This window comes from Pseudomonas sp. NY15374 (genome assembly GCF_048068255.1).
GTDB classification, from domain to species: domain Bacteria; phylum Pseudomonadota; class Gammaproteobacteria; order Pseudomonadales; family Pseudomonadaceae; genus Aquipseudomonas; species Aquipseudomonas machongensis.
Genome location: NZ_JBLUPZ010000014.1, coordinates 53,881 through 111,004, shown reverse-complemented (window position 1 = coordinate 111,004; position 57,124 = coordinate 53,881). Strand labels below are relative to the sequence as shown.

Annotated in this window: 49 protein-coding genes and 3 pseudogenes (2 of these 52 running past the window's edge); 39 read left to right on the top strand and 13 right to left on the bottom strand. The window is 62.5% G+C overall.

Annotated features, from left to right (window positions below; genetic code table 11):
* The 12 genes from tssF to tagF all read left to right on the top strand — a co-directional run.
* Positions 1-1,116: the 3' portion of a type VI secretion system baseplate subunit TssF gene (tssF, locus tag ACNFHO_RS24340; RefSeq protein WP_416767637.1), read on the top strand. Its footprint begins 759 nt before the window's first position; 1,116 of the gene's 1,875 nt are visible here — the last part of the coding sequence; the start codon falls outside the window, past its left edge; its stop codon occupies positions 1,114-1,116.
* Positions 1,101-2,144 carry a type VI secretion system baseplate subunit TssG gene (tssG, locus tag ACNFHO_RS24335; protein WP_416767635.1) on the top strand — a complete coding sequence of 348 codons (1,044 nt, stop codon included), beginning with the start codon at positions 1,101-1,103 and terminating at the stop codon, positions 2,142-2,144. Before tssF ends, tssG begins: the two co-directional genes overlap by 16 nt.
* Positions 2,137-4,782 (top strand): type VI secretion system ATPase TssH, encoded by a 2,646-nt coding sequence (gene tssH / locus ACNFHO_RS24330; RefSeq protein ID WP_416767633.1) that lies wholly within the window; start codon positions 2,137-2,139, stop codon positions 4,780-4,782. Before tssG ends, tssH begins: the two co-directional genes overlap by 8 nt.
* Positions 4,779-5,384 carry a ribosome-inactivating family protein gene (locus ACNFHO_RS24325; RefSeq protein ID WP_112898705.1) on the top strand — a complete coding sequence of 202 codons (606 nt, stop codon included), beginning with the start codon at positions 4,779-4,781 and terminating at the stop codon, positions 5,382-5,384. Before tssH ends, ACNFHO_RS24325 begins: the two co-directional genes overlap by 4 nt.
* A 17-nt stretch (positions 5,385-5,401) precedes the next feature.
* The gene (locus ACNFHO_RS24320) at positions 5,402-6,007 is read left to right on the top strand and encodes a hypothetical protein (protein ID WP_063545514.1); all 606 of its coding nucleotides are present in this window, start codon (positions 5,402-5,404) and stop codon (positions 6,005-6,007) included.
* 31 nt (positions 6,008-6,038) lie between these two features.
* On the top strand, positions 6,039-6,635 hold the full coding sequence (locus tag ACNFHO_RS24315) for a hypothetical protein (RefSeq protein WP_197893318.1): 597 nt from the start codon (positions 6,039-6,041) through the stop codon (positions 6,633-6,635).
* Between the two features lie 239 nt (positions 6,636-6,874).
* Positions 6,875-8,836, top strand: a complete 1,962-nt coding sequence (locus ACNFHO_RS24310) for a type VI secretion system Vgr family protein (protein ID WP_416767630.1) — start codon at positions 6,875-6,877, stop codon at positions 8,834-8,836.
* A 33-nt stretch (positions 8,837-8,869) separates the two neighbouring features.
* Entirely contained in the window at positions 8,870-10,267 is a 1,398-nt protein-coding gene (gene tagH, locus ACNFHO_RS24305) for a type VI secretion system-associated FHA domain protein TagH (protein WP_416767628.1), read from the top strand.
* A gap of 24 nt (positions 10,268-10,291) precedes the next feature.
* Positions 10,292-11,623 (top strand): type VI secretion system baseplate subunit TssK, encoded by a 1,332-nt coding sequence (gene tssK / locus ACNFHO_RS24300; RefSeq protein WP_416767626.1) that lies wholly within the window; start codon positions 10,292-10,294, stop codon positions 11,621-11,623.
* 28 nt (positions 11,624-11,651) lie between these two features.
* On the top strand, positions 11,652-12,932 hold the full coding sequence (gene icmH, locus ACNFHO_RS24295) for a type IVB secretion system protein IcmH/DotU (protein ID WP_416767624.1): 1,281 nt from the start codon (positions 11,652-11,654) through the stop codon (positions 12,930-12,932).
* Positions 12,933-12,942: 10 nt separating this feature from the next.
* A complete protein-coding gene (tssM, locus tag ACNFHO_RS24290; RefSeq protein WP_416767622.1) occupies positions 12,943-16,503 on the top strand; it encodes a type VI secretion system membrane subunit TssM in 3,561 nt (1,186 codons plus the stop codon).
* 10 nt (positions 16,504-16,513) lie between these two features.
* Positions 16,514-17,227: a type VI secretion system-associated protein TagF gene (gene tagF, locus ACNFHO_RS24285; protein ID WP_416767621.1), complete on the top strand. Its 714-nt coding sequence runs from the start codon at positions 16,514-16,516 to the stop codon at positions 17,225-17,227.
* Between the two features lie 193 nt (positions 17,228-17,420).
* Here the strand turns inward: tagF and ACNFHO_RS24280 are convergent, their stop codons facing one another.
* Positions 17,421-17,837, bottom strand: coding sequence for a RidA family protein (locus ACNFHO_RS24280; protein ID WP_125929444.1), 417 nt, complete (start codon positions 17,835-17,837; stop codon positions 17,421-17,423).
* Between the two features lie 1,135 nt (positions 17,838-18,972).
* Between ACNFHO_RS24280 and ACNFHO_RS24275 the strand changes: the two are divergent.
* A pseudogene (locus ACNFHO_RS24275) lies at positions 18,973-23,113 on the top strand (CheR family methyltransferase).
* A gap of 995 nt (positions 23,114-24,108) precedes the next feature.
* Here the strand turns inward: ACNFHO_RS24275 and imm45 are convergent.
* Positions 24,109-24,435, bottom strand: coding sequence for an Imm45 family immunity protein (imm45, locus tag ACNFHO_RS24270; RefSeq protein ID WP_416767662.1), 327 nt, complete (start codon positions 24,433-24,435; stop codon positions 24,109-24,111).
* 160 nt (positions 24,436-24,595) lie between these two features.
* A complete protein-coding gene (locus ACNFHO_RS24265) occupies positions 24,596-25,501 on the bottom strand; it encodes a LysR family transcriptional regulator (protein ID WP_416767619.1) in 906 nt (301 codons plus the stop codon).
* A gap of 114 nt (positions 25,502-25,615) precedes the next feature.
* On the opposite strand from ACNFHO_RS24265, the gene ACNFHO_RS24260 reads away from it, so the two are divergent.
* The 15 genes from ACNFHO_RS24260 to ACNFHO_RS24190 all read left to right on the top strand — a co-directional run bounded on the left by ACNFHO_RS24260 (position 25,616) and on the right by ACNFHO_RS24190 (position 40,922).
* Positions 25,616-27,229 carry an ATP-dependent acyl-CoA ligase gene (locus tag ACNFHO_RS24260; RefSeq protein WP_416767618.1) on the top strand — a complete coding sequence of 538 codons (1,614 nt, stop codon included), beginning with the start codon at positions 25,616-25,618 and terminating at the stop codon, positions 27,227-27,229.
* A 90-nt stretch (positions 27,230-27,319) separates the two neighbouring features.
* On the top strand, positions 27,320-28,684 hold the full coding sequence (locus tag ACNFHO_RS24255; RefSeq protein ID WP_416767617.1) for an MFS transporter: 1,365 nt from the start codon (positions 27,320-27,322) through the stop codon (positions 28,682-28,684).
* A complete protein-coding gene (locus tag ACNFHO_RS24250; RefSeq protein ID WP_416767616.1) occupies positions 28,681-29,862 on the top strand; it encodes a thiolase family protein in 1,182 nt (393 codons plus the stop codon). The genes ACNFHO_RS24255 and ACNFHO_RS24250 overlap by 4 nt, the downstream gene beginning before the upstream one ends.
* Positions 29,850-30,152 (top strand): Zn-ribbon domain-containing OB-fold protein, encoded by a 303-nt coding sequence (locus ACNFHO_RS24245; RefSeq protein ID WP_416767615.1) that lies wholly within the window; start codon positions 29,850-29,852, stop codon positions 30,150-30,152. Before ACNFHO_RS24250 ends, ACNFHO_RS24245 begins: the two co-directional genes overlap by 13 nt.
* A gap of 141 nt (positions 30,153-30,293) precedes the next feature.
* Positions 30,294-31,637 (top strand): OprD family outer membrane porin, encoded by a 1,344-nt coding sequence (locus ACNFHO_RS24240; RefSeq protein WP_416767614.1) that lies wholly within the window; start codon positions 30,294-30,296, stop codon positions 31,635-31,637.
* Positions 31,638-31,731: 94 nt separating this feature from the next.
* Positions 31,732-32,967, top strand: coding sequence for a dienelactone hydrolase family protein (locus ACNFHO_RS24235; protein ID WP_416767613.1), 1,236 nt, complete (start codon positions 31,732-31,734; stop codon positions 32,965-32,967).
* Positions 32,964-33,683: an SDR family NAD(P)-dependent oxidoreductase gene (locus ACNFHO_RS24230; RefSeq protein ID WP_416767612.1), complete on the top strand. Its 720-nt coding sequence runs from the start codon at positions 32,964-32,966 to the stop codon at positions 33,681-33,683. The genes ACNFHO_RS24235 and ACNFHO_RS24230 overlap by 4 nt, the downstream gene beginning before the upstream one ends.
* 202 nt (positions 33,684-33,885) lie before the next feature.
* Positions 33,886-35,346: a 2-hydroxymuconic semialdehyde dehydrogenase gene (locus tag ACNFHO_RS24225; RefSeq protein ID WP_416767611.1), complete on the top strand. Its 1,461-nt coding sequence runs from the start codon at positions 33,886-33,888 to the stop codon at positions 35,344-35,346.
* A gap of 15 nt (positions 35,347-35,361) precedes the next feature.
* Positions 35,362-36,180 carry a 2-keto-4-pentenoate hydratase gene (locus ACNFHO_RS24220; protein WP_416767610.1) on the top strand — a complete coding sequence of 273 codons (819 nt, stop codon included), beginning with the start codon at positions 35,362-35,364 and terminating at the stop codon, positions 36,178-36,180.
* On the top strand, positions 36,181-37,113 hold the full coding sequence (locus tag ACNFHO_RS24215; protein WP_416767608.1) for an acetaldehyde dehydrogenase (acetylating): 933 nt from the start codon (positions 36,181-36,183) through the stop codon (positions 37,111-37,113). It abuts the gene before it with no gap.
* On the top strand, positions 37,110-38,138 hold the full coding sequence (mhpE, locus tag ACNFHO_RS24210) for a 4-hydroxy-2-oxovalerate aldolase (RefSeq protein ID WP_416767607.1): 1,029 nt from the start codon (positions 37,110-37,112) through the stop codon (positions 38,136-38,138). The genes ACNFHO_RS24215 and mhpE overlap by 4 nt, the downstream gene beginning before the upstream one ends.
* The gene (locus ACNFHO_RS24205) at positions 38,135-38,929 is read left to right on the top strand and encodes a 2-keto-4-pentenoate hydratase (protein WP_416767605.1); all 795 of its coding nucleotides are present in this window, start codon (positions 38,135-38,137) and stop codon (positions 38,927-38,929) included. The genes mhpE and ACNFHO_RS24205 overlap by 4 nt, the downstream gene beginning before the upstream one ends.
* Positions 38,922-39,347, top strand: coding sequence for a RidA family protein (locus ACNFHO_RS24200; RefSeq protein WP_416767603.1), 426 nt, complete (start codon positions 38,922-38,924; stop codon positions 39,345-39,347). The genes ACNFHO_RS24205 and ACNFHO_RS24200 overlap by 8 nt, the downstream gene beginning before the upstream one ends.
* Before the next feature lie 19 nt (positions 39,348-39,366).
* Positions 39,367-39,939 carry a 3-hydroxyanthranilate 3,4-dioxygenase gene (locus ACNFHO_RS24195; RefSeq protein WP_416767601.1) on the top strand — a complete coding sequence of 191 codons (573 nt, stop codon included), beginning with the start codon at positions 39,367-39,369 and terminating at the stop codon, positions 39,937-39,939.
* Positions 39,936-40,922: an amidohydrolase family protein gene (locus ACNFHO_RS24190; RefSeq protein ID WP_416767599.1), complete on the top strand. Its 987-nt coding sequence runs from the start codon at positions 39,936-39,938 to the stop codon at positions 40,920-40,922. Before ACNFHO_RS24195 ends, ACNFHO_RS24190 begins: the two co-directional genes overlap by 4 nt.
* 51 nt (positions 40,923-40,973) lie before the next feature.
* Here ACNFHO_RS24190 and ACNFHO_RS24185 read toward each other — a convergent pair whose 3' ends face one another.
* Positions 40,974-41,576, bottom strand: a complete 603-nt coding sequence (locus ACNFHO_RS24185) for a cytochrome b (RefSeq protein ID WP_416767597.1) — start codon at positions 41,574-41,576, stop codon at positions 40,974-40,976.
* A complete protein-coding gene (locus ACNFHO_RS24180; RefSeq protein WP_416767595.1) occupies positions 41,573-42,649 on the bottom strand; it encodes a catalase family peroxidase in 1,077 nt (358 codons plus the stop codon). The genes ACNFHO_RS24185 and ACNFHO_RS24180 overlap by 4 nt, the downstream gene beginning before the upstream one ends.
* Before the next feature lie 79 nt (positions 42,650-42,728).
* On the opposite strand from ACNFHO_RS24180, the gene ACNFHO_RS24175 reads away from it, so the two are divergent.
* The 4 genes and pseudogenes from ACNFHO_RS24175 (at position 42,729) to ACNFHO_RS24160 (ending at position 44,503) form a co-directional block, all read left to right on the top strand.
* Positions 42,729-43,133, top strand: a complete 405-nt coding sequence (locus tag ACNFHO_RS24175; RefSeq protein WP_416767594.1) for a winged helix-turn-helix transcriptional regulator — start codon at positions 42,729-42,731, stop codon at positions 43,131-43,133.
* A gap of 165 nt (positions 43,134-43,298) precedes the next feature.
* A pseudogene (locus tag ACNFHO_RS24170) lies at positions 43,299-43,395 on the top strand (AraC family ligand binding domain-containing protein); the annotation flags it as partial.
* Positions 43,396-43,567: 172 nt separating this feature from the next.
* A pseudogene (locus tag ACNFHO_RS24165) lies at positions 43,568-43,795 on the top strand (AraC family ligand binding domain-containing protein); the annotation flags it as partial.
* A 387-nt stretch (positions 43,796-44,182) separates the two neighbouring features.
* Complete coding sequence (locus ACNFHO_RS24160; RefSeq protein ID WP_054895303.1) at positions 44,183-44,503, top strand: hypothetical protein; 321 nt, start codon at positions 44,183-44,185, stop codon at positions 44,501-44,503.
* A gap of 189 nt (positions 44,504-44,692) precedes the next feature.
* Here ACNFHO_RS24160 and ACNFHO_RS24155 read toward each other — a convergent pair whose 3' ends face one another.
* From ACNFHO_RS24155 to ACNFHO_RS24145, 3 genes are all read right to left on the bottom strand, one after another.
* Positions 44,693-44,950, bottom strand: a complete 258-nt coding sequence (locus ACNFHO_RS24155; protein WP_416767592.1) for a DUF2790 domain-containing protein — start codon at positions 44,948-44,950, stop codon at positions 44,693-44,695.
* A gap of 109 nt (positions 44,951-45,059) precedes the next feature.
* Positions 45,060-45,530 carry a cyanase gene (cynS, locus tag ACNFHO_RS24150; RefSeq protein WP_054895305.1) on the bottom strand — a complete coding sequence of 157 codons (471 nt, stop codon included), beginning with the start codon at positions 45,528-45,530 and terminating at the stop codon, positions 45,060-45,062.
* Between the two features lie 39 nt (positions 45,531-45,569).
* A complete protein-coding gene (locus ACNFHO_RS24145) occupies positions 45,570-46,229 on the bottom strand; it encodes a carbonic anhydrase (RefSeq protein ID WP_063545505.1) in 660 nt (219 codons plus the stop codon).
* Between the two features lie 110 nt (positions 46,230-46,339).
* Between ACNFHO_RS24145 and cynR the strand changes: the two genes are divergently transcribed.
* From cynR to ACNFHO_RS24130, 3 genes are all read left to right on the top strand, one after another.
* Positions 46,340-47,227: a transcriptional regulator CynR gene (gene cynR / locus ACNFHO_RS24140; protein WP_416767590.1), complete on the top strand. Its 888-nt coding sequence runs from the start codon at positions 46,340-46,342 to the stop codon at positions 47,225-47,227.
* Between the two features lie 304 nt (positions 47,228-47,531).
* Entirely contained in the window at positions 47,532-47,687 is a 156-nt protein-coding gene (locus ACNFHO_RS24135) for a hypothetical protein (protein WP_416767588.1), read from the top strand.
* A 273-nt stretch (positions 47,688-47,960) separates the two neighbouring features.
* Entirely contained in the window at positions 47,961-48,248 is a 288-nt protein-coding gene (locus ACNFHO_RS24130) for a DUF3077 domain-containing protein (protein ID WP_416767586.1), read from the top strand.
* A 271-nt stretch (positions 48,249-48,519) separates the two neighbouring features.
* Here ACNFHO_RS24130 and ACNFHO_RS24125 read toward each other — a convergent pair whose 3' ends face one another.
* From ACNFHO_RS24125 to ACNFHO_RS24115, 3 genes are all read right to left on the bottom strand, one after another.
* Positions 48,520-49,080 (bottom strand): cytochrome b, encoded by a 561-nt coding sequence (locus ACNFHO_RS24125; protein WP_416767585.1) that lies wholly within the window; start codon positions 49,078-49,080, stop codon positions 48,520-48,522.
* A complete protein-coding gene (locus ACNFHO_RS24120) occupies positions 49,080-50,147 on the bottom strand; it encodes a catalase family peroxidase (RefSeq protein WP_416767584.1) in 1,068 nt (355 codons plus the stop codon). The genes ACNFHO_RS24125 and ACNFHO_RS24120 overlap by 1 nt, the downstream gene beginning before the upstream one ends.
* Before the next feature lie 64 nt (positions 50,148-50,211).
* Positions 50,212-51,606: an MFS transporter gene (locus tag ACNFHO_RS24115; RefSeq protein WP_416767583.1), complete on the bottom strand. Its 1,395-nt coding sequence runs from the start codon at positions 51,604-51,606 to the stop codon at positions 50,212-50,214.
* Positions 51,607-51,770: 164 nt separating this feature from the next.
* Between ACNFHO_RS24115 and ACNFHO_RS24110 the strand changes: the two genes are divergently transcribed.
* Positions 51,771-52,817: a LysR family transcriptional regulator gene (locus ACNFHO_RS24110; RefSeq protein ID WP_416767582.1), complete on the top strand. Its 1,047-nt coding sequence runs from the start codon at positions 51,771-51,773 to the stop codon at positions 52,815-52,817.
* A gap of 46 nt (positions 52,818-52,863) precedes the next feature.
* Here the strand turns inward: ACNFHO_RS24110 and ACNFHO_RS24105 are convergent, their stop codons facing one another.
* Positions 52,864-53,547: a hypothetical protein gene (locus ACNFHO_RS24105; RefSeq protein ID WP_416767581.1), complete on the bottom strand. Its 684-nt coding sequence runs from the start codon at positions 53,545-53,547 to the stop codon at positions 52,864-52,866.
* Between the two features lie 12 nt (positions 53,548-53,559).
* On the bottom strand, positions 53,560-54,087 hold the full coding sequence (locus ACNFHO_RS24100) for a flavin reductase (protein ID WP_416767660.1): 528 nt from the start codon (positions 54,085-54,087) through the stop codon (positions 53,560-53,562).
* 227 nt (positions 54,088-54,314) lie between these two features.
* Here ACNFHO_RS24100 and ACNFHO_RS24095 point away from each other — a divergent pair, with 227 nt between their 5' ends.
* From ACNFHO_RS24095 to ACNFHO_RS24085, 3 genes are all read left to right on the top strand, one after another.
* A complete protein-coding gene (locus ACNFHO_RS24095) occupies positions 54,315-55,505 on the top strand; it encodes an acyl-CoA dehydrogenase family protein (protein WP_416767580.1) in 1,191 nt (396 codons plus the stop codon).
* Positions 55,506-55,640: 135 nt separating this feature from the next.
* A complete protein-coding gene (locus ACNFHO_RS24090) occupies positions 55,641-56,567 on the top strand; it encodes a LysR family transcriptional regulator (RefSeq protein ID WP_416767578.1) in 927 nt (308 codons plus the stop codon).
* A gap of 363 nt (positions 56,568-56,930) precedes the next feature.
* Positions 56,931-57,124 carry the start of an aromatic ring-hydroxylating oxygenase subunit alpha gene (locus ACNFHO_RS24085; protein ID WP_416767576.1) on the top strand. 1,090 nt of this gene lie beyond the right edge of the window, so 194 of the gene's 1,284 nt are visible here — the first part of the coding sequence; it begins with the start codon at positions 56,931-56,933; its stop codon lies beyond the right edge, outside the window.

The window sequence follows — 57,124 nt, the reverse complement described above, 5'->3', positions numbered from 1 at the left end:
TTCCAGGGCTACCGGCTGCTGCAGGAATACTTCGCCTTGCCGCAGCGCTTCCAGTTCGTCGAACTGGACGGACTGGGCCCGGCGGTGCAGCGTTGCGACGTCAGCGAGATGGATGTGACGGTGCTGTTCAAGACCTTCGTGCCAGCGCTCGAAAGCAGCGTGTCCGCCACGCAGTTCGCGCTGCACTGCACCCCGGCGATCAACCTGTTCCCCAAACGCGCCGACCGCGTGCACCTGTCCGACCAGCAGGTCGATTACCACGTGGTGCCCGACCGCACCCGGCCGATGGATTTCGAGATCCATCAGGTCACCGGCGTCACCGGCCACGGCAGCGGTGCCGAGGCCGAGCAGCGCTTCGAGTCGTTCTACCGCGCCAACGACCTGCACGACCCTCGCCAGGGCGCCTGGTTCCAGGTGCGCCGCGACACCCGCGTGCTCAGCGCCCAGCAGCGTCGCCAGGGGCCGCGCTCCAGCTACATCGGCAGCGAGATTTTCCTGACCCTGGTCGACGCCCACGAGGCGCCGTACCGCAGCGACCTGCGCCAGCTGGGCGTCGACACCCTGTGCAGCAACCGCGACCTGGTGCTGAGCATGCCGGTGGGCGTGGGCAAGACCGACTTCACCGTCGAGTCCGGCGCGCCGGTGCAGGCGGTGCGTTGCGTGGCCGGGCCGACCGCGCCGCGAGCCTCGTTCGCCGAGGGCGAAACCGCCTGGCGGCTGGTCAGCCACCTGTCGCTGAACTACCTGTCGCTGCTCGACCAGGACCCGGAGCAGGGCGCCAGCGCCTTGCGCGACCTGCTGCGGCTGTACTGCGGCGTCAGCGATACGCCGGTGCACAAGCAGGTCGACGGTCTGCGCTCGGTGAGCGCGCGGTCGATCGTGCGACGCTTGCCGATCCCAGGCCCGATCACCCATGGCCGTGGTTTGCAGGTGTGCGTCACGGTCGACGAGAGCGCCTTCGAAGGCGCCAGCCTGTTCGTCTTCGGCGCGGTGCTGGAGCAGTTCTTCGCCAAGTACGTGGCGCTCAACAGCTTCACCGAAACCCAGCTGCACAGCACCACGCGCGGCTTGATCATGCAATGGCCGGCGAGGGTAGGGCGATGCGAGATCCTCTAGCGTTGTTGCAGCGGCTCGCGCAGAAACCGGCGTCGTTCGACTTCTACGCCGCCCTGCGCCAGCTCGAATGCGCCTTCGCCGACCGCCCACGGATCGGCCAGGCCAGCCGCCCGACCGACGAGCCGCTGCGCTTCGGCCAGCAGCCGTCGCTGGCCTTCGAACCGGCGATGCTGGCGGGCCTGCAGGCGGGCGACGGGCACCAGGCGCCGCGCCTTCTGCTCAATGGCTTCGGCGCACTGGGCGCCAACGGCCCACTGCCGCTGCACCTGACCGAATACGTACGCGACCGCCAGCGCAATGTCGACGACCCGACCCTGGCGCGCTTCCTCGATATCTTCCACCACCGCCTGATCAGCCTGTTCTACCGCGCCTGGGCCAGTGCCCAGCCAGCGGTGAGCCTCGACCGCCCCGGCGCCGACCGCTTCTCCGACTACGTGGCCTCGCTGATCGGCCTGGGCATGCCCTCGCTGCAAGGCCGCGATGCCGTGCCGCAACTGGCCAAGCAGCACCATGCCGGGCGTCTGGCGCCGCACATGCGCAATGCCGAAGGCCTGGCCGCGCTGCTCAGCGACGACCTCGGCGTGCCGGTGCAGGTGGAGCAGTTCGTCGGCCACTGGATGACCCTGCCGGCCGATGGCCTGTGCGCCCTGCGCAGCGGGCCGAGCGCCGAGCGCCTGGGCGTGGGCACGGTGCTCGGGCGCAAGGTGTGGAACGCCCAGGGCAAGTTCCGCCTGCGGGTCGGCCCGCTGAGCATGGCCCAAGTGCGCCGCCTGCTGCCGGGCCAGCCCGGCCTGCGCCGGCTGACCGACTGGGTGCGCCAGTACGCGGGCCTGGCGCTGGACTGGGACGTCAACCTCATCGTCACCCGCCAGCACCTGCCCGGCACCCGCCTGGGCCGGGATGCCCGGCTTGGCTGGAGCAGTTGGCTGAGCAGCGCACCGCCGAGCGAAGACGACCGCCAGTTGCTCATCAACCCGCGCCTTACCCCTTCCGTTTCCCCCTCATCGCAAGGATCAGATCATGGCTGAGATCAGTCGAGTGGCCCTGTTCGGCAAACTCAACGGCCTGTGCTACCGGGCCATCGAAAGCAGCACGGTGTTCTGCAAGCTGCGTGGCAACCCCTACGTGGAGCTGGCGCACTGGCTGCACCAGTTGCTGCAGGCGCAGGACAGCGACCTGGTGCGCATCGTGCGCCACTACAGCCTCGACCCGGCGTGCCTGGCCGCCGACCTGACCACGGCGCTGGACCGCCTGCCGCGTGGCTCCACCTCGATCACCGACCTGTCGTTGCAACTCGAAGACACGGTCGAGCGCGCCTGGGTGCATGCCACGCTGATGTTCGGCGAGGCCAAGGTGCGTTCCGGGCACCTGCTGGTCGGCCTGCTCAAGGACCGCGCCCTGCGCAATGCGGTGCTGGCGTTGTCCGCCGAGTTCGCCAAGGTGCCCATCGACGACCTTACCGAGTGCTTCGCCACGGTGCTGGCCGACTCGCCCGAAGCCCATCAGGCAGCCAGCGACGGCTTTCAGCTGGCACCGGGGGAAAGCTCCGACGCGCTGCCCAGCACCGGCCCGAATGGCCAGGAGGCGCTGGCGCGCTTCACCGTCGACCTCACCGGGCAGGCGCGCAGCGGCACGCTGGACCCGATCGTCGGGCGTGACGACGAGATCCGCCAGGTCATCGACATCCTCATGCGCCGCCGGCAGAACAACCCGTTGCTGGTCGGCGAGGCCGGGGTCGGCAAGACCGCCGTGGTCGAAGGCCTGGCCCAGCGCATCGTGCGCGGTGACGTGCCGCCAGCGCTGCGCACGGTGCGCCTGCTGGTGCTCGACGTCGGCCTGCTGCAGGCCGGGGCGAGCATGAAGGGCGAGTTCGAGCAGCGCCTGCGCGCGGTGATCGACGAAGTGCAGGCCAGCGTCACGCCGGTGATCCTGTTCATCGACGAAACCCACACCCTGGTCGGCGCGGGCGGTGCGGCGGGCACCGGCGATGCGGCCAACCTGCTCAAGCCGGCGCTGGCCCGTGGCACGCTGCGCACGATCGGCGCGACCACTTTCGCCGAGTACAAGAAGTACATCGAGAAAGACCCCGCGTTGACCCGGCGCTTCCAGACCGTGCAGGTCGACGAACCCGACGAGGCCCGCGCGCTGCTGATGCTGCGCGGCATCGCCGAGAGCATGGCACGCCACCACCAGGTGCAGATTCTCGACACTGCGCTGGCTGCGGCGGTGCGCCTCTCGCACCGCTACATCCCCGCGCGCCAGCTGCCGGACAAGGCCATCAGCCTGCTCGACACCGCCTGCGCGCGGGTTGCCATCAGCCTGCACGCCACCCCGGCGGCGGTGGACGACAGCCGTCGGCGGCTCGAAGCGCTGGACACCGAGCAGGCGATCATCGCCCGCGAGCGCGCGCTGGGGGTGGACACCGACGCGCGCCAGGCGGCCCTCGACGCGCAGCGCACCCGCGAGCGCGAGCGGCTCGATGGCCTGGAGGCGTCCTGGGCCAGCGAGCAGGAACAGGTGGCGGCGATCGTCGAACTGCGCGGGCAACTGGGCGGCGAGGGCGCGAGCGACGACGCCCTGGTTGAGCTGCGCAGCCGCCAGCAGGCGCTGGCCGAGGCCCAGGGCGAGACGCCGTTGATCCTGCTCACCGTCGACGAGCAAGCGGTGGCCGCCGTGGTGCAGGACTGGACCGGCATTCCGGTCGGACGCATGGTGCGCAACGAGATCGACAACGTGCTCAACCTGGCCAGCAGCCTGTCGCGCCGCATCATCGGCCAGCCGCATGCCCTGGAAGCCATCGCCCGGCGTATCCAGACCGCGCGCGCCGGGCTCGACAACCCAGGCAAGCCGATGGGCGTGTTCCTGCTCGCCGGCACCTCCGGGGTGGGCAAGACCGAGACCGCCCTGGCCCTGGCCGAGGCGCTGTATGGCGGTGAGCACAACCTGGTGACCATCAACATGAGCGAGTACCAGGAAGCGCACACGGTCTCCAGCCTCAAGGGCGCGCCCCCCGGCTACGTCGGCTACGGCGAGGGCGGCGTGCTGACCGAGGCGGTGCGGCGCAAGCCCTACAGCGTGGTGCTGCTGGACGAGATCGAGAAGGCCCACCCGGATGTGCACGAGCTGTTCTTCCAGGTGTTCGACAAAGGCTGGATGGAGGACGGCGAGGGCAGGGTGATCGACTTCAGGAACACCCTGATCCTGCTCACCACCAACGTCGGCACCGAGACCATCAGCCACCTGTGCCAGCGACCGGAGCGGGTGCCGGACCCGGAAACCATCGCCCGCGCCCTGCGCGAGCCGCTGCTGCACGTCTTCCCGCCCGCGCTGCTCGGGCGGGTGGTGACCATCCCCTATTACCCGCTGAGCGACGCCATGCTCGCCAGCATCATCCGCCTGCAACTGGGCCGCATCGAGCGGCGCCTGGCCGAGCGCCACGGCGTGCCGTTCAGCTGCGACGAGGCAGTGGTAGCGCTGATCGCCAGCCGCTGCACGGAGCTCGAGAGCGGCGGGCGGATGATCGACGCGATCCTCACCCATTCGGTACTGCCCGCCATCAGCCGCGAATTCCTCGAACGGATGCTGCGCGGCGAAGCAGTCACCCGCGTGCACCTGGGCGTGCGCGACGGCGCCTTCGACTACACCTACGACGAGGAAGCGGCATGATCATCACCATGCACCTGTACACCGGCCTGTTCGTCTACGGCGACGCCATCGCCCAGATGCGCACCTTGCTGGCCATGCCCAAGGGGCGCGAAGGGTTCTTTCGCATCGACCTGATCCTGAAGCCAGGCGAGGGCGTGGCGGCGAGCCTGCTGATGTCGCGCAAGTCCCTGTACATCGATGCCTTCCTCGGTGCCGATGGCACCTGGTACCACTTCGCCGATTCCGAGCCGCCGTTCGCCCCGAAGCTGGGCGTGGGCGGCAACAACAATCGCGTGCGCAAGATTGACCTGAAGGGCACTCATTCGGCCTTGCGCACCAACACCACGGCCACCACCTACTCGGCCTTCACCCGCATGGACCTGGTAGCGCTGCGCCAATACAGCGGCGGCGGCTTCGACCACCTCAGGCTGCCGCTGTCGTTCGCCGTGGTGGCCTGCGCCGAAGCGGTGCGCTTCAAGGAAACCGAGCTGCGTATCGAACGCCTGCTGGCCAGCGAGCACGACGCCTACAAGCCGCTGAGCGACTGGCAGACATTGTTCAAGGACTGGGAAAAGCTCACCGAGGTGCAAAGCGCCAAGGTGTGGGTGCGCCACGCAGGCTGACAGGGGAGACAACGAGCATGTCCGAGCGCGACGGCAAGAAAAGCAGCTACGAGTTCATCAAGGCCTTGGAAGAGGCGGCCGACCCTGATTGCGTCAAGGCCTGCAAGCAAGGGCCGATCCTCGACCTGTACCGCATCGATTTTCGCTACCTGCCGGTGGACGCGCGCATCAAGCAGTTGATGCGCACCTTGATGCAATCGACGGCGCCCTACGATTGCAGCGCCATCGCCACCTCGATCGGCGACGACACCCTGGGGGCGATGCGCCAGATCCATTCCAACACCCCCTGCTACCTGCCGCAGTTGACGGCGCAGCAGCCGGCCTCGGCACGCGGGCAGCTGTACCACACCTACGCGCAGGCCAACAAACACCACTCGGCCGACCGCGGCGGCGGCAACTGTGCCACTGGCTACGTCGAGTACACCGCGGGCGACCTGGACGCCTACGGCTGGGGCGGCAACCGCTTTCGCATTGTCTTCGACTACCTCAACGCGCGGCTGTACTTCGCGCCGCTGCACTACGCCTCGTGGCGTTTCAGCGGCAGTCAGCTGGAGACCGTCGACAAGCCGGCGGCGTTCTCTGGCCATCCGAACCCGTTCTTCTGGATTACCGACATCAAGTGAACCCAGGCCTGCCGGCCTTCGAGAGCCTTCCATGAACAAGAAACAAGATTTCGCATTTTCCTGTGGCGCGGCATCGCTGTTGTGCGCGGCGGCGGAGCTGGGCGTGACCACCCTGCCGAACACCGGCGCGCGCAGCACCGGCCAGGCCTTGCAGGCCAACTATTTCTGCGAGGCGGCGCTGTACCAGATCACCTCGGGGTCCGTGACGGGCGGGCGGCTGGACAAGGAGCAGGCCGACCTGAGCAAGCTGGGCTATTCCTTCCCGCACAACGTGGCCATCGCTGCCCGCGAGTTGGGGTTGGACGTGAAGATCTACATGAGCGGGATGATCGCCAGCGCGTTGTCGACCTTCTACCCCGATGCCGAGACCAAGTGCGTGCGGGCGGGCTTCCCGATCATCCATTCCGAGCCACCGGCCCTGGCGGCCAACCGGCGGGCGCTGAAAATCGTGATGACCTTCGGCATCGGCCTGCACTATGTGATGCAGCGCCCGGACGGCACCTACATGGACCCGGGTGACGGCAAGGACTTCGCCGACTTCAAGCAGATGAACCTGTGGAGCAAGTGCTACAACGCCACCGGCATCACCCTGGTGCTGGAGCGGCTGGTGTCTACCGCCGCGGCCTGATCGCGTCGCCTGGCACGGGCTACGCCCGTGATCGCGCGGCAAGTCGGAACGCCGCACCGCCGCTCCCACAGGTACAGCGCCGTCCTTGTGGGAGCGGGCTCGTCCCGCGATGGGCCATCCGCAGCACCCTCGCTATCACCCCACACACTTTTTCATCCCCCCACGGAATAAACCCCGCTCCCCACCTGTTGTGTCCCCAAGGCCGACCCTTGCGGCCACCCCGCGTGAAGGAGCCCTGGATGCCCGTTACCCAAGCCAACCGCGAAATTGCCGTCACCTGCGTGCTGGCCCCCGACACCCTGCTGTTCCGGCGCATGACCGCCCGTGAAGGCCTGTCGACCTTGAGCGAATACCACATCGACCTCTACAGCGAACGCACCGACCTGGACCTCGACGACCTGCTCGCCACCCCCCTGACCGTTGCCGTGGAACTGCCCAAGGGCGGCCAGCGCCACTTCAGTGGCCTGGTCACGCGCTTCGCTTACACCGGCCGCCAGGGCCGCTTCGCCACCTACCACGCAGTGGTGCGCCCGTGGCTGTGGCTGCTGACCCGCAGCAGCGACTGCCGGATTTTCCAGCAGCGCAACGTGCCGGACATCATCCAGGCAGTGTTCGCCCCCTACACCCTGGCCGACGTCGACACCTCGGGCCTGAGCGCCAGCTACCCGGCCCTTGAGTACTGCGTACAGTACCGCGAAAGCGACTTCGACTTCGTCAGCCGCCTGCTGGAGCAGGCCGGCATCTACTACTTCTTCCGCAGCGCGGCCGGCCGCCACACCCTGGTGCTGGCCGACGGCTACGGCGCCCACGCGCCCGCCCCAGGCTACGCACAGGTGCGCTACCTGCCAGCCGAGGACCAGGCCATGCGCGACAGCGAGGTGATCTACGACTGGCGCATGAGCGGCGAAGTCGAGCCCGGCGCCTGGGCCCTGCAGGACTACGACTTCGAAAAACCCTCGGCCAACCTGCTGGTCAAGTCGACCCAGGCGCGCCCCTACGCCCAGTCACGCTTCGAGCGCTACGACTACCCCGGCAAGTACCGCGAGCGCCCGCAGGGCGAGACCCTGGCCCGCCAGCAGCTCGAGGCCCGGCACACCAGCTACCGGCGCATCGAGGGCGCCACCCGCGCGCGCGGGCTGTTCCCCGGCGCGCTGTTCACCCTCAGCGAACACCCGCGCGGCGATCAGAACCAACAGGTGCTGGTGCTCGCCGCCGAATACGAGCTGTCGTCCGACACCTACGAACCGACCCGCCCCGAAGACCCGGCGCCCGTGCTCACCTGCCGCTTCACCGCGCTGCCGCGCCAGCAGGACTACCGCCCGCCATGCCTCACCCCGCGGCCGCTGGTGCACGGCCCGCAGACCGCCAAGGTAGTGGGCAAGGCCGGCGAGGAGATCTGGACCGACCCGTATGGCCGGATCAAGGTGCAGTTCCACTGGGACCGCGAAGGCCAGGAAAACGAGAACAGCTCGTGCTGGATCCGCGTCGCCCAGGGATGGGCCGGCAAGCGCTGGGGCAGCCTGTTCCTGCCGCGCATCGGCCAGGAAGTGGTGGTGAGTTTTCTCGAAGGCGACCCCGACCGCCCGCTGGTCACCGGCAGCGTCTACAACGCCGAGGTGATGCCGCCCTACAACCTGCCCGAACAAGCCACCCGCTCGACCCTCAAGAGCCACTCCAGCAAAGGCGGCAACGGCTACAACGAACTGCGCTTCGAAGACCGCAAGGGTGCCGAGCAGGTGTTCATCCACGCCGAGCGCAACTTCGACCAGCGCATCGAGCGCGATGCCCTCGATTGGGTGGGCGGCGAGCGCCATTCGCGAGTGGCCAAGGACCTGCGCGAACGCATCGGCGGCGACCGCCATCAGCATGTGCTGGGCGATCGCACCGAAAAGGCCGTGGGCAGCGTGTCCCAGGCCGCCGGCCGTGACCTGCAACTGGACGGCGCGCTCAAGGCCAGCCTCAGCGGCGGCACCGACGTGCACATCAAGGGCGGCATGAACGTGGTGATCGAGGCGGGGGCGAGCATCACCCTCAAGGCCGGCGGCTCGTTCCTGACCCTCGGCCCGACCATCATCGCCTCGATGCTGCCGCTACCGTTGCCCCAGGCCTCGGCCGCCGCCAACGCCCTGGTGCTGGCCTCGCGGCCCGGCCCGGTGGGCCAGCCGCTGGAGCCCAAGGAGGCCGACGATGGCCGCCAGTGAACCCCGCCACCTTCCTGCCGAAAGGAACCTGACATGCCTGTGAAACTGTGGGTCGAACGTTATCGCGGGCAGCCGCCCGCAGCTGAGCTGGCGTGCCTGATCGACGTCGCCGGCACCTTGGGCCGCGCGCCCGGCAACGACCTGGTGCTGGACGATCCGGGCAAGTACATCTCCCGCAGCCACGCCCGCGTCGAGCGGCGTGAGGGCGGCTACTACCTCACCGACACCGGCAGCAACCCCAGCGTGATCAACGAGCGCCTGCTCGGCCATGGCCGCGAGACGCTGCTGCAGGCCGGCGACCAGTTGGTGATCGGCGACTACCAGATCGGTGTGGCGCTGCTCGCGGTGGAGCAGGCCGACCCCGACCAGACGGGGGTTGGCGCCACCCAGACCCTGGCGGTGTTCGTGCCACCGGCGCCGGTCCAGCCGCCGCCGCCACCGCCGCTGGAAGCCCCCGTGGCACCGCGCAGCGAGCCGGGCTTCAGCCAGCCACGGGTGGACACCGACGCCCTGGCGGCGGCGAGTATCCTGCAAGGCGAGTCAGTGTTCGAGCCGGCCCCGATGCTGGACGACCCGCTGGGCCTGAACCTGTTCGGCGGCCAGCGCCCCACGGCGGCCTTCCTCGGCACCCCGGCCGATCACCTGTCGCCGGAGTTGCAGGCCCTGCCGGCCTTGCCTGTCAGCCCAGCCCCCCAGGCGCCGGAAGCGGCGTTGATCCCCGATGGCTACGACGCCCTGGCCGACCTGCTGGCGACGCCTGTCGCCCCAGCCAGCCTGGCGCCTGCACCCACCCCAATCGCAACACCGGCCCCCGTTGCCGCAGAACCCACGGCGGCCGGCGAAGACCCTGTGCTCCAGGCCCTGCTCGAAGGCCTCGGCCTGCCGCACCTGCGCGCCTCGCGCAGCCCCGAAGAGCTGGCCCGGCTGGTGGGGGAAATGCTCCGAGCCGCCACCGGCGGCACCATGGGCGTGCTGATGGCGCGGGCGCTGACCAAGCGCGAAAGCCATATCGAGATGACCATGATCGGCGCGCATTCGAACAACCCGTTGAAGTTCTTCCCCGACCCCACCAGCGCCCTCAGCCAGATGCTCAGCACCGACGCCCCGGCCTATCTGCCCGGCGTGCAGGCGCTGCACGCCGCCTTCGACGACCTGCGCGCCCACGAGATGGCGGTGATCGCCGGCATGCGCGAGGCCCTGGGCGAGGTGATGCAGCGCTTCGACCCGGTGCGTATCGAACGTCGCCTGGCCGCTCCCGGCGCCCTGGAACGCGTGCTGCCCTCTGCGCGCAAGGCCCGCCTGTGGGCGCGTTTCGCCGAGCTGCACGCCGAGCTTGCACGTGATGGCGACGAAGACCTGCAACGCCTCTACGGCGAGAAATTCTCCGTGGCCTACCAGCAGCAGGTCAGCCGCCTGCGCGACATGTCCTGAACCCCTTTACCCGAGATCGCATTCATGTCCTGGAACAGCAAAGTCGTCTGGTCGGAAGGCATGCTCCTGCAGCCCCAGCACCTGCAGCAGCACGACCGTTTCCTCAATGCCCACCTGGAGGCTCGCGTCGCGGCGCTGCGCCCCTACGCCTGGGGCTTTTCGCGCCTGCAGCTCGACGAGCAGCACCTGGCCTTCGGCAAGCTGGCGCTCAAGGCCTACAGCGGCGTGCTGCCTGATGGCACGCCGATCGGCCTGCCATTCGACGAGATGCCGTTGCCGCTGGAGATCCCTGCCGACGCCCGTGACCTCGACGTGGTGCTGGCGCTGCCCACCGCCCGCCATGGCGTGGCGGAAGTGGACGACCGCGTGAGCGCGGAAAACTTCGCCCGCCATCGCAGCGTCGAGTACGAGGCCTGGGACAGCAACGGCCTGGACAACAGCGCGCTGATGAACGTCGGCAAGCTGCGCCTGCGCCTGGCCCTGGCCAGCGACGTCGCTGACGCCCACGCGGTGTTGGGCGTGACACGGGTGCTGGAGCGCCGCGCCGACCAGCAGGTGTTGCTCGACCCCGCCTACTGCCCGCCGAGCCTCACTTTGCAGGCCGCACCGCGCCTGGCGGCGTTCGTCGACGAACTGCTGGGCCTGCTGCACCAGCGCGCCGAGGCCATGGCCACGCGCCTGGCCCAGCCGGGTGCCAGCGGCGCGGCAGAGATCGCCGACTTTTTGCTGCTGCAACTGCTCAACCGCAGCGAGCCGCTGGTGCGTCACCTGGCCGGCATGGCCGGGCTGCACCCCGAGGCGTTGTACCGCCAACTGACTGAGTTGGCCGGCGAGCTGGCGACCTTTACCCACGCCGACAAGCGCGCCAGCCGCTACCCGGTGTACCGCCACGACGCCCTGGCCGAGACCTTCGCCCCGCTGATGCTCGACCTGCGCCGCGCCCTGGCCACGGTGATCGACGCGCGCGCCCTGCAGATCCCGCTGGAGGAGCGTCAGTTCGGTATCCGCGTGGCGGTGCTGCCCGACCGCGCGCTGCTCGGCAGCGCCACCTTCGTCCTCGCCGTGCATGCGCAGATGCCGGCCGAAGCGGTGCGCAGCGGGTTCCCGCCGCAGGTCAAGCTGGGCTCGGTGGAGAAGATCCGCGACATGGTCAACCTGCAACTGCCCGGCATCGGCCTGCGGCCCTTGCCGGTGGCGCCGCGGCAGTTGCCGTTCCACGCAGGCTTCACCTACTTCGAACTCGACCGCAACAGCGCGTACTGGCAACAGCTGACCCAGTCGGCAGGCTTCGCCCTGCACGTGGCCGGCAGCTTCCCCGGGCTGGACATGCAGTTCTGGGCCATCCGCAACGCCTGATCGACAGCGCAGGTACTTCACCGTGAACATGAACGACTCCCTTGAGCCCGGGCAAGACCCGGACCACACCCTGTTGCTGCCGACCCCCGGCGGCCGCCGCCCGGCCTCCAGCGCCGCGCCTGCGCCGGTCGAAGCCGACCTGGCCCTGCGCGGCGCCGGCCTCAACCCGCTGGTGCGCGCCGCCAACCCCTTGCTCGACCTGGTGGTGCCGCTGCGTGGGCTGACCCGCGCACCGGACATGGAAACCCTGCGCGAGCGGCTGGTGCAGGCCGTGCAGCAGTTCGAGGCGCAGGCGCGCAACGCCCGGGTGGAAGCCCAGGCCTTCGCCGCGGCGCGCTATGCCCTGTGCACGCTGGTCGACGAAACCATCTCCAGCACGCCTTGGGGCGCCGGGGTGTGGAGTGGCAGCAGCCTGCTGGTGACCTTCCACAACGAGGCCTGGGGCGGCGAGAAGTTCTTCCTGATCCTGCAGCGCCTGAGCCTGGATGCGCGCGCCAACCTCGACGTGCTGGAGCTGATGTACCTGTGCCTGGCCTTGGGCCTGGAAGGGCGCTACCGCGTACTGGACCGTGGCTTCGACCAACTGGCGGCCCTGCGCGAGCGCCTGTTGCAGTTGATTCGCCAGCAGCGCGGCGCGGTCGAGCAGGACCTTTCGCCACGCTGGCGCGGTGCGCCCACTGCGCCGGTGTCGATGCTGCGCCTGGTGCCGCTGTGGGTGCTGGCGGCCTTGGCGGCGCTGCTGCTGGTGCTGTTGCAGGTGACCGGTAACTGGCTGCTCAACCGCGCCTCGGACCCGGTGTTCGCGCAGATGGGCGAGCTGCGTCTGGCCTCGCCGTTGAAGGTCGCCCAGCCCACGGGGCCGGCGCCGGTGCGGGTGTCCGGGTTCCTCGCCGAGGAGATCGCCCAAGGCCTGGTGAGCGTGCGCGAAACCAGTGACCGCTCGGTGATCACCCTGCGCGGCGACGGTGTGTTCGCCTCTGGCAGCGCCGAGGTGTCGAGCGCCTTCGACGGTCTGTTGACGCGCATAGGCGAGGCGCTCAAGGGCGTGCCTGGCGACGTGCTGGTGGTCGGTCACACCGATAACGTGCGGCCTGCGCTGGGTTCGCGGTTGTCGTCGAACTTCGACCTGTCCAACACCCGCGCGCGCAACGTCGCGCGCCTGCTGGCCGAACGCGCCGGGCCCGCCACGCGCTACCGCAGCGAAGGCCGTGGCGAGACCGAGCCGCTGGTGGCCAACGACTCGGCCGCCAACCGCGCGCGCAATCGCCGCGTAGAGATCACCGTATTTGTTCCTGCGCAGCCGCAGTGAGGTCCAGGCGATGTCTTATCTGATCTATCTGTTCGATACCTTCATGCGCGGTCTGCGCTGGCTGGCCAGTTCCTGGCTGCTGTCGCTGCTGGGCGTGGCGTTGATGGCGCTGCTGATCTGGTACGAAGGTCCGCTGCTGTCATTCGACGGGCGCGAGCCACTGGCCTCGACCTGGGCGCGCGGCTGGCTGGTGGCGGCGTTGCTGGCCGCGTGGTTGGCCTATTTCGGCTGGCGCGCTTTTGCTGCCTGGCGCGCCAACCGCCTGCTGATGGCCGGGGTCACCGATGAGCAGGCCGGGGAACCCGCCTCGGCGCGCGCCTCGCAGGCCGAGGTGGCGCACCTGGCCGAGCGCATGCGCGAGGCGATGGCCGTGCTGCGCAAGGCCAGCCCCGGCTGGAAACCGGGCGGGCAGTACCTGTACCAGCTGCCGTGGTACCTGTTCGTCGGCGCCCCAGGCAGCGGCAAGACCACTGCGTTGACCCACTCCGGCCTGCAATTCCCGCTCAGTGACACCCACGGCGCCACGGCCATCGGCGGCATCGGCGGCACGCGCCACTGCGACTGGTGGTTCACCGACGAAGCCGTGCTGCTGGACACCGCCGGGCGCTACACCACTCAAGACAGCGACGCCGAGGTCGACAAGGCGGCCTGGCGCGGCTTTCTCGACCTGCTGAAGAAGCACCGCCGACGCAGCCCGGTCAATGGCGTGATCGTCACCCTGAGCGTCAGCGACCTGCTGCAACAAGGCGAGGCCGAGCGCCAGCGCCAGGCCACGGCGATCCGCGCGCGCCTCGACGAGCTGCACGAACGCCTGGGCGTGCGCTTCCCGGTGTACGTGGTGGTGACCAAGTGCGACCTGCTGGCCGGTTTTGCCGAGTACTTCGAGCACTTTGGGCGCGATGAGCGCAGCCAGGTGTGGGGCGTGACCTTCCCGCTGGCCCAGAGCGAGCAGCCTGGAGCGGCGCTGGCGGGCTTCCCGGCCGAGTTCGAGGCGCTGGAGCGGCAGTTGCAGGTGCGCGTGCTCGAGCGCATGCAACAGGAGCGTGACCTGTCGCGACGCGCCTTGCTGTACAGCTTCCCGCAGCAGTTCGCCGGCATGGGCGACGTGCTGGCGGGCTTCCTGCGCACGGTGTTCGAACCCAACCGTTTCCAGACCCCGACCCGCCTGCGCGGGGTGTACTTCACCAGCGGCACCCAGGAGGGCAGCCCGATCGACCGGGTGCTGGCCTCGCTGGCCGCCGCCTTCGGCCTGGGGCGCAAAGTGCTGCCTGCCGGGTACGCCAGTGGGCGCAGCTACTTCATCACCCGGCTGCTGCGCGAGGTGATCTTCAAGGAAGCGGGCCTGGCCGGGCTCGACCCGCGCCAGGAGCAGCGCCGCCGCCAATGGTTGCGCGCGGGCATTGTGCTGGTCGCGGTGCTGACGCTGCTGCTGGCGCTGGGCATGGCGCTCAGTTACCAGCGCAACCGCGTGCTGGTCGATACCGCCGCGCAACGTACCGCTGAGGTGGCGCAACTGGCCAAGGCGCTGCCGGCTGAGGGCAACGTGCTGCAGGCGTTGCCGCTGCTCGACGCTGCCCGCGCCTTGCCCGCGGGTTACGACCAGCGCGGGGAGGGCGTGCCGCTGCTTGAACGCTTTGGTTTGTACCAGGGCGACAAGCTCGGTGCCGGGGCCGTGGCGCTGTACCATCGCCTGCTGCGCAGCACCCTGCTGCCGTCGATCGTCGGCAACCTGGAGAGCGCCTTGCGCCGGGGCGATGCCAGCAACCAGGACTTCCTCTACGAAACCCTGCGCGTGTACCTGATGCTTGGCCAGCGCCAGTTCTTCGATGCCGCCTCGGTGCAGGCCTGGGTCGATGTCGACTGGCGCCGCGAGTTGCCCCAGGCCAGCGAGGCGCAGCGCCAACAACTATGGGCGCATGTCGCCGCGCTGCTCGAAGACGCCGACGCCGAGCCGGTACAGCTCGATGCCGACCTGATCGCCAAGACCCGCCTGACCCTGGCGGGCATGCCGCTGTCGCAGCGCATCTACAATCGCCTCAAGCGCCAGGTGGCCCAGGCCGGGCTGGCCGAGCAGAGCGTCAACGCTGCCGCCGGGCGCGATGCCTCGTCGTTGCTGGTGCGGCGCAGCGGCTTGCCGCTGTCGCGCGGTGTCAGCGGCGTGTACAGCGTGCCTGGCTACCGCGCCTTGCTGGCCAGGCGCGAGCGCGCCGTGGCCGACATGGCCCGCGACAGCTGGGTGCTCGACCGCCAGGAAGCGGCTCTCGGCGCGGGCGATGGTGCGCGCCTGGGCGCTGCGGTGCTCGAGCTGTACTACGCCGACTACATCCGCCAGTGGGACGCCTACCTGGCCGACGTGCAACTGGTGCCCCTGGCCAGCCTCGGCCAGGCGGCGCAGGTGAGTAATGCTCTGGCCGCCGCCGACTCGCCGTTGCGCGCTTTCCTCCAGACCGCAGCACGCGAGACCACCCTCGAAGGCGTGCTGGCCGACACCCCCGGCGACAGCGCCGGCAACCCGGTCGACCGCGCCCTGCGCGAACGCCTCGACAGTGCCCGCAAGCGCCTGGAAAGTGCGTTGTCCGACAGCGCCACGTCCCCCGCGCCGGCTGCCACCGGCAACCCAGTGGACCAGCACTTCGCCGCCCTGCATGCCCTGGCGGGCAGCGCCACCCCGGCGTCGCTGGACGAAAGCCTGGCCCTGCTCAAGGACGCCGCGCAGTTCTTCGACAGCGCCGAAAATGCCCGCCGCAGTGGCACGCCAGCGCCCAGCGGGGAGGTGCTTGGGCGCATCAAGCGCGCCGCAACCGAGCAGCCAGCCCCCTTGTCCGAGGTGCTGCGCGCAGTCGACAGTGGCGGCGGCGCGCTGACCCTCGGCAACGAGCGCGAACGCCTCAACGCCCTGTGGGTGGCCAATGGCGCGCCGTTCTGCCGCGATGCCATCGCCGGGCGCTACCCGCTGGTGCGCGGCGCCAGCCGCGATGTCACCGCCGACGACTTCGGCCGCTTCTTCGGCCCTGGCGGCATCATGGACGACTTCTTCAGCCGCAACCTCGCGCCCTACGTCGACATGAGCAGTAGCCAATGGCACTGGCGCGCCAACGGTAGCGCACCGCTGAGCATCCCCCAGGAGGTGCTCGACCAGTTCCAGCGCGGCGCCCGCCTGCGCGACATGTTCTTCGTCGCCGGTGCCCGTCAGCCCTCGCTGCGCTTCGACGTGCAACCCCTGACCGTCGATCCCGCATTGGGCCAGGTGACGCTGGATATCGCTGGCCAGCCGGTGACGTTCGTGCCGGGCGGCGATACCGGATTCACGCCGATCGTATTGCCCAGCGGCAAAGGCAGCGACCGCGTGCAATTGCAGTCTCCCACCGGCGGCGGCCTGCGCAGCGACGGCCCTTGGGCCTGGTTGCGTTTGCTTGACCAGGGCCAGGTCAGTGGTGAGTCGGGCGAGCGCTTCCTGCTGACCTTCAACGTGGGCGGGCACAAGGTGAGCTATACGCTACGCGCCAGCAGCGTGATCAACCCGTTCCGCCGCGACGCGCTGGAGCAGTTCCGTTGCCCGGCGCGGTTGTGAGGTGGAGCCCATGGAACAGCGCGTTTCACGCACCGGCTTCTACGGCAAGCTGGTGACCCACGGCGACTTCCTCAGCCGGCGCCTGTCGCCCGCGTTCGTGCGAGGTTGGGATGACTGGTTGCAGGCCGGCCTGCGCGCCAGCCGCGAGCGCCTGGGAGCTGGGTGGGAGCAGGCCTACCGCTGTAGCCCGACCTGGCATTTCGCCCTGGCCGCCGGGGTCTGCGGCGAGCCCGCCTGGGCTGGCGTGATGATGCCCAGTGTCGACCGGGTGGGGCGTTATTTTCCCCTGACCCTGGCCTATGGCGGGCCGGACATTCCAGTGCTGGAGCGCCTGCGGCGCGACGGCGCGTGGTACGCCGAAGTGGAGCGCCTGGCATTGTCGACCCTGGAGACGGGGTTCGTGCTGGAGCGCTTCGACCGCGACCTCAGCCAGTTGCCCGCTCCATTACGGCCAGAGCCCGCAAGCATCGCGCCTGCGTGGGGGCAGCCGGCGATGGGCGCGATGTGGCTGACGTTGCCGGAGCAGGACGGGATGGCGCAGGCGGTCGAACAGTGGTTGCTGCAACTGGACGGGCTGGCGGGGCAGCGGTCGTTGGCCGGGCATGCCTTGTTCTGGACCGAGGGCGGGCCGCAGGTGGCGCCGACGCTGCTGGTGAGCCGGGGCTTGCCGGGGGCGGGGTGGTTCGTTGGCATGCTGGGCGGGGAGGGGGCTGGCGCGGCTTGAACTTGATACCTGCATCGGCCTCATCGCGGGACAAGCCCGCTCCCACAGGGATTGGGCTGGCCTTTAGATTTTGAACAAGACAGTTGCTCCTACTAGGTATTCAAAATCAGAGGTTAGCTTGTAGGAGCGGGCTCGCCCCGCGATCACGGGCTACGCCCGTGCCATGCGCCGCATCGAGGCGCAGCGGGTTGCATCAGCAGCAAGCGGCCACCGCATCGATCTCCACCAGCATGCCATCCAGCGCCAGCCGTGGAACGGGGATCAGGGTGCAGACCGGATGCCCGCTTTCCCAGACCCGATTTGCTTCGCTGACCCATTCACGCAAGCGATGCTCATCATGATCGACGATCAACAAGGTCAGCTTGAACACCTGTTGCAAGCTCGCGCCCTGCGACCGCAGCGCCGTGTCCAAATTGGCCAGTGCCTGCCTGGCCTGCGCGGCAAACTCGGCGGGCAGTCGCCCGTCGACATCCTCGCCACCTTGTCCGGCAATGAACAACAGCCTGGCTCCAGGTGCTACCGCGGCGACGTGGGAGTACCCGTTGCTGCTCGGGTCATACAGCCCGGGTGGATTGGACAGCGCGAATGCGGGGCGGGAATCTGCGGACATGGGATTGCTCCAGAGTAAAGAGCGGGCAGTCTGCAACCTCGAGTCAACTTGAGGTCAAGCGTGTTTGTGGCAGAGAAAAAATCTCCTGGACACAACCCAGTCACTCAATCAGGCGGAAATCCTACTCAGTGAAATCAAGATTCCACTATTTCGGTGCACCGCGTATGCATGAGGATCTGCTCGACGAGGGCGAAACCGTCGGTCTGATGACAGATGAAGGTCTGAAAGCTTACAGCGACGGTTGAGATTTGACCGTCGCTGTACGATCCATTGCGGACAGTCAGGTGCCTTCCTCTTCCACGGTGTCAGCTTGACGCTTATGCCGTTACGGCCGCCAGGTAGGTCAACACATCGTCATGGCAATCACGCCCGCGTTCCTCCCGTTTCCCGCTGACGGTCTCGATAGACAGTGTCAGCGCGTTGTTGGAACGTCCGCAGAGGCTTGAGCATATCCCGCGCCATGTACCTCGAGACTGTGGGGCTAATGATCTTGAATTGGCTTCGGTTCGCTCCGTTTCCAGAAGTCCGGCCAATCTGCCTCAGGTCGGCTCTCACCACAAGTTACACAGACATAATCTTCACCTGGTAAACCCAGGTAATAAGCTTTTCTGATGTATGCGTGAGGGCAGTCTTTAGATTCTATTGGCACACTAAGTTGTTGTCTCATTATAATTATGCCCGTAAAAGACAACTCATGTTGCCGATAAGTGGTGGTGGCCAAGGGCCGTGAATCGCTTGTACAAACTTTGTTTTTCTGTACAGGTTTGATCGGATCTAGTTCACAGATTAGCGGTATTTCGCGTGAGTTCATCCGAGTATTACGTTGATTTTACTAGATTTTATCTTTGGGTTCTGTATAGATGGGCTCTGGTTGGACTCCATTACTTGAGAGGCAGAGCCGCTTATTTCGCTTGGCTTGGAACAGCAACTTAAGTCGCTCTGAAGTAGGGCTATAATTGTGCTGAGCTCTCCACATGGAGGTGATGGCACTCCAGAATCGTCGTTAGATTTTTTTCTCGCTTACGTAAGTCTAAATCAACATAATTTGCCGCTTCGCTTCCACCGATGAAGCCAAGCGCATGACTGGACATCGACAGGCTGAAGCTCTCAGCCAGGATAAGACACGAGACTCACGATGAAACCGACTACAAAGCGTCCCACCTCACTGCCGGAGCGAGAGGGCATTCTGCCTAGCCACCTGCGGTTCCCAGTGGTTGGCATAGGTGCATCGGCGGGCGGCCTCGCGGCTTTGAAAAGCCTTTTTCGCACACATGCCTAGCGAAAGCGGAATGGCATTTGTCATCGTCCTGCACCTTTCGCCCGATCACGAAAGCGTGGCTGACAAGATTCTTCAGGGCTGCACGTCGATGCCAGTGACGCAGGTGACGGAGACGTCAGCCATTGAGCCCAACAGCGTCTATGTAATTTCCCCGGCGAGTCAGCTCGCGATGAACGATGGCTATCTACGGGTGACGCCGGCCAGCCGCCCAGCGGGTAGCCATGTGGCCATCGATTTGTTCTTCCGAGACCTGGCAGACGTACACAAAGAATTTGCTTACTGTCTGGTGCTGACCGGCACAGGCAGCGACGGCGCCGTGGGTCTCACCCGTATCAAGGAGCAGGGCGGCATCACCATCGTACAAAGCCCTGAGGATGCAGAGTTCGATGGAATGCCTCTGGCAGCCATTGCAACCGGTATGGTCGATGCTGTGCTACCGGTAGCGGAGATCCCCTACAAGTTGACTGAGCTCTGGCGGAACACCAGAGCGATTAAAATCCCAGCGCCCCATGACATGAAGATCTCATCGTCTGCTCCGCAGCTCGAGCGAGAGGTCGCAGAACGAGTTCTGCTCGATATCCTGCTACTGTTGCGAACCCGCACCGGACATGACTTCAAGCACTACAAGCGAGCCACGGTGCTACGGCGTATCGAAAGACGTCTACAGGTAACAGCCCAACCTGACCTACCCGCTTACTACCAGTATTTCGAAAACACACCCGATGAAGCCAAGCAGTTGCTTGGGGACATGTTGATAGGCGTTACTAACTTCTTCCGTGACCGTGAGGCATTTGAAGCGCTCGAGCGACACGTGCTCGGCCCCTTGATGGGCAGGGGTGATGAGAAAAACCGTCGCGATGAGGTGCGCATCTGGTCTGCTGGATGCTCAACCGGAGAAGAGGCCTATAGCCTGACAATCCTCTGCACCGAGCATCAAAAGCTCGAAGCGAACCCTGTAAAAGTGCAGGTATTCGCTACCGATATAGACGAGCGCGCCATTGCGGTGGGTCGAGCAGGTGTCTATTCGGAAGCGATCATCACTGACGTACCACCGACTCGGCTTCGGCAGTATTTCCTGAAGGAGGGCGAGCACTACCGTGTCCGTAAGGAAATACGCGAGAAGGTCTTGTTTGCCAAGCACAGCCTGCTATCCGATCCGCCCTTTTCCCAAATCGATCTCATCGTTTGTCGTAATCTGCTGATCTATCTGGATCGCGACATTCAGCGAGAAATGCTGCAGATGTTCCACTTCGCTCTAAAGCCGGGCGGTTATCTGTTTATGGGGTCCTCCGAATCGGCCGATGCCTGTCCTGACCTATTCACACCGGTCGACAAGCGCAACCGGATTTTCCGCGCGCGTGCAGGCGCGAACATCAACCGCCGTGCGCCGTCCATGCCTCGTGGCGGATTTGCGCTTTCCAGTCTTGCTGTGCCGCCTCCCATGTTGCCTCCCACACGCAAATTCTCCTATGCCGACATCCATCAGCGAGCCATGGCGGAACAGATGCCGCCAAGCATGATCGTCGACCCCAACGGAGACATCCTGCACATGAACGAGGGTGCGGGGAGGTTCTTGCGTTACGTGACCGGTGAAGTCGGGCGTAACGTGCTGGTACTGATCATGCCGCAGTTGCGTCTTGAGCTTCGCACTACCCTGTATCAGGCCCAGCAAAGCGGAAAAGCCACCCTGTCACGCAAGATACGGGTAAGCGACCCGGAAGGCGATTACCTCGTCGACATCACCGCACGTCCATTCAAAGATGAAGTCACTGACCAGGACGTGCGCACCATTGTCTTCAACGTCACGTCTATCGAGCCTGGTTCCGAGCTGGTTGGTCTGGATTTGCAGAACGAGAACAAGGTGTTGGCCAGTCTCGAGAGTGAACTGCAGCGAACCAAGCTTCACCTTCAGGAAACCATCGAACAATCGGAGGTTTCGAGCGAAGAGCTCAAGGCGTCCAACGAGGAAATGCAAGCGATCAACGAAGAGCTGCGCTCTGCGACGGAAGAGCTGGAGACCAGCAAGGAAGAGCTTCAGTCGATCAACGAGGAACTGCTCACGGTCAACTACGAGTTGAAGACGAAGGTCGAAGAAACCGACAAGATCAACGACTATTTGGCAAACCTAATTGCTTCCACGGACATCGCTACAGTCTTTGTTGACCGCAACATGCATATCCGATGGTTCACGCCGCGCTCCAAGGATATTTTCAGCATGTTGCCGGTGGATACCGGGCGCTCGCTGTTGGATATCACTCACCGGCTGAATTACCCGGAGCTCGGCGAAGACGCATCGTCGGTATATGAATCGTTGACCATGATGGAGCGAGAAGTCAGCAGCACCGATGGCCGCTGGTACATTGCGCGACTATTGCCGTACCGATCGAGCGAGGACCATATCGATGGCACAGTGCTGACATTCATCGACATCACCAAGCGGCGGGAAGCCGAGGAAGATTTGCGTCTTGGGCAGGAGCGCATGCGCCTGGTCGCCGAAAGCACCCACGACTTTGCCATCATCATTCTGGATGAACATGGCAAGATAACTGACTGGAACACAGGGGCGCAGTTGACCTTCGGTTACACCGCTGAAGAAGTCATCGGTTCCTCATACGAACTGATCTTCTCCCCTGAAGACCGCAATGCAGGTGTCCCGCAGAGCGAATTGCGTAATGCCCGAGAAAAAGGGCGAGGAGAAGATGAACGTTGGCATGTGCGCAAGGATGGCAGTCGATTCTTCTGCAGCGGGGAAATCACGCTGCTGCGCGCGGAAAGGCAAGGTTATGTGAAGATCGCGCGCGACCTGACCGGCCATAAACGGCTGCACGACGAGCAAAGCAAAAAGCTCGCGGAAACCCAAAGCACTATTCTCATGAAGGATGAGTTCTTTGCGGTGATGTCCCATGAACTCAAGCATCCACTTAATCTGATCCAGCTCAATTCGGAAATCTTGCGCAGATTGCCCAGTGTGCGTAACACCGAAAGTGCCAGAAAAGCCGTGGGGGCCATTGGCGATGCGGTTAACAGTCAGGCTCGCATTATCGATGACCTTCTCGATGTGGCACGTATCCGCACGGGCAAGCTGAAACTGAAAAAGCGTTTGCTCGACCTTGGCGCCATGCTGAATGAAATTCACGCAGTGATCATCGAAGAGTACCCTGAAGCGGAGATATCACTCGAATTAGCGGATGCTAACGCACCGGCGATGATTGTCGACGGCGACCCCACTCGCCTCGAGCAAGTGATCTGGAACCTTCTGCAGAATGCTTTGAAATTCAGTGGTAACTCCGCCAAGGTCCGCATTCTACTAAGCAAGGCAGGCAAGCATGCGCACATCGATATCATCGACAACGGGGTCGGGTTGACCGGCGCGGATCTCGAGAATGTCTTTGACCTGTTTAAACAAGCTAAACCCAAGCACGCCAGCCACCAGCGCGACGGCTTGGGCATCGGACTTTCGTTGGTTCGCCAGTTAGTCCAGGCACATGGCGGTACCGTCGTTGCCAAGTCTGCTGGCATTGGTCATGGCTGTACATTTAGCGTCTCGCTGCCGCTCTCGGACGAGTCGGTTGGTGAGCCGAATGATGCAGAGATGGCAGAACAACCGAAGGGCCGCTTGCAGGGTCTTAAAATTCTGCTGGTTGATGATTCACCAGAGGTTCTCGATGTAATGCGGGAGTTGCTTGAGATGGAGGATGCACAGGTCAAAAGTTATTGCGACCCTACCCAGGCGCTTGAGCACTCGCTTCATGAGCGTTTCGACGTCATCCTTACCGACATTGGGATGCCTGAAATGGATGGTCATGAGCTCGTCAGCGCCCTGAGGGCCGGCAAGGTTCACCAATACACCCCTGCAATTGCGTTGAGTGGTTATGGCGCAGCGACTGATCCTCATAAGTATCAGGGAATGCAGTTTGATCGGCATCTGACCAAGCCTGTTCAGTATGACGATCTGGTCGGTGCGATAGAAACGGTGTGTAAAACCGGCTCTTCATGAAAGCCATGCAGCAGTTGACAGTGCTAATCGACCCTCAGCTCTGGTCTCTCGGAGCTGAGGGTAGCTTTTGATTGGCTCTAAGCCGCAGGCCTCTCGCCTACGCTTCACGACTGGTGGGAACGGATCGTAATTGGCTTCAAGACTTATCCTCCATCCGAGAGAGAACAAGAGGAAGCAGCTGGACCCTTGGTGCTAAAGGACCGAGGGCAGAGGTGTATCTCAGGCCGTTCGCGGCCTCAATCACAGACGTCCGCTTTGGGTAGACAGCGGTCTCTCATCAATTTCAAAAACCAGTGTCCAAGCGGATGCATCCAACACAGGTTTTACGCGTTTAACGATGTCAGGCGTGCTCACGTCGGAAGATGCTTACCTCGTTGGCGGTTGCTATGACCAAGGTCAGTCCTGAGTACGAGAAACCGAAGGCTCTCAACTCGCTCTCTATGGCTAATTTATGAAAGTTCGATGGGCGGTTGTAACGTGCGCCGTACAACCAGGAACCTGGTTCAACCAATAGCAGATGATGATCGGGCCAATCCAGGCTGACGGTTTCGGTGACCCACCCATCTACAGTAGCTGATGGGAGGCCACCACCACTCATACCGGACATGCGAATTGACTTGCCCGAAAGCGGCCCTATGCCTTGGCACTCTAGATAGCAGTCAGTTCTCGGCTCTTCCGAATAATCCCTAGCAATCTTCTCCCCGTGCACGCAATCAATGACACCTCGGCCAGAGCTGGAAACTACGAGGAGATACTCCGACTCACGACTGAAGCCGACTTCCATCAAGCCCGCAACGGTAAATGTTGCCGTACGTATCCACGGAGAGGGAACCACTACAGACCGCTCCCGGATAGCCGTGCGTACTGAGTCGAGGTGAGTTGTCTGCATCAATCGAATTCCCAAAACGGAGGGTTGCCACTGACACCTCGGTACGTACTTCGGTTGCAGTCAAGCTATGGCGGGGACGACACCAACCACTCAATGGCTCGGAGAGTCAATCACACAAGCCTGCGTGCGAGCCGGGTTCATAGCCATCAATCACAAGGACCTTCGAGATATCACAGTCCGGGTAGATCCATCTGCCCCAGTTTGCCACAACCCACTCCCTGCTGAGACCCAGGCATCCTGCATTGCTCTCCCCAGGCAGTATTATCAACGGTAGACCGGCTTTGTACCCAGTGGTAACCATCAGCCCAAAGCGACGATCCTCCTCCAGTGTTTCAAAAACCATGAAATCCACAACCTCTTCATACGGGTATGAACCCTTGGCTCTGAATACGGGTCCGCGACTGAAAACCTCATTTGAGCATTCCCGCGAAATTGGTAGCGCACCGATCTGTTCTAGCGTTATCCGATTGCCTTAACCCAGGCGCGGTAGGCGCAGCGCCACCAGACAACGTTCGTTCACCATACCGCTCCAAGCGCGGGCACTGGCACGGATTCCCGCTTCTCATCTTCCGGGCCTGTTCTTGCACATAGCCTTACCTGCGCAAGGTTTCGAACAGAAATGTCCTGAACCATCGATTGCCAGCATCGGCGTCGTATGCTCCATGCCAATGAACAGTGGATTCGACCCCAGGCATTTCCACTGGCAGCGGGTAGATAACGAAGTCTTGGGAATGGTTCAAGGCCCGGGCGACGCCTTCGGGTAGGGTGACCATCCACCCGGTACGCCTGAGGATCTGTGGCACCACTGTGAAGTGGGGAACTCTCAAGGCGATGTGGCGGTTCAGGCCGCGTGATGCCAAGGTGTCCTCGATGGCCACGTGGCTGCTGTCGGTGGAGGTGATACTGACGTGGGAGAAGGCAAGAAAATGTTCCACGCTGATCCTGTCTGCCGGCAGCCCGTCACGCTTGCGAGTCATGCAGGCGTATTGCTCGTGGAACAGGGAAGTATACCGGGTGGTAGTTTTCAGCGTGGGCAGGTTGCCGATAGCAAAGTCCAGCTGCCCCATGCGCATCCGCTCGACCACCATGGCGACGGGTACCAGCTCAGATGCCAGCTTGATGCGCGGCGCGAGGGTCTGAAGCCGTTCGCACAGCGCCGGCAGGAACACCTGTTCGCCAATGTCTGACATACACAAACGAAACTCTCGGTCGCTGGTGGCAGGATCGAAAGGTTCGGTTTCATTCAGAGCGTCGCGTACGGCCGTCAGTGCCCGCCCGATCGGCAGGGCGATGCGCTCGGCGGTCTGGGTCGGCATCATGCCCTCCGGCGTGCGCACGAACAGCGCGTCATCAAACAGCTTGCGAAGACGCCCCAAGGCATAACTGACAGCCGGTTGTGTAATCCCCAGGCGACCCGCCGCGAGGGTCAGACTACGGTCCTCCATGATGGCTTGGAAAACCCTGAGCAAGTTCAGATCGACGTCATTCAAATGGCGCATTCGAATAAATCCTGTTTATTGGCTATATAATAGTCATGAATTTGACTTATAGGTTACAGGTTCATAGACTTCGGAACAACAACGAGGTGATACAACAATTCGAGGCGTTGGGTAATGGACGAAAGTTTTTGCAAGCAACTAGCAAGTGGCGGCGCACTTACACTTCCGGTGTTGTTGTCCAAGCGTATTGAACGCAGCCCTGATACTGCACTTTTTTCCGACCGCAGTTGCACCTGGACCGCGGCGCAACTTGTCGATGCGATAGCCAGGCGTGCAGCAACCCTGGTGGAACATGGCATTCAACGCGGCGACCGGGTGGCGTTGATGTGCGCCAACCGCGCTGAGTTCCTTGAGGTGCTGTTGGCGTGCGGCTGGCTGGGTGCGATTGCGGTGCCTATCAACACGGCCTGTCGCGGCATGCAACTGACTCATGTGCTGGCCAATAGCGGTGCGCGCTTGCTGGTCAGTGAAGAAGCCCACCTGGAGGTGCTCGCGGCACAGGATTACACAACGCTTGCTGTCGAAACCCTGTGGATCGTTGCGCCCCAGTGCGCTGTTGACGCGGTATGGCAGGGGCGTCTGCGCGTGCAGTCGATGCCGCCTGTCAGTGCGTCCAAGGCTGCACCCGCGGTGCTGGAGGATGGCGACCCGCTGGTTATCCTCTACACCTCCGGCACCTCCGGGCTGTCCAAGGGGGTAATCTGTCCACACGCGCAGTTCTACTGGTGGGGCATCAATACTGGTGGCGACCTGCAGGTCGTGCCCGGCGATGTGCTGCACACCTGTCTGCCGTTGTTCCATACCAATGCGTTGAACGCTTTTTTCCAGGCATTGCTGCACGACGCCCAGTTAGTGGTGGACAAACGCTTTTCCGCAAGCGGCTTTTACCAGGCGCTGGCGCAGACTGGGGCGACGGTGACCTACCTGTTGGGCGCCATGGTGCCTATCCTGCTCAGCCGCCCGCACCATGAGCAAGAGCACGCCCACAATGTGCGTGTCGCGCTGGCGCCAGGGGTACCGGAGCAGTTCCACGCGCCGTTTATCCAACGCACCGGTATTGGCCTGATCGATGGGTATGGCGCCACCGAAACCAATGCCGTTATTGGCGGGCCCCTGGCGCTGCAGCGGCCTGGTTTCATGGGCCGATTGGCCAAGGGCTTCAGTGCCCGCGTGGTGGACAGCCAGGATCGGCCGGTAGCCGATGGCGAGCCGGGGGAGCTGGTGCTGCGCGCTGAGCAGCCCTTCGCTTTCGCCTGCGGTTACTTCGGTATGCCGGAAAAGACCGTCGAAGCCTGGCGCAACCTGTGGTATCACACTGGCGACCGGGTGGTGCGCGATGGCGACGGCTATTTCCGCTTTGTCGACCGCTTGAAGGACACGATCCGGCGCCGCGGCGAGAACATCTCGTCTTTCGAGGTGGAGCAGGTGCTGTTGAGCCACCCGGCAGTGGAACTGGCAGCGGTCTATGCGGTGAAGTCGGAGCTGGCCGAAGATGAAGTCATGGCCGCGATCGTCATCAAGGCAGGCACGCGGCTCGACCCGCTGGAACTGACGCAATATTGCGAATCCCGGCTGGCGTACTTCGCCGTGCCGCGTTATTTGGACTTTGTTGTCGAATTGCCGAAAACCGAAAACGGGAAAGTGCAGAAATATAAATTGAGGGCACTCGGCGTTACCGCCACTGCGTGGGACCTAGAGTGCTCCGGTTATAGGCTTAAACGCGCCTGATTACTTGGCTTTGACTGCCGTGCAATAACAAACGATGCAACAACAATAACAACAGCGTTCATAATTATTCAGTCATTGACGGAGACCGCCATGACGGGCACGCATTCGCTTGAACTTTCTGACACCCAGTCAGCGCAGAGTCATGTTGGCGCAGGGCTTGAAAACCGCACACCGATTGATAAGAAAACCTTTCGCAAGATTGTCTTGGCTTCTGTCACGGGCAATGCGTTGGAGTGGTACGACTTCTTTCTTTACAGCACAGCGGCGGCGCTTATCTTTGGGGATCTATTTTTTCCCAAAGGCACCGATCCACTGGTCGGTACGATCGCAGCGCTGGCTGGGTTCGCACTGGGTTTTCTCGCCCGGCCTTTCGGCGGCGTGATCTTTGGTCATATCGGCGACAAGTACGGGCGCAAGAAAGCCTTGGTATGGACGCTCTCGATCATGGGCGGCGCAACGTTCCTGATCGGGCTGCTGCCGACCTACGCTCAGGCGGGGGTGTGGGCACCGGTGCTGTTACTGCTGTTACGGATCCTGCAGGGCATCGCGGCCGGCGGCGAGTGGGGCGGTGGCGTACTGATGATTAGCGAGTCGGCGCCGCCCGAGCGCCGCGGCTTCTACGCTTCGATCAGTCAGGTCGGAGTGGGCGGTGGGTTTGTCTTGTCCGCAGGCGCATTCTATGTGGTCCAGCTGTTGCCGGAGCAGGACTTCCACAGCTGGGGCTGGCGCATCCCGTTCCTTATCTCCATCGTCATTTTCGGCCTGGGCGTATACATCCGCCGTGCACTGCCCGAAAGCGAGGATTTCCAGCGCGCCGAGGCAACCGGCAAGACTGCGCACATGCCCGTGCTGGATGTGTTGCGCAAACATCCCCGTGAAGTGCTGATGGCCATGGGGCTGCGGGTGGCTGAAAACGGCGGCTCCTACCTCATGCTGGCGTTTGCGCTGGTCTACGGCAAGTTTCTCGGCGTGCCCAATAGCGTGTTGCTGGCAGGGGTCACGGTATCCACGTGCGTGGAGCTGGTGGCCCTGTTGTTCTGGGGGCGCTTGTCTGACCGCATAGGTCGCAAGCCGGTGTACATGGTCGGGGCGGTAGGGATGGTGCTGATGGCATTTCCGTTCTTCTGGTTGCTCGAGACCCGAGAGCCTGCCTGGATCTGGCTGGCCTTTCTGATCGGCAATGCCATCTGCCATGGCGCCATGATCGGTACCCAGCCCAGCCTTATGGGGGAACTGTTCAGCACGGAGGTGCGCTATTCCGGCATGGCGTTGGGGCACGAAGTCGCCTCGGTGTTCTCTGGCGGACTGTCGCCGATGATCGCCACCGCCTTGCTGGCGCATTACCAGGCCAGTTGGCCAGTGTCCCTTTTGATGATGGGCTTGGGTCTAGTCACGGTTATCTCTCTATGTTTTACCAAGGAAACCCGCGTGCGGGCTAAGGGGGGGCGGCCATGAGCCGGTCAGCATGCAACGACACCGTGGCGCTGATTGCTGGGGCACTGGAAGTACCCTACAGCCGGCGAGGCACGGGCGAGTCGACCTCGCAATTGCTCGGCAGGGCGGTGCAGCAACTGCTGCGCCAGGCCGGCGTGGCACTGCACGAAGTGGACGGCCTGGGCGTAGCGTCATTCACCCATAGGCCGGACAACGCCATTGATCTGGCCTGGCGCCTTGGGCTGACCCTGACCTGGTGCATGGATGACCGCAATGGTGGGGCGAGCGCGATCAATATGCTGCAGCACGCCGTGCGAGCCATCCAGCACGGTGATGCCAACGTGATCGTGCTGGTGGCGGGCGATACGTTCACTCCAGAGGATTTCAGAACCCTGGTCGACCATTACAACCGGACCACCGAGGAGTACCTCAAACCGCTGGAGCACGGCGGGCCCAATGGGGTGTTCGCGATGCTCACCCAGCGTCATGCGCAACGCACCGGCCTTGGCCGAGAGGACTACGCACAACTGTGTATTGCCCAGCGCGCCTGGGCGCAGCGCAACCCGCTGGCGGTTTACCGCGATCCGCTGACCATCGAGCAGTACCTTGACGCGCCCATGGTGGCCGACCCGCTGTGCCGGTTTGACTGCGTGCCGGTGGTCAATGGCGCCAACGCCATCCTGCTGACCCGCGCCGACCTCGCCCGCAACAAGGTCAACGTGGCGGTGCGCGCAGTAAAGGCGCTGCACAACGATGACCACCAGGCCGGCGATGGCCTGCAGACACCTCTGGCGAAGATCGCCGACACGCTGTGGGACCGCGCCAATTCCGGCCCTGATGCCATGGACCTGGCTTGCGTGTATGACGATTATCCGGTCATGGCGCTAATCCAGCTCGCAGACCTGGGCTTCGTCCCCGACGACGATTACCGGCGCGCGCTCCAGCGTATAGGCCGTTTCGAACTGCCGGTAAATACCTCTGGCGGGCAACTCTCGGCCGGCCAGGCGGGAGCGGCCGGGGGCATGCATGGGTTGGTCGAAGCCATCACCCAACTGCTTGGCAACGCCGGTCAACGCCAAGTCAGCGATGCGCGCCTGGCAGTGGTGACCGGCTATGGCATGGTCCAGTACCGCTACGGCATGTGTGCCAACGCGGTGGTGCTCGAACGGTGGCAAGGGGGTGCAGTATGGCGTTCATGATCCAGCAGTGTGTCGGTTGCGGCCAGGCCAGTTTCCCGCCGCGATACAGCTGCCCGCGATGTGGTGAGGCGCAATGGCAGGAAGTCTCCGCCGAACTCGGTCGGGTTGCCCAGGCCACCGTGGTGCGCGCGCGGGTCGGCATAGCTGGCGCAGAGAACCTGCACCTGGCCAGCGTCGAGCTGCGCGAAGGGCCAGTGGTCATTGCCCAGACCGCAGGGCCTTTGCCGCCCGGCACCTCTGTCGAACTCGCCATCGATGAACACCGGCGAATCGTAGCCCAACCGGCCTGACGCACCTTGTAATCAACACTGTCGAGCCGACTTCGTCCGCCGAAGCGGGCGCCGTCGGCCTGCGCTCAGCCATTCAGCCACTGACCATGCACGGCCCCAAGGCCTTGCGCGTGGTGTACACGTGTACCCAGGAGTGTGGTTATGCCTTCAGCAATCGATTACCGGCTTGTGTCCGGCCTAGGGCTGGCGCTGGCTTGCCAGCAGGGCTGGGCCGATGAACCATGGACCGATGTTTCAACGTTTTTGCAGCAGGGTGCCCTGACCGGTGTTACCCGCAACTTCTACCTCAACCGCGACTTTCGCAACGGAGGGGCCAACCGCCGACCCGGCACGGTCAACGGTTATCGCGCCGAGTGGGCCCAAGGCTTGACCGTGGACTACACCTCCGCGTTCACGCCTGGCCTCGTCGGCCTGGGGGTCGACGCGCATGTGTATGCGGGACTGAAGCTGGACAGTGGCCGTGGCAAGACCGGCACCAACCTGCTGCACGTCAAGAACGACGGTGAGGTGGCGGATGAGTACAGCGTGGGCGGCGGTGCGTTCAAGCTCAAGGTCGGTGAAACGGTGCTCAAGTACGGGTCCATGGAATTGCGCACGTCCCCGGTATTCCTCACCGATGGTGGTTCCGGGCGCCTGTTGCCGCAAACGGTGACAGCCTGGCAGCTCACCAGCCGCGATCTGCAGCCGCTGACCTTCGATGCCGCCCACATCACCGCCGGCAAGGCGCCCTCGGAAAGCCGCAACGACAGCACGTTGCGCTCGCTATATGGCGCAACGCAGACGGATACCGTCGATTATGTGAGCCTGAATTACGAGCAGGGGGCAGTAAAAGGCTACCTCAGCACGCAACGTGCCGAAGATCTTTGGCGCCAGGATTACCTGGGGTTTCGCTACTTGCCTGCCTTGGTCCAGGGGCTGACCCCTACCTTGAATGTCAGCCTGTACCGCACGGTCGACATCGGCGCCGCCCATGGCGGGCCCATCGATAACCTGACCTGGTCGTTGGCCCCGGGCGTCAAGTTCGGCTCTCATTCCATCATGCTTGCCTACCAGAAGGTGCAGGGCGACACGCCCTTCGACTACATGGCGTTCCGTGACGGGCAAACCACCGTCGCACAGCTGGCTAACAACGTGCAGCTCAGCGACTTCAACGCGCCCAACGATCGGTCTTGGCAGGTTCGCTACGACTATGACTTCACCGCCCGTGGCGTTCCTGGCCTCAGGTGCATGATTCGCTACATCCAGGGGCAGGGTGGCAAAGGCTCCAATATCGTGCCGGAGAGTTCCTACTATGCCCTCGGCTTTCAGGATGGCGGGCGCCACTGGGAACGCAATATCGAGGTGCAATATGTGGTGCAAAGCGGTCCGGCAAAAGACCTCAGCCTGAGGGCGCGCTACGGCGTGCACCGCGGCAACTCGGCCGAGCCACGCGGAGACATGGACGAGATTCGTCTGATCACCGAATTGCCTTTCAAGTTGCTGTAAAGCGCGCCGTTGGCAGCGCTTCATCAGCGGCTGCTTCGGCAAAAGATTCCTGCAGAGCAATACCTGATCCGCTTACCGTAAAAGGAGCAATGAGATGAGCCAATACATCGATATTCTGGCGCGAGACCAGGCTGGAAGTTTCAAGGGTTATCTGGTGCTGCCGCCGGAAGGCAAAGGCCCCGGCCTGGTGTTGGGCCAGGAAATCTTCGGCGTCAACGCCAACATGCGCGAAGTGGCGCAGATGTATGCCGAGGAAGGCTATGTGGTGCTGGTGCCGGACTTGTTCTGGCGGCTGCAGCCGGGTATCGACCTGGGCTACACCCCCGCTGATTTCGACAAGGCCTTGAGCCTCTACAGCGCCCTGGACCTGGACAAGGCCGTAGACGACATCGCTGCCGCCTTCGATACGCTGCGGGCGCTGGACGAGGTCAGCGGCCCCGCCTTGGGCTTCGTGGGTTACTGCCTGGGGGGTAAGCTGGCCTACCTTACCGCCGCCCGTACCGATGTCGCTGTGGCGGTGGGCTACTACGGCATGGGAATCGAGCAATACCTGGATGAAGCCGATGGCCTGAGCGGCGGGCTGGTCCTGCACCACGGCGAACTCGACGGCATGTGCGACGCCGCGACCCGGGCGCAGATCGCCGAGGTGCTGCGTGGCCGCCCAGGCGTAGAGCTTTATACCTACGAAGGTGCCGACCATGCGTTCGCCCGGTTGGGCAGCGATCATTTCCACAAACCCTCGGCCCTCATCGCCCATGGGCGCACCATCGCAGCGTTGAAGAAGTACATCGGGCCGGCCTACAACCTCTCAGACCTGTGGGACGAGCACATCCACCACGAGTTCGTTACCCGAGACGTACCGGCTACCCTGGCGACCATGGTCGCCGAGCCTTACGTGAACCACATTCCGACCCTGACCGGTGGGGTGGGCAGCAAGCAACTCGGGCGCTTCTATCAGCATCACTTTGTCCACGCCAATCCCGAGGACACCAAGATGATTCCAATTTCCCGTACGGTCGGCGCGTACCAGGTCGTCGATGAATTCATCATGTCCTTCACCCACACCTGCGAAATGGACTACATGCTGCCCGGGATAGCACCCACCGGCAAATACGTAGAAATCCCCATGGTGGCGGTGGTCAACTTCCGTGGCGACAAGCTCTACCACGAGCATATCTACTGGGACCAGGCGTCGGTATTGGTCCAGATCGGCCTGCTCGATCCCGAAGGGTTGCCGGTGGCGGGTATCGAAACGGCCAAGAAATTGCTGGATGAATCGCTGCCTTCAAACACGCTGATGGCCCGCTGGGCCACGAGCGAGCACCTGTGAACGCTACCACTGTCACAGACAAAGAGGTGCTGATCACCGGTGCCAACGGGGGGCTGGGCCTTGCCTTGATCGAGACCTTTCTGGCCGCCGGGGCACGGCGTGTGTACGCTGCCTGCCGCAACCCCGAGCGTCTAATGTTCGATCACCCGCAGGTAGAAGTCGTGCCTCTGGACGTGACGCAGCCGCAGCAGGTAGCACAGGTCGCCTGGCGGGTAGGGATCGATATCCTGGTGAATAACGCTGGCGTCAATCGGCAGCAGCGGCTGCTGGGCACCGACGAACCCGAAGCCGCCGCCCAGGAGATGGCCGTCAACTATTTCGCCACCCTGGCGATGATGCGTGCCTTTACACCGACGCTTGTCGAGCGAGCGGGCGCCATGGTCAACGTCCTGTCGATCCTGGCGAGGGTGGCCTTGCCAGCAATGGGGTCGCTGAGTGCGTCCAAGGCGGCCGCATTGCGCTTGACCGAGGCAGCTCGGGCCGAGCTGGCCGGCAAGGTGCAAGTGATGGCCGTGCTCCCCGGTGTGATCGATACGGCGATGAGCCATGGCGTCGCGGGTGCCAAGGCCAGCCCCCGGGAAGTGGCCGAAGCGATCGTGACGGGGTTGGCCAGCGGTGCTCCTGAAGTCTATCCAGACCCCATGGCACTGCAGGTTGCGCAAAGGCTCGCGGCTGATCGGGCAACGGTACAGGCCGACTTCGCCCGCTACTTGTGACCGGCTGCGGATGATCACGCATTCGGATTAACACGTTGTTTGCGCCAAGTTCATGTTGGCGCGTTATGACTGAAAACATGCCTGACAAGTTTGAAACTTGCGAAGCGTTGCGCCTGCTTTTTATACACGATGAAGGTTTTTCTATTTCATGTATTAGCGGCCTTTATCGAATTACGGAAAACATCCTGCTCAGGGGATTGCTGTGTCCAATCTATTATTTCGTCACTATATTGCGGGAACTTTCGTTGACAGTAACCGTAAGTTCGACAATATCTCGCCGGTCAACGGGTGCGTCTTGGGCCAGGTGTGTGAGGCTGGCGAACATGAAGTGAATGCTGCCGTCGAAGCGGCGAAACTCGCTCAGTCGGGACCCTGGGGTGGCTTCAGCGCTGCCCAGCGAGCCGAGTTGCTCGAGCGTATCGCCGATGGTATCGAGCGTCGATTCGAAGACTTCGTGGCTGGCGAAGTCGCTGATACCGGTCGACCCGTGCATCAGGCGCGCAGCCTGGATGTTGCACGGGGCGTGCAGAACTTCCGTACCTTCGCGGATCTGGTGCGACAAGGCGGTGGCGAACTCTTTGAGATGCGCACCGGCGATGGCACGGATGTCTTCAGTTATACCGTGCGTAAGCCGCACGGCGTGGTTGCCATCATCTCGCCGTGGAACCTGCCGCTGTTGTTACTCACCTGGAAAGTCGCGCCGGCATTGGCCTGTGGTAATTCGGTGGTGGTCAAGCCGTCGGAAGATACCCCCTCCAGTGCCACGCTGCTGGCCGAGGTCATGCACGAGGCCGGTGTGCCCGCAGGTGTATTCAACCTTGTGCATGGCTTCGGTCCTGCCTCTGCCGGTGAATTGCTTACCCGCCACCCTGACGTCGATGCCATTACCTTCACGGGTGAGTCGCGCACCGGCTCAACCATCATGCGCGCTGCTGCCGAGGGTGTACGTGAGGTGTCGTTTGAACTGGGCGGCAAGAATGCCGCAGTCGTTTTCGCCGACTGCGACTTTGACGCCGCAGTTGCCGGTGTGCTGCGTTCCAGTTTCACCAACTCTGGCCAGGTTTGCCTGTGCACCGAGCGGGTCTACGTCGAGCGGCCGATCTACGAGCGCTTTGTCGCGGCGCTCAAAGCAGGGGCCGAGAAGCTGAAGATCGGCTATCCCGACGAAGACGGCGTGGATATGGGCTCGCTGATTTCCCATAAGCACCGCGACAAGGTGTTGGGCTACTTCCAGTTGGCTGTGACGGAAGGCGCAACAGTGGTCAGTGGCGGCGGTGTGCCGAACTTCGGCGACGAGCGCGACCAGGGCGCTTTTGTCCAGCCGACCATCTGGACCGGGCTTGCCGATGACGCTCGCTGCATGCGCGAAGAAGTGTTCGGTCCGGTGTGTCACATCGCGCCCTTCGACAGCGACGAGCAAGTACTGCAGCGCGTCAATGATTCGGCTTACGGGCTGGCCGCCTCGCTGTGGACCCGCGATTTGAAGCGGGCCCACCGTTTCTCTCGACGTATCCATGTTGGCATGGTGTGGGTCAATACCTGGTTCCTGCGCGATCTGCGTACACCCTTTGGTGGCGCACGCTTGTCTGGGCTTGGCCGCGAAGGAGGGCGCCACTCGCTGGATTTCTATTCCGAGCTCACCACCATTTGTGTCAATCCGTAAGGACAGGAGAACTCCATGCATCCAGCAATCGCTGAAGCAGCAGCGTGTCTGCGCCAGGCGCGTGAACAGGGCAGGCCCTGTGCGCCAGTACGCGACCTCATCGAGCGTGCGGCCGCCGAGCAGGATGGACCCGCACTCCTGCAGGCTTACGCCGTGCAGCAGTACAACAACGCCGCCGACATTGCCGCTGGCTGGAACCCGGTAGGTCACAAGATTGGTTTGACCTCCAGGGTTGTCCAGCGCCAGTTGGGCGTGGATCAGCCAGACTTTGGCCGACTGTTCGCGCAGATGGCGCGAGGAGATGGCCAGCCCATCAGCTGGAGTGACTGCCAGCAGCCCAAGGTCGAGGCCGAGATCGCCCTGGTTCTGCAGCGCGACCTTTGCCATGAGCGCCATACCCTGGCTGACATTATCCGCGCCACTGCCTTCGCCGTGCCGGCCATCGAAATTGTAGGTAGTCGTATTGCCCATTGGGACATCGGTTTGCTCGACACGGTCGCCGACAATGCATCGTCCGGGCTGTTCGTCCTCGGTAGCCGGCCGGTGTGTTTGGGGCAACTGGACCTGGTGAATTGCGGCATGCGCTTGTGCTTGCGTGGCGAACCCGTATCGGTCGGAGCCGGCGCAGCCTGCCTCGAAAACCCCCTGAATGCGGCGTTGTGGCTGGCCGACACCATGGTCCGTCTCGACGAGCCACTGCGTGCTGGTGACGTGGTGTTGACCGGTGCCCTGGGGCCGATGGTGCCGGCGAGCCCGGGCGATGTGTTTACCGCTGAGATTCAGGGCTTGGGCCGCGTCACCGCATCTTTCGCTCAAGCCGGCACGGAGGTCTGAATGAGCCAGAAACGCAAAGCCGCCATCATCGGCTCCGGCAACATCGGCACCGACCTGATGATCAAGATCCTCCGCAACGCCAAGCACCTGGAGATGGCCGCGATGGTCGGCATCGACCCGGCTTCCGACGGCCTGGCCCGTGCCGCCCGCCTGGGCGTGGCCACTACCCATGAAGGGGTGCAGGGCCTGACCCGCCTGCCAGGGTTCAAGGACATCGATTTCGTCTTCGACGCCACCAGCGCCGGTGCTCATGTGAACAACGACGCCTTCCTGCGCCAGCACAAGGCCGACCTGCGCATCATCGACCTGACCCCGGCCGCCATCGGCCCGTACTGCGTGCCGGTGGTCAACCTGGAGCAGCACCTGCAGGCGACCAACGTCAACATGGTCACTTGCGGTGGCCAGGCGACCATCCCCATGGTCGCGGCGGTATCACGGGTAGCCAAGGTGCACTACGCCGAGATCGTCGCCTCGATTGCCAGCAAGTCCGCAGGCCCCGGCACCCGCGCCAACATCGACGAGTTCACCGAGACCACCAGCAAGGCCATCGAAGTGATTGGCGGTGCGACCAAGGGCAAGGCGATCATCATCATGAACCCGGCCGAGCCGCCGCTGATGATGCGCGACACCGTGTACGTGCTGAGCGAGGCCGCCGACCAAAAGCGAATTGCGGCGAGCATCGAGGAAATGGCTGCTGCGGTGCAGGCCTACGTGCCGGGCTACCGCCTCAAGCAACAGGTGCAGTTCGAACAGGTGTGCGGCCTGAAGTTGCCTGGTCAGGGCACCTTCACCGGTCTGAAGATTTCCATGTTCCTCGAAGTCGAAGGCGCGGCCCATTACCTGCCGGCCTACGCCGGCAATCTCGACATCATGACCTCCGCCGCGCTGGCCACCGCCGAGCGCATGGCGCAAGCAATGGGAGCCTCGGCATGAATGGCAAGAAGCTCTATATCAGTGACGTGACCCTGCGCGATGGCATGCATGCCATCCGTCACCAGTATTCGCTGGATGACGTGCGTGCCATCGCCACGGCGCTGGATCGCGCCAAGGTCGACTCGATCGAAGTCGCCCATGGTGATGGGCTACAGGGTTCCAGCTTCAACTACGGTTTCGGTGCCCACACCGACCTCGAATGGATCGAAGCAGCGGCCGACGCGGTCAACCACGCCAGGATCGCCACGCTGCTGTTGCCAGGGATCGGCACCCTCCATGACCTGAAGAACGCCTACGACGCCGGTGCCCGTGTCGTCCGCGTGGCCACCCACTGCACCGAGGCGGACGTTTCGCGCCAGCACATCGAGTATGCCCGCACGCTTGGCATGGACACCGTCGGCTTCCTGATGATGAGCCACATGCAGACGCCCGATGGGCTGGCGCAGCAGGCCAAGTTGATGGAGGGCTACGGCGCCACCTGCATCTATGTGGTGGACTCGGGCGGTGCGATGAATATGGACGATATCCGTGCGCGTTTGCGCGCGGTGAAAGCCGTGCTCGACCCGTCCACCCACACCGGCATTCACGCCCACCACAACCTGAGCCTCGGCGTGGCCAACTCCATCGCCGCCGTAGAGGAAGGCTGCGACCGCATCGACGCCAGCCTTGCCGGCATGGGCGCCGGCGCCGGCAACGCACCGCTGGAAGTGTTCATCGCCGCTGCCGACAAGCTCGGCTGGCAGCACGGTACCGACCTGTACGCACTCATGGATGCCGCCGACGACCTGGTGCGCCCGCTACAGGACCGCCCGGTACGGGTGGACCGGGAAACCCTGGCCCTGGGTTATGCCGGGGTCTATTCGAGCTTTTTGCGCCATGCCGAAGTGGCCGCAGCGCGCTATGGCATCAAGGCCGTGGACATCCTTGTCGAGCTGGGCAAGCGGGGGATGGTAGGGGGCCAAGAGGACATGATCGTTGACGTCGCACTCGACTTATTGAAGCCATCGCTGGAGAAGCGTGCATGAATCCCGATATCGCTCGTATCGCCGAAGCCCTTGACCAGGCCGCGCGAAGCGCAGAGCCACTGGCACAGTTCAGTGGCAGCACTCCCTTTTCCCTGGATGACGCCTACCTTATCCAGCGCGCCTCCATGCAGCGTCGTTATGCCGACGGTGAGCACAGTATCGGCATCAAGCTGGGCTTCACCAGCCGGGCGAAGATGGTGCAGATGGGCGTCGATAGCCTGATCTGGGGTTGGCTCAGCAACACCATGGTGGAAGAAGACGGCGGCCTGGTGGACCTGGCGCGCTACATTCACCCGCGCGTCGAGCCGGAGGTCTGCTTTCTAACCCGCCGCGCCATCGATCGCCCGCTGACCCTCCTGGAAGCGGCCAACCATGTTGAGGCCGTGGCGCCGGCGCTGGAGATCATCGATTCACGCTACCAGGCGTTCAAGTTCAGCCTGGAGGATGTGGTGGCGGACAACTGCTCCTCGGCGGGCCTCACCCTCGGCCCTTGGTCGCGGGACTTCTCCGGGCTGGACAATGCAGGTGTGGTACTGCGCCTGGATGGCCGAGTGGCTCAGGCCAGCTCCACTGCCGCGATCCTTGGCAATCCGCTGCGCAGCCTGGTGCAAGCCTCGCGTCTGCTGCACGCCGCCGAACTCGAACTGCCTGCGGGTAGCCTGGTGATGGCGGGCGCCGCCTGCGCTGCGGTGGCCTTGTACCCAGGCGTGCATGTCAGTGTTGAAGTCCAGGGCCTGGGGCAGAGCAGTTTCAGCGTTCGCGGCGACCAACGAGGAAACAGCCATGAGTGACATCAAGGCCACGGTCGTCGCCGGCAAGGCCACGCCGCGGGGGCGCTTCCCGCATATCAAGCGTGCGGGTGACTTTCTTTTCGTCTCGGGTACCAGCTCACGGCGCCCGGATAACAGCTTCGTCGGCGTCGAGGTGGATGCCATGGGCACCACCCGGCTGGACATTCGGGCGCAGACCCGCGCAGTGATCGAGAACATGCGCGACATCCTTGCCGCTGAAGGTGCATGCCTTGCAGACGTGGTGGAGATCAGCAGCTTCCTCGTCGATATGAACGATTTTGCCGGATACAACGAGGTCTACGCCGAGCACTTTGACGAAAGCGGCCCAACCCGCACCACCGTAGCCGTACACCAGTTGCCGCACCCCCATCTACGTATCGAGATCAAAGCCATAGCGTACGCGCCGCGTCGTCGCTGAATCGCTGGGAGAAAAGACAATGGACAAGCATCACTTCAGCGCCCCGTTCAACTTCAACCGCTGGATCGACGAGCACGAGCACCTGCTCAAACCGCCGGTGAACAACCAGCAGATCTGGCAGGGCAGCGATTACATGGTCACCGTGGTCGGCGGGCCTAATCAGCGCACCGACTTCCACGACGATCCGGTGGAGGAGTTTTTCTACCAGTTCAAGGGCAATGCGCATTTGAACATCTGGGACCAAGGTCGCTACGAGCGTGTCGACCTCAAGGAAGGCGACATTTACCTGATGGCCCCACACGTTATCCATTCGCCGCAGCGCCCTGAGCCTGGCAGCCTGTGCCTGGTGGTGGAGCATCGCCGTCCGGAAGGGCAGTTCGATGCCCTGCAGTGGTCCTGTGCGCACTGCGGCACCTTGATTCGACGCTACGAGTTGAGGCTCAAGAGCATCGTTGCCGATCTTCCACCGGTATACGACCAGTTCTATGCCACTAGCGACGAAGAGCGTCGTTGCCCGGGTTGTGGCGAAATCCACCCAGGTCGCGACTGGCAGACCTGGCACAAGGCTCTGCGGGAGAAACACGGCTTATGAAAATCGATATCCATTCGCACTTTTTTCCCCGCATCACTCAGGACGAGGCCGCACGCTTCAATCCTCAGCGTGGCCCTTGGCTGCAAACCGAGGGGCGTCAGGGGCAGATCATGCTCGGTGATAGACCGTTCCGTCCGGTACATGATGTGCTCTGGGATCCGCAGCGCCGCATCGAGCATCTGGATGAGCAGGGGTTGGACGTGCAAGTGATGTGCGCGACGCCAGTGCTGTTCGGTTACGACCAACCCATCGAACAGGCGCTGCCGTGGGCCCAGATGATGAACGATCGTGCCCTGGAGATGACGGCCCTGTCACCCGGTCGCCTCAAGGTGCTGGCTCAGGTACCCCTGCAGGATATCGAGGCGGCCTGTCGCGAGGCCAGCCGGGCCAAGGCCTGTGGCCATGTCGGTGTGCAAATCGGCAACCATGTGGGCAACCACGATCTGGACGAAGCGGGCCTGGTTACCTTTCTGCAGCACTGTGCGGTGGAAAACATCCCGTTGCTGGTGCACCCGTGGGACATGATGGGCGGCGAGCGCATGAAAAAATGGATGTTGCCCTGGCTGGTCGCGATGCCGGCAGAGACCCAGCTGGGCATTCTGTCGCTGATTCTTTCTGGCGCTTTCGAACGCTTGCCGCCATCGCTGCGCATCTGTTTCGCCCATGGCGGCGGCGGCTTCGCCTTCCTCCTGGGACGAGTCGACAACGCCTGGCGCCGCAGGGACATTGTCCGCGAAGATTGCCCGCAGCTGCCGTCCAGCTATGTCAAACGCTTCTTCGTCGACTCGGCGGTCTTCGACCCTGGTGCGCTGCGTTTGCTGGTGGATGTCATGGGGGAGGATCGCGTCATGCTCGGTTCAGATTCTCCCTTCCCGCTGGGCGAACAGGCCATTGGCGCCGGTGTGCTGGAGCATCCCCGGTTGAGCGATCAGGAGAAGGCGCGCATCTGTGCGGATAACGCTCGGGGCTTCTTCGGCATCTGAGGCTGCCTCGCGCAAGCCGATAGCGGTCAGTGACAGCTGACCGCTATCGATTCAAGACGTTGGCCTTGAGCCGGATTCAGGTTGGGTTTGTTGTTTGCTGCTTCCCCGGGCCATGCTGGAAAAGACACCGTCTCTATGAACCCAGGCGTGCATCAACGCGGCACCAAGATGCCCCAGGATGATCGCGAAGAGCAGCCACGCCAGTGTTCCATGCGCCAGCCGAAGCCATGCGTAGAGCATCGGGTTTTCAGGCACGATCGCAGGCAGGCTCCAGTCGCCCACCAGGATGACGGGCCAGTTGCCTGCCGAACGCACCGCCCAGCCGAGCAAGGGCAACCCGACCATCAACAGGTAGAGCAAGGCGTGCGACAAATGTGCGGCTGCGGCTTGCCAGCGCGGAACACTCGCGGGCAGTGCCGGCACCGGCCGGTAAAGACGGTTGACCAGGCGCACCAGTGCCAGGCAGAGGATGGCGATCCCCAAAGGCTGATGCAGATCGATCAATACGGGACGAAGGGCCAGTGAGGACATCATGGCGACCCCGATGAACAGCATGGCCAGGATGGCGATAGCCATCACCCAGTGCAGGAGCCTGGCGGTCAAGTTGAAGTGACGGGGGCTGGCCGTACGGTCGGTTGGTAGGTCTTGCATCATTTGTCATCCTTTTCGCCAATGGCGTCGGTGGCCTTGCCGAGCGCGATTTCGCGCAGACGCGCATTGTAAGAGTGCGAGTAGATGCCCGCCCGCGCTGCCAGCACAGGATCGTTCGAAAGCTCGATGCCGGACGGCACCAGGGTGGGGTCGAAGTTGATATCGCGACAGCCACCTTCGGCCTGATCGCGAACACTCGTCACTTCCAGCGTACCGGCGACCACTTGCTGTCGCTCGGCGGGCCAGGGTTGCGACGGATCATCGACCGGATCCCCCGCCTGGGCCAATTGCAGTACCAAGTCCCAGTACACGGGCCCTCGCGCCACCCGCTGCTTGATATCGTCGAACAGAAAATCATGGCTGAGTCGCGCGCGGTCTTCGACGGCGAGGCCATGGAAGGGGGCATGGGGCCGCATGAACCAGCGCACCGGCTGGCGTTTGCCATCTGCCGCGCGCAGTATGAAGGCATTGATGACGTTGTACTGGGCCTGCGTAAAGCTGCTCGGCCAAGCAGCGGTCGCCTTGTACTCCACTGCCTTGCGAGCCTCCGGGTACGTTTTGAAGAACGCAGCGACACGTGCCGGATCAGGTTGCCCCGTTGCCGGGTCGGGCTCGAAAGCCTTCCTTTGCGCGAGGAATCCTGCGGCATCCCGTGTGGGGAAGTAGGGCGCATTGTTCAGCTTCATCCGCCATTGAGACTTGTCGTCGGCACTCAATAGCAAAGCCATGCTCACGGTGCCGGTAGAAGTGTCGGCGGCATGGGGATCAGCGGATCCGATGGAGAAGCGCCCAATGGCCGGGACTTGTTCCTGAGCGAATACCCGTGCCGTTGACAACGCCGCGGCCGCTTTGCTGCTGCGAAAGACCCCCGCGAAACAGATCCCCTTGCCATGCGCTCGGCGATAGCCCGGTTCGAAGTGGTCCAGCGAGTCGCCGAGGAATGACCGGGTCGTCGTTCGGCCGCCAAGCAGTCCTGCGGCCCAGACGAATGACAGCGCCAAGGCTGCGACGATGAACGCGATGGCGAGGACGGGCATCCAGTTTTTGTTGAAGGGGGGAAGTTGCAAGTCGTTCACCTGACCTTGACCGATTCTGGACGCACACTATAAGTTCGCTACGCTCACTCACGGAAGTACGCACCTTTTGGTTAGTATTATGACGCACGCGCCCTCGAACGCCGGCCAACCCCAGAACCCATTGGCGCCTGACGAACGCACTCTGACTGCCAAGCTCAGGCGCGGTGAACTGTTCACTGGCAAATGCAAGGCCAGGGAAGTGCTGTCTCACGTAACGAGTCTTTGGGGCATGCTCTGCCTCATGGCGTTACTTGACGGCACGCTGCGTTACAGTGAGCTGCGCCGCAAAGTGAACGGCGTCAGCGAAAAGATGTTGTCGCAGACCCTTCAGCGGCTTGAGGGCGATGGTCTCGTGCGCCGGACGTCATACCCCGTTATCCCGCCCCATGTCGAATACGATCTGACGCCTCTTGGCAAGGAAGCCGCCGTCCATGTCGCGGCGCTTGCCGACTGGCTGGAGTTGAATCTCCACAAAGTCCCCTGACCATCGAGCGTCCGGTACATCGTCCCGACAAGTCTTGGACGTGTCGTTATTTAGCTAGTTGGTAGCTGCAATACCCAGGTAACCCCCTTCGACTAAGAAAGAAGGCTCACCGATGGTCGATGCCGTGTACTGCGATCTGAGTTTTACCGCAGAGATAGTCTTTGGGAGGCGTGGTTTGGCGGCCATGGCTACGATCCACACCGGCACGATGCCTACTCGATAGGTCGCCCCCTTTCCGGTGTTCAGCGCTTTCACTACTAGGGTTTGTATGAAAAGCCTTGAGACGAAGGTCAGGCAAGGCGAAAACAGCCGAGGAACGGTCGGAGTCGCGCTCGACTTTACGGATTGTAAATGAGCATTCCGACCGGGCTGGCGCACCAGGCTGTTTTCAACGCAGCATCACCGAGTATCAAGGCTTTTCGTACAGAGCGTAAGGGGCGCTGTGCCATGGCGTGCCGGGCAATACACTGGTGCTTCACCCGGACGAAGTACACGACGGCATGGCCTGCACGGATATCGGCTTTCGCTACCGGATGCTCTACATCGACTCTTCGCTGATCCAGAACGTGCTCGGTGGCGAGCCGCTGCCATTCATTGCCGACGGGCTGTCCAGCGACCCGCGCCTCTACCGCGCCAACGAGGCCTTCGTGCAGGCACTGGACCCACCTGGAACAAGACTCTGTCCAGCGTCAGATCAACGATTTTCAGATACGCATCCTCTCCAGAACAGGGGGGCTGACCATCTATCGATGCGCTGCTCTTGCTCCGAGCGGCGGTAGCGAATCTTTGAGAAGCCCGATATGGCGCCAAGTAGGAGGCGATTGGCAAATGGCGTTACACCAAGGCACGGCGAGGGCAAGAGAATAATAAATAGCGCCAGCAGTTGAATGGCCGCTGTGGGTCGAAAGCAGTCACCCGCTACCGGCAGCTCCCCGTAAGGCGGTGGGGAATTTCAGGAATGAGGGTGAGTCGTTGATTGCACGATAAACAACGAAAACCATCAGGGTCAGCTAGAGTTTTGATGAGTACAACATCGCGAGATAACGATCATGCTAAAACAAGAAGCAGACGACGTGATTGAGCGTATTCGGGAAGATCTGAAAAGGCACGGTGTGCTGATCGGCTACGATCCCGAGTTTACTACTGCTGAATTCGGGTGCGACCTCGACCATCACGTTGCTCAGGTCAGAGAGGATCCGAACAACCGTGTGTTGCAGATTGCGATACATGACGAAGGGCTCTGGAATCAGCTCCAGCAGGGAAATGTGTATCGGTGTAGCGTCAGTGATTGTCGAGGAAAGCTCTTCGGCATTCCTATTACGATAGAACCGAGAGAGGATGAGTCCTACACCATTGAGTACAGGCTCTGAAGTTTCAGGAGGGTCGTCTGCCGTCCAGATTCCCGTCCGGCAGACGAGTCGGCAGATCACCCTCTGTCGGAAGCAAAAAGCCCACAGCGATTTTCGCAGTGGGCTTGCGTCCATAAAGGATGCCAAGCCTCGATCCCATCTGCCCTGATGTCCAGGAACTGCCTGTCGAGCTGCAGTATGGATGGCGCATCAGTTGTTGGCACAGCCATTCCCCACGATTCTGTACTCTATGATATGCCGCTCGCCATTGGAGTCGTCGTAAGTCAGCTGCATCGGCACAACTTCGCAGACATTGGGCACCGGCGTAACAGCCACAACGTGCGCGATATCCAGGTTCTGAGAGTAGCGATAGGGTTCAACCGTCATTGGTGCAGTTCGAGTACCTTGGTCATCGGCCATGGCAACAGAACCAAGGCAGCCTAGGAACAGAGCGAGTAAGAGTTTCATGGTGATCACCTGTACTGAGGGCGTAAGAAGGCCTGAGCATCCGAACGGCGCTCAGTCGTCATGAATGTGGGGGATGGCCCGGCGCGGTATGGCGCCGGGCTGAGCTACATCAGAAGGGCTTGGTAGGCAGGTACTTGCCGTCCAGCGTGATCACAGCTCGGTGACCACCGTCCGGGTCTTCGACCTTCTTGATGTCCAGCTTGAAGTTGATGGCACTGATGATGCCGTCGCCGAACTTCTCGTGGACCAGCGCTTTGAGGGTGGTTCCATACACCGACATCATTTCGTAGAAGCGGTAGATGGTAGGGTCGCTCGGCACCCCGTCGAAGAAGCTGCCGCGGATCGGCATCGATTGCAGCAGTGCGACTTGATCAGCGTCGAGGTCGAGCTTTTCGCCTACGACCTTCGCGGCGCTTTCAGGCAGCGGATGTTGGCCGAGCAAGGCCGCGGTGACGAAGGCCTCGGACAGGCCCGTACCGTCAACGATTTGCGCAAAGGACAGGTCCTTGCGAGCCTTGGCCTGAATGATGACTTCGGTCAGTTCCTGGCGAGCGGTGCGGGTGGCTTGGGTCTGGATCATGGTGAGTCTCCTGGGTAAGAAAAGGTGCAGGTACAGGTTTCAGGCGACGTGCCTGGCTGGCTGGGAAACGGCGTGGACTTCTGGGTGTTCCGCGAGAGACACGAAGGTGCCGGTGCTGCCATCAAAAGCGTCGATACGTCCGCTCTCGATGTCATAGATCCAACCGTGCAGGGTCACGCGGCCTTCTTCGAGCGCCAGGCGCACGGAGGGGTGGGTCTGGATGTTGGCCAACTGCGCGACCACGTTTTCGCGCACCATGGAAGCAACCTTGCTTGGCCCGTCCGCGTGCTGACGGGCCTCATTGACTACCTTGGCTGAGTCGGCATACCGCAACCAGCTGGCTACGGCGGGCATGTGATCCAGGCATTTGCAGGTGGCGATGGCGGTCATCGCGCCGCAGTCGGAGTGGCCGCAGATCACAATGTCTGCAACCTTGAGTCCGGCGACCGCGTATTCGACCGACGCCGAAACCCCACCCGGCTCTGGCCCATACGAGGGCACGATATTGCCGGCATTACGGATGACAAACAGATCGCCTGGCTCGCGTTGGGTGACCAGTTCAGGCACCAGTCGGCTATCAGAGCAGGAGATGAAGAGAGCCTTTGGCGCCTGCTGATTGGCAAGGTCCTTGAACAGTTTGACTCGCTCCGGAAAGGCATTTTTTTGAAACTTCAGAAATCCGTCGATGATCGCTTTCATGGTTGCTGTCTCGATGTCGCTGGGTGTGAGACGGAGATTAAGCAGCGCATGACATAAGGTAAAAGTCTCATCTATTATGAGTTGGATCAGATTATCTTATGGGTTTAGGCATGCTTGCTCGCCACATCCAGTACTTCCTGGCCGTTGCAGAACATCTCAGTTTCACGAAGGCCGCAGCAGCGCTGCATGTCTCTCAGCCGGCGCTTTCTCAGCAAGTAAGGCAGTTGGAAGAGAGCCTGGGAGCCCAGTTGTTCGACCGATCAGGCCGCACGACGCGTTTGACTGACGCGGGGGAGGTCTACCTTCTCTATGCGCGCCGTGCGTATCAGGAATTGCAGGAAGCCAAAAGGGCTATACATGATGTCAGCGACCTCAGCCGTGGCTCATTGCGTGTTGCCGTAACGCCGACGTTCACGACCTATCTGGTGGGGCCGCTGATCGAGGCATTTCACTCCAGATACCCCAAGATCACCGTCAACCTGAAAGAGATTTCCCAGGAGCGTATCGAGGAGTTGCTGTTGGCGGGAGAGCTGGACGTAGGGATCGCATTTGATGAAATACATGCGCCGGATATCGAAGCCACTCCCTTGCTGAACGAAACGCTTGCTTTGGTCATGAACCGCAGACACCGCCTGGCCGAGGAACGCTCCATTAGCTCGCAAGGCCTGAGTGCAGAGTCTTTGGTCTTGCTCAGCACAGAGTTTGCCACTCGCGAGCAAATCGACCGCTACTGCCGCAAATATGAGATTCGTCCCAAGGTGCAGATGGAGGCCAATGCCCTCGGCGCAGTGATCGAGATCGTTCGCCGGACGAATCTCTCGACCTTGTTGCCTGCCAGAATTGCGTTGGCCCATGACGACCTGGTGGCTATCACGCTGGAGCCGGAGCGCTTGCAGCGACGGGCCGTTCTGATGCGGCGCAAAGACGCTTTTCTGAGTGCGGCGGTGCGTGTCTTCATCGAGCTGGCTAAAGAAATATCCAGCGATCTTGATCAGTGAGGGTTTGCACAGGAATCAGATTTTCTTTCTTTCATGTAGTCCCTTTCCCAAGCATCCTCCACCCGCTTTTGCGCTATCGCAGTCACGGCTAGTCTCGCTGGGCCGCTGCCAAATCAGCTGTCAGGTCTGCAAGCCTGTGCGGTATTACGATGGCGCTCACCTCCTGGCGTCTTCGGCGTTTCGCCGTGGTCCGGTTCAATGGTGGCTGCGTGCGGGTGACCTTTGGGTCAACCGGGTTTTTGCCTCGTAATGCCCCGGTCTTGCAGGCCTGCACGTAGCCGCCACCCTTCAGCTCAAGTGAAGAGTGGACAACCAGTCGGTCACCTTCCTCCCCAAATCCCCCGCCACGATCATGCTGCTCAGCGTGATGCACGAGCTCGACGCCGTGCGCTCGCTGTTGGAGTGCGCGTTGGCGCAGGTGCAGCTCAAGAGCCGAGCGCGGCCGCTGTCCCTGCATTAGTCCGTACTCATTTCCCAAAGGCTTGCAGGGCCTCTGTGGGAGCGGGCTTGCCCCGCGATCACGGGCAACGCCCGTGCCATATACCGCATCGCCTGCTTCGCGGGTAAACCCGCTCCCACAGGTACCCCGCTGTACTCAAAATCAGCGGAGTACCTGTGGGGGCGGGTTTACCCGCGAAGAGGCCAGCACTGGTTCATCACAGCCAATTGCCCCACACCTTCACCGTTGCCCTCGCACACCCACCCCATTCACAGCACCTCGAAGGACTTCCCCATGGACAAGGACTCACCAGACCACCTCGGCAAGCTCGGCTGGACCGTCGGCACCACCACCTGCCTGGAAAGCGAAGTCAAAGGCAAACACCTGTTCCGCGTAGAGCCCGGCAACTGCGCCGACCACGTGCTGCAACAGGCTTCTGAACTACTGGCTAGCGCACGGCGGGCGTCGTTCATCGGGGTGATGGACGACGAACCGGTGCTGGTTTGGGCGGCGCATTACCTCAGCGAGATGGCCAAGGCGTTGATGGATGATGCGCACAGGGGGATGCATAAAAGCGATTGAGGTGGAGGTTGGGCGGTTCAGAGTTGTCCGTCCGGATTTACGGCTACGCCTTTGGATGACCGATTTCGACCCAAAGCGGACATTTGTAGTCGAGGCGGCTTTGCAGTCCCTCACGTGAGCGCCTGGTGCAGATTTGAAGGTTGGTAATGGAAGTGTGGGGGACGGTTTGCCTACGATGGAACGCGCACTGACAGCAAGCCCTTTATCCCTGCCTGCATTCGGTCAATTCCGCTTATTCGGGACTGACCGTCTCTGGCCTCATCAGTCACTATCATTCGGTGCCATCACCATGTGCCATGCTGGAGAATACAGTGTCACGGATCACCCATGCATGTACCAACGCGGCGCCTAGATGTCCCATAATCACTGCGAAGAGCATCCATGCCCCGACGCCATGGGCCAGCCGCAACCAGGCATACAGCGTCGCGTTTTCGGAGACGATGGCAGGCAGTGACCATCCGTCAGCGAGGGTCACGGGCCAGTTGCCCGCTGAGCGCGTTGCCCAACCAAGCACTGGCAAAGCGATCATCAGGAAGTAGAGCAGCCAGTGGGAGACATGGGCAGCCGTGGCCTGCCATTGAGGAATGCTTTTTGGCAGCGGCGGTACCGGTCGAACCAGGCGGTTGCACAGGCGCACCACGGCCAAGCACAGGATGGCAAAACCCAGAGGCAGATGTAGGTCGATCAGCCAGGGACGATGGGATAACGAAGTCATCATGCCTACGCCAATGAAGAGCATGGCGAAGATCGCCAACGCCATGCCCCAGTGCAATAGTCGGGCTAGGAGGTTGAAATGATTGGGCACGGAAGTATTGATGGATTTGTTTTGCATCAGTGGCTATCCCCGTGGCCAACGGCCTCAGTAGCTTTCCCCAATCCTATTTCGCGAAGGCGAGCGTTATAGGAGTGTGCATAGATGCCCGCACGCGCCGCCAGTACAGGGTCGTTCGACAGTTCGATGCCTGGTGGAACAAGCGTTGGGTCGAAATTGATGTCACGACACCCTCCAGCAGCCTGGTCATGAACACCCGTCACCGCCAAGGTGCCCGCAATCACCTGCTTTCTTTCCTCCGGCCAGGGCTGTGAAGGATCATCGATCGGGTCGCCGGCCTCTGCAAGCTGCAGGGTTAGGTCCCAATAAAGGGGGGCTATCGCGAGCCGTTGCTTGATGTCGTCAAATAGGAAGTCACGGCTGGCTTTGGCTCGGTCTCCGGCCGAGAGGCTGCCCAGCGTTGTCCGTGGCCTCATGGACCACCGAACGGGCTGGCGCTTACCATCTGCTGCAAGCAATACAAATGCATTGATCACGTTGTACTGGGCACCGGCGAAGCTGCTCGGCGAAGATGCCGTAGCTTTGTATTCAACCGCCTTGCGCGCTTCGGGGTATTCCTTGAAGAAAGCAGCGACGCGTACCGGGTCCGGTTGCCCGGTGGCTGGGTCTGGTTCGAAAGCGCTTCGCTGCGCGAGGAACCCTTCTGCATTGCGGGTAGGAAAATAGGGCGCATTGTTCAACTTCATGCGCCACTGGGATTTGTCGTCGGCGGTTAGCAACAAAGCCATGCTCACGGTTGTGGTCGAGGTGTCGGCTGCATGAGGATCGCCCGCGCCGATGGAGAAGCGCCCGATAACCGGGAACTCCTGCTGCGAAAAAAACCGTGCTTTCGACAGTGAAGCCGCTGCGCCGCTACTGCGAAACACACCCGTGAAACAGATTCCCTTGCCATGTGCGCGGCGATAGCCGGGTTCGAAGTGCTGCAACGAGTCGCCAAGGAATGTGCGAGTAGTCGTTCGGTGCCCCAGCAGGCCGGCAGCCCAGGCAAATGACAACGCCAAACCTGCGATGATGGCCGCTATGGCTGCCAGCGGCAGATAGAACGTCTTGAATTTTCCAGATTGCATTTGTTTCCCCAGGCCTTGCCGACGCACGCCGAACAGGTGAAGAGTGAAGCCAACGTGTACTGTATCAGCCTCCCGCTACAGTGCTGCTTTCGGTATAGGCGCGTTTGCTTGCAGGTGTTTTACGCAACGCTGCGCGATCACGGATACGTTGCTCGCGAGGATAGGTTTCAGGCGTAAGCAGGGTGGTAACAACCGTGACCAGCGCCATGCTGCCGAGGTAGAGGGCGATCGGTTCTGGTGCACGGTAATGGGCGAGCAACGCCGTGGCGATGATTGGCGCAAGTCCGCCACCGAGCACTGAAGCGATTTCCCTGCCGATGCCCAGGCCTGAAAAGCGCAGCCGAGCAGGTAGCAATTCACTGATGTACGCTGGCTGAGCGCCCTCCAGAAGGCCCAGCACCAAGCCATTGGCCAATACCAGCCCAGTGACGATCACCCAGGGTATGCCCGATTCGAACATCAGGAAAAACGGATAGGCAAACAGCAACATGGCCACAGCGCCTGCCAGGTACACAGGCTTTCGTCCCAGCCTGTCGCAGGCATAACCTGCCAGCAGCGCGCAGGGGATCATCAGCACCATCGAGAAGGTCAGCGCCCCCAGCACGAAGGTATTCGATAACCCGAGAAATTTGCCGTAGGCGATCGAAAAGGTGAAATAGATCCACGCCGCGCATCCTTCACCCAGGCGCAGCCCGAATATCATGAGGATTTCCCGGGGATGACAGCGCAGCACTTCCATGACCGGGGCATGGGCGGATTTCCCCGAGGTACTGATCTCTGCAAATTCCTGGCTCTCGTCCATGTGTCTGCGCAGATAGAGCCCGACGCCGATGAGCACAAGGCTGAACAGGAAGGGAACACGCCAGCCCCAGGTCACGAAGGCGTCGCCCGAGACAGTCTCGGCGAGCATGAAGGCGCCGGTGGACATCACGAAGCCCACCACGGCGCCGCAGGGCGCCCAGGCGGAAAAACGCCCTCTCTGGCTTTGATGGGTATTCTCGCTGATCACCAGAATGCTGCCGCTCCATTCCCCACCCGCCGCGAGCCCCTGCACCAGACGTAACGCCACCAGCAGAATCGGGGCAGCAATGCCGATGCTCTGGTAGGTGGGCAATAGCCCCATCAGGAACGTGGCAGCGCCCATGGCGCTGAGGGTCAATGTAAGCACCATCTTGCGACCGTAACGGTCACCCAGATGGCCGCAGATTATGCCGCCGACTGGTCGGGCGATAAAACCCAGCGCTAGCCCGCCATAGGCGGCGATAGTGCCTGTGAGTGGATCTTCGTCAATGGGAAAGAAAAGTTCGCCAAATACCAGAGCTGCTGCTGTTCCGTAAAGAAAGAAGTCATACCATTCCAGAATCTGGCCAATAACGGATATGAAAACAGCACGGGCCACGCGCGGCGAACCAGAATTGGGCGAGATGCCACTTATTGGTGCAGTCATTTTGTTCTTCATCTTATAAACGACTCGTTTAGTTGCTTGCGCACACAGGGTTGTCGGGATTGCGTTTTTCACACAGTAGGTTTGCCTAGTCTGCAGGGTCAAATGATCAAGAATTATTTGCGCAATGCACGAGATGAATAAGCCTTCTGATTTGCTGGACAGCGGAGTGTTTGGTAATGCGTTGGAAAAAACTTTCCCACGGCAGCGCGGTAGCGCCGCATAATGCTGGGGCGGACTGCGCAGCTAACAAAGCAAAACGCTATCGCGGGCGAACTTTCAATTCGAGAATTTACATGATGAAACACATCAATCTGGCCACGATCGATTTGAACCTGCTGAAAACGTTCATGGCGATCTGGGAGCACCGGAGCCTGACGATCGCGGCCGATCGCCTGCACCTCAGCCAGCCAGCGGTCAGCCATGCCCTGCGGCGGCTGCGTGATGTTTTCGATGACCCGCTGTTCGTCCGTACCGCGACTTCAATGGAGCCGACTGATGCGGCCATACGCCTGTCCGGGCCCATAGAGCAGGCCCTGGTCATCATCCAGGGCGCCTTGATGAGTTCGTCGCGCTTCGACCCTGCTACCGCCACACGCACGTTTCGCATCTCGATGTCCGATATGGCGCAGTTGTATGTCCTGCCGCGGATCATGGAGGTGCTTGCGCGCCAGGCGCCAGGCATCAGCCTGGAGATTCAGCCGCTGCCGATCGACCAACTGGCGGTGGCCTTGCGCAAGAGTGATATCGACCTTGCGCTGGGTTACCTGGTCGAACCCAACGAAGACTGCCTGTATGAGAGTTTGCTGGAAGACGAGTTCATCTGCCTGCTGCGCCACGACCACCCATTGCAGGTGAGCGAGTTGACGCTCCAGCACATGCAGACGCTGCGCTATGTGCATGTTTCGAGCAACATCACCGGCCACGGTCAGACTGCAGACGCTGCGTTTCGCAAAGTCGGCCTGCAGCGCGACATCGCCCTGAAAGTCCCCAACTTCACGATTGCACCCAAGATCGTTGCCAGTACCGAGCTGGCCTTGATATTGCCACGCGCCATTGCGCTGCAGATCAACAAGGCCGGCGCGTATCGGCTGCTGCGCCTGCCTGTTGAATTGCCAAGGATTTCGGTCGGCCTCTATTGCCACAGGCGTTTTTCATCGGACTCTGGCATCGCCTGGTTGCGCACGTTGCTGATGGAGTTGTTCGCGGCCACGCCTTCTCCATGAATCCGACAGGCCGCGTTGCGAATGCCCGGCAGCGCCCAGTGCCCGTTCAGCACTCGAAGGTTCGCATGGGGTAATGAGGGCTTTCGCCTTCGAGGCGGGGCAGGCTGAGAAAATCCTGACGCAAGGTTTCTCGTTGCGGCGAAGCGAGTGCAGCGCGCAACGCCTGTGCCGAATCGAACACCACCTTGTTGCGCTGCAGCGCCTTGCTACGTGCCACCGGCAGCTGGCTGCAATAGTCGAGACGCGTGTACACCTCGACGTTGCGTACACCTGGCAGTCTAGCCAGCAAGGGTGGATGCTGGCGCAGGTAGCGCTCGACCCAATGCGCCTCATCTGCAACCTGCCCCGTGTAATGCACCAGATACGTGACCTGTTCTTCCCTTCCGGGCAGGGCCAGCTTGGGCACGTCATCGCCGAAGCGTCGGACCAGCATCACTTGCTGTTCCCACTCATACCCGGCCATGCTGGAAGCCTGCACGAACGTGCCCAGTTTCCCCTGGGGATGCAAAGCCGCTTCAAGGTGGTCAATTGTGCCGCAATAGAGCTGCAGCACGCAGTTTGGTGTGGCTTCGCTGGCAATGAACGGGTCGGCGTCCGGCAGCTCCAGTGGCTGATGGCATAGCACCTGGGCAACGCCCGGTATTGCCGCGAAGTGCTGCTGAATTTCCGTCACCCTCAGGCGAAAGCCGGGCATCCGGTGGCGAGCCGTCATGAACAGGCAGTAGGTCATGGCGCGCCTCGGTCAGGAAATCGATGGGTTTTGAACGGCGCCGGAGCGGTCCAGGCGGTGAAAGTTGCGTCCGAAGTAGGTCAGGCTTTCACCCTCCGCGCCGAGGTGGATATGCGCGACTTCGACGAACAACACGGAGTGTGAGCCGACTTCCTTGATGTCCACCACCTGGCCTTCAAGACTTGCAAGTGCGTCACGCAGCACCGGCAACCCGGTCATGCCCTGGTTCCACGCGTCATCGGCGAAGCGTGCTTCAGGCGGTACATCGGTCATGCCTGCAAAGTGCCTCGCCATCCCTTCGAGATGTCCTGGCAGAATGTTCACGCACAGGGCGCGGTTGGCAACTACGGCGGCGTGAATCGAGCTGTTGCGGTTGATGCAGACCAAGACCGTGGGCGGCATGTCGGTTACGGAGCACACGGCGCTTGCCGTCAGGCCCAGGCGGCCGTGGGGACCGTCCGTAGTAATGACATTGACCGCAGCGGACAGCAGGGAAAGTGCCTGGCGGAAATCATCTTTGTTTGTTGTGATCGTCATGATGTTCTAAATCCGTTTGCCATAAGTGAACGGTTTAATGCTGGGCGTAGTTACCAGGTGGGTCAAATTCATCTTTCGCATTGGTGCTATTCGTGCACGGAATGCGCTTGCGCACTTAATGGGAAAGGCGCAATTCATCTGGGTCATGGTGTGTATGCAGGTTTTGAATTTGATCAACGCTCAGTCTGTCCCCATGCTGATGTCGGTTCCAAGTTCACCCGGAGAATAAGATGAATACGCAAGTCCATTGTATTGAACAAACGGTGTTTCACTGTGCACCCAGTTTGAATAATAAAGCCACGCTGGAAGCTGTCATTGCCGAAGTAGCCAGCCGCCGGCGTGAGTTCAATGAACGGTCGCATGTTCCCAAGGACATGATCGACAAGATGAAAGCAGCCGGTATCTTCCGCGCCAGCACACCAAAATGCTTTGGCGGTGATGCACTTGCCCCAGCCGAATTCCTCAGGATCATCGAGCGTATTTCCGAGGCGGACGGGTCTGCAGGCTGGGTGGCGGCATTTGGTTCCGCCAACATCTACCTGGCGTCGCTGCCACCAGAAACCCAGGCGCTGATCTATGCCAGCGGGCCAGACCAGGTCTATGCGGGCGGCCTCTACCCGTTGCAGCCCGCGCGTGCGATCGAGGGTGGCTGGGAGATCAACGGGCATTGGCGTTTTGCCAGCGGTTGCAAGGGCGCGGACTGGATTGGCGTAGGCATTGGCGGTACGCCGGCAAATGGTGGCGGAGCGGGTGCTGGCAAGCCGCTGACCGCAGTGTTTCCCGCTGGTGAAGTGGAAATCGTCGAGAACTGGAATGTGGTTGGCATGCAAGGCACCGGGAGCCATGACCTCAGGTTGCAGGGCAAGACGGTCGAGCATGCCTGGACGTTCACTCGCGGTAGCGCGGCGACCATCGACGAGCCGCTCTACCGCTACCCTTCGGTGTCCTACCAGGCGCAGGTCCACGCGGCGGTCAATCTCGGGCTGGCGCGCGCCGCCCTGGACCTGGTCAGTGCCATGTCGGGTAGCACCAAGACCGTGACCGGAGCCCCGCGCCTGGGCGATCGCGCCTATTACCGGATCGAGTTGGGCAAGGCCGAAGCCATGCTGCGCAGCGCCCGCGCATTTTTCTATGAGGCGCCCGAGGCTGTCTGGCATAGCATCCTTGCGGGCGAGCCGGTGAGCGAGCAACAAGCCAACCTGCTTCGCCTGAGTGCAACCCATGCTGCCCACACCTGTGCCGAGGTGGTCACCATGGCGTATCGCCTGGCCGGGACTGCTGCGATTTTCGACGACAACCGCCTGCAATGGATCATGCGTGACGCCATGGTGGTCACCCAGCACGCGTTCCTCGGTGAAGCCACTTATGACAGTGCCGGTGCGCTGTTCGCCGGTATCGCGCCAACCACGCCCTACCCATGATGTGCAGAACCTGAGGCTTGGCCAGCAAACCTGATGTAGGATGCTGGCAAGGCCCCGGCCCTCGCCTGCGCGAGTGAGCGTCACGGACTTCTCAAGCCAGTGGCCTCGAGCGGGCCGCGACCGAACAGGCGCCGCATGCCAAACCGTACCCATCGCCACAACGAACTGCAGGATAACCGCCTGCGTTACCTGCACCTGAGCCACGCAAGGGGCTCGATGCGCGCTGCTGCCGAAGAGCTCGGGATCGCGACTTCTTCGGTAAGCAGGCAGATCGCCAAGCTCGAGGAAGAACTGGGGATCGAGCTGGTCAGGCAGGGCAGTCATCGCATCAGCCTCACGGCTGCCGGCGAAGCTGCCATTGCCTACTTCGAAGAGCGCAATGTGCGTTATGCCTTGTTCATGGCCCAACTTGACGAATTGCGTGGCGAAGCGCAAACGACCACGGTCATCGCGGTCGGAGAGGGGCTGCTTGGCGCCAGGGGCATCAACTCGTTACAGGAGCTGACGCGCACTCATCTGCATCACAAGACCGAGATAATCACCGCGCCCTCGAGCGAGGTGCAGCGCATGGTGCTGGCCGACGAGGCGCATCTGGGCGTGGTCTTCTCGCCCAGCCAGCCGGCACGACTGTGCCGGTTGTTCAGCCTGGCCCAGCCACTGCGGATGATTGTCCAGCGCGACAGTGAAATGGCCCGGCGCAGCGTCGTCAGCCTCGAAGAGGTTGCCGGCCAGCCGTTGGTACTGCCAGGGCCGAAGTTCCGGGTCAGGGAGTTGCTGGATGCTGCCTGCCGTGAACTGGGCATCGAGGTGGTGCCGTCCATGACCTCCAACTCCCTCGCCGTCATCCTCGACTTCGTGCGCTCGGGGCTCGGTGCGACATTGCTGGCCGAGCTGCCCGTGATCGATGAACTTCGCAGCGGCGCGTTCAAGGCGGTGACGATCGATTGCGCGCAGATGCAGGCCACCGAGATACAGGTCGTCACGCGCCGAGGCCGTACGTTGGATGAGCTGACCAGGGAGCTGGCCATGGCGATCGCCAAAACAATGAAAAAGGCGCTCTGACGCACGCACAGCGCCCACTCCGATAATTTGTTGCGAAAAACGCAACGACCTCAACCGCTTCGGTCATTGAGACGCTGACGCTCCCCCCTTAGCTTGTGAGCCATAACGCTTTCCCACGGAAAGCACACAAGAAAGAGGACTCATGCCATGACCGTGCACAGCAAAGCATCCGCGCAAACGCGCATCGCCGACACCCTCAGGGTGTTTCCCATCCAGGCCAACGTTGCCCTCGCCATCAAGGCGTGACGGCACCAACGGGCTGAACGAGTAACCCCGATTCCAGTACTTGCCTCGCCATGCATAAGGCATGACATGCGGCTGTCCGCATGAAGCCGTATGCCACCGCCACGATAGGGTGATTCCGTGACCAATCTGATACCGACTGTCAACCTGACCGTCGACCCGGCCGAGCTGGTGCAGCCCGACCGGGTCCACACCTCCCTGTATACCGACCCGGCACTGTTCGATGCCGAGCTGGCAAGGATCTTCCACAGCACCTGGATCTGGGTCGCGCACGAGAGCGAAGTCCCGGAGGCCGGTAGCTACAAGACCACCTA

Excerpts from the sequence above, each read along its gene's own strand:
- ACNFHO_RS24125 (WP_416767585.1), bottom strand. The coding sequence starts at position 49,080 with ATGCAAAACAAATCCATCAATACTTCCGTGCCCAATCATTTCAACCTC.
- ACNFHO_RS24110 (WP_416767582.1), top strand. The coding sequence starts at position 51,771 with ATGCGTTGGAAAAAACTTTCCCACGGCAGCGCGGTAGCGCCGCATAAT.
- tagH (WP_416767628.1), top strand. The coding sequence starts at position 8,870 with ATGCCTGTGAAACTGTGGGTCGAACGTTATCGCGGGCAGCCGCCCGCA.
- ACNFHO_RS24090 (WP_416767578.1), top strand. The coding sequence starts at position 55,641 with ATGCCAAACCGTACCCATCGCCACAACGAACTGCAGGATAACCGCCTG.
- ACNFHO_RS24260 (WP_416767618.1), top strand. The coding sequence starts at position 25,616 with ATGGACGAAAGTTTTTGCAAGCAACTAGCAAGTGGCGGCGCACTTACA.
- tssH (WP_416767633.1), top strand. The coding sequence starts at position 2,137 with ATGGCTGAGATCAGTCGAGTGGCCCTGTTCGGCAAACTCAACGGCCTG.
- ACNFHO_RS24195 (WP_416767601.1), top strand. The coding sequence starts at position 39,367 with ATGGACAAGCATCACTTCAGCGCCCCGTTCAACTTCAACCGCTGGATC.
- ACNFHO_RS24185 (WP_416767597.1), bottom strand. The coding sequence starts at position 41,576 with ATGATGCAAGACCTACCAACCGACCGTACGGCCAGCCCCCGTCACTTC.
- ACNFHO_RS24250 (WP_416767616.1), top strand. The coding sequence starts at position 28,681 with ATGAGCCGGTCAGCATGCAACGACACCGTGGCGCTGATTGCTGGGGCA.
- ACNFHO_RS24155 (WP_416767592.1), bottom strand. The coding sequence starts at position 44,950 with ATGAAACTCTTACTCGCTCTGTTCCTAGGCTGCCTTGGTTCTGTTGCC.
- ACNFHO_RS24255 (WP_416767617.1), top strand. The coding sequence starts at position 27,320 with ATGACGGGCACGCATTCGCTTGAACTTTCTGACACCCAGTCAGCGCAG.
- ACNFHO_RS24310 (WP_416767630.1), top strand. The coding sequence starts at position 6,875 with ATGCCCGTTACCCAAGCCAACCGCGAAATTGCCGTCACCTGCGTGCTG.
- ACNFHO_RS24105 (WP_416767581.1), bottom strand. The coding sequence starts at position 53,547 with ATGACCTACTGCCTGTTCATGACGGCTCGCCACCGGATGCCCGGCTTT.
- ACNFHO_RS24115 (WP_416767583.1), bottom strand. The coding sequence starts at position 51,606 with ATGAAGAACAAAATGACTGCACCAATAAGTGGCATCTCGCCCAATTCT.
- ACNFHO_RS24280 (WP_125929444.1), bottom strand. The coding sequence starts at position 17,837 with ATGTCCGCAGATTCCCGCCCCGCATTCGCGCTGTCCAATCCACCCGGG.
- ACNFHO_RS24325 (WP_112898705.1), top strand. The coding sequence starts at position 4,779 with ATGATCATCACCATGCACCTGTACACCGGCCTGTTCGTCTACGGCGAC.
- ACNFHO_RS24235 (WP_416767613.1), top strand. The coding sequence starts at position 31,732 with ATGAGCCAATACATCGATATTCTGGCGCGAGACCAGGCTGGAAGTTTC.
- ACNFHO_RS24130 (WP_416767586.1), top strand. The coding sequence starts at position 47,961 with ATGGACAAGGACTCACCAGACCACCTCGGCAAGCTCGGCTGGACCGTC.
- ACNFHO_RS24220 (WP_416767610.1), top strand. The coding sequence starts at position 35,362 with ATGCATCCAGCAATCGCTGAAGCAGCAGCGTGTCTGCGCCAGGCGCGT.
- ACNFHO_RS24200 (WP_416767603.1), top strand. The coding sequence starts at position 38,922 with ATGAGTGACATCAAGGCCACGGTCGTCGCCGGCAAGGCCACGCCGCGG.
- ACNFHO_RS24175 (WP_416767594.1), top strand. The coding sequence starts at position 42,729 with ATGACGCACGCGCCCTCGAACGCCGGCCAACCCCAGAACCCATTGGCG.
- ACNFHO_RS24320 (WP_063545514.1), top strand. The coding sequence starts at position 5,402 with ATGTCCGAGCGCGACGGCAAGAAAAGCAGCTACGAGTTCATCAAGGCC.
- ACNFHO_RS24240 (WP_416767614.1), top strand. The coding sequence starts at position 30,294 with ATGCCTTCAGCAATCGATTACCGGCTTGTGTCCGGCCTAGGGCTGGCG.
- tagF (WP_416767621.1), top strand. The coding sequence starts at position 16,514 with ATGGAACAGCGCGTTTCACGCACCGGCTTCTACGGCAAGCTGGTGACC.
- ACNFHO_RS24215 (WP_416767608.1), top strand. The coding sequence starts at position 36,181 with ATGAGCCAGAAACGCAAAGCCGCCATCATCGGCTCCGGCAACATCGGC.
- ACNFHO_RS24190 (WP_416767599.1), top strand. The coding sequence starts at position 39,936 with ATGAAAATCGATATCCATTCGCACTTTTTTCCCCGCATCACTCAGGAC.
- cynS (WP_054895305.1), bottom strand. The coding sequence starts at position 45,530 with ATGATCCAGACCCAAGCCACCCGCACCGCTCGCCAGGAACTGACCGAA.
- cynR (WP_416767590.1), top strand. The coding sequence starts at position 46,340 with ATGCTTGCTCGCCACATCCAGTACTTCCTGGCCGTTGCAGAACATCTC.
- ACNFHO_RS24245 (WP_416767615.1), top strand. The coding sequence starts at position 29,850 with ATGGCGTTCATGATCCAGCAGTGTGTCGGTTGCGGCCAGGCCAGTTTC.
- mhpE (WP_416767607.1), top strand. The coding sequence starts at position 37,110 with ATGAATGGCAAGAAGCTCTATATCAGTGACGTGACCCTGCGCGATGGC.
- ACNFHO_RS24160 (WP_054895303.1), top strand. The coding sequence starts at position 44,183 with ATGCTAAAACAAGAAGCAGACGACGTGATTGAGCGTATTCGGGAAGAT.
- tssK (WP_416767626.1), top strand. The coding sequence starts at position 10,292 with ATGTCCTGGAACAGCAAAGTCGTCTGGTCGGAAGGCATGCTCCTGCAG.
- ACNFHO_RS24120 (WP_416767584.1), bottom strand. The coding sequence starts at position 50,147 with ATGCAATCTGGAAAATTCAAGACGTTCTATCTGCCGCTGGCAGCCATA.
- ACNFHO_RS24265 (WP_416767619.1), bottom strand. The coding sequence starts at position 25,501 with ATGCGCCATTTGAATGACGTCGATCTGAACTTGCTCAGGGTTTTCCAA.
- ACNFHO_RS24315 (WP_197893318.1), top strand. The coding sequence starts at position 6,039 with ATGAACAAGAAACAAGATTTCGCATTTTCCTGTGGCGCGGCATCGCTG.
- tssM (WP_416767622.1), top strand. The coding sequence starts at position 12,943 with ATGTCTTATCTGATCTATCTGTTCGATACCTTCATGCGCGGTCTGCGC.
- ACNFHO_RS24145 (WP_063545505.1), bottom strand. The coding sequence starts at position 46,229 with ATGAAAGCGATCATCGACGGATTTCTGAAGTTTCAAAAAAATGCCTTT.
- ACNFHO_RS24205 (WP_416767605.1), top strand. The coding sequence starts at position 38,135 with ATGAATCCCGATATCGCTCGTATCGCCGAAGCCCTTGACCAGGCCGCG.
- icmH (WP_416767624.1), top strand. The coding sequence starts at position 11,652 with ATGAACGACTCCCTTGAGCCCGGGCAAGACCCGGACCACACCCTGTTG.
- ACNFHO_RS24095 (WP_416767580.1), top strand. The coding sequence starts at position 54,315 with ATGAATACGCAAGTCCATTGTATTGAACAAACGGTGTTTCACTGTGCA.
- tssG (WP_416767635.1), top strand. The coding sequence starts at position 1,101 with ATGCGAGATCCTCTAGCGTTGTTGCAGCGGCTCGCGCAGAAACCGGCG.